The sequence below is a fragment of the Embleya sp. AB8 genome, from assembly GCF_049739465.1.
Lineage (GTDB): Bacteria > Actinomycetota > Actinomycetes > Streptomycetales > Streptomycetaceae > Embleya.
This window is the reverse complement of the sequence record NZ_JBMHHY010000018.1, coordinates 173015-230081: the sequence shown is the minus strand read 5'-3', so window position 1 is coordinate 230081 and position 57067 is coordinate 173015. Positions and strand designations below refer to the sequence as shown.

Here is a 57067-nt window from a genome sequence, read left to right as displayed (position 1 = left end):
GCCCGCAGTGCGGCCAGCACCCGTGGTGCCGCGTGCATCAGGCCGCCGGTGACCGCGATCCGTTCCGCGTCCAGGGTGGTCGCCAAATTGGCGATGTGCACGGCCAGTTCGTCCAGCGCGTCGTCGACCAGGGCGGCCACGCGCGGGTCCGGGTCGGCGAACAGCGCGGCGGCGTCCACGTCGTGTCCGAGCAGTTCGCTGCCGCGGGTGCCCAGGCCGCTGCCCGAGGCGTACTCCTCCAACGGCGCCCGGCCCGCACCGAATCCGGTGTCGGCGCGCCCGCGCAGCAGGTAGCCGATCTCGCCCGCCGCGCCGTGTGCGCCGGTCAATACGCGCCCGCCCAGCACGATCGCCGCCGCGATCCCGGTGCCGACGGTGAGCAGGATCGCCGGGTCGGCGCCGCACAGCGCGCCCCAGCGGGATTCGGCCAGCGCGGCGGCCTTGCCGTCGTTGCCGACCGCGATCCGGGCCGGGTCCAGGCCGAACCCCTCGGCGAGCGTCGCGGCGAGCGCGAGGTCCTCCCAGCCCGGCACATTGGGTGCGAGCAACACCCGGTCCGGCAGCACGATTCCGGGGCTGACCGCACCAACGGTCGTGCACTGCCCGCCGGTTGCCGCCGCAGTGCGCTCGATCAGCCCGCGGGCGGCGGCTACCGCGCGCCGGACCGCCTGGGCCGCGCCCTCGCGCGCGTCGGTGGTCAGCCGGTCGTTCGCCAGCACCGTGCCGTCGGGCCGCGCGGTGGCCACCGCGATCTTGGTGCCGCCGAAGTCGATCCCGCAGACGAAGGCCGCACCCGCACCCGCACCGGAGCGGGCGAACGCCCGCTCCGGTGCGGGGACGATGCCGGGTGTACCCGATGTTCCGAGCAAACCGGGTGTGCCGGGTGTGCCGGGAGAACCCGGCGAACCGGGAGCGTCCGGGGCCCGGTCGCGGTGGAGCGCCGTCATGCGGGCTCCGCGACAGTGCCGCCGGCGAATGTCCCGCCGGTCTCCGCGCCCGACCCGGTCAGGTATTCCTCGGTGATCTCCCTGGGGCCGAACGGCCAGGTCCGCTCCACCCGCGCCCACACCAGGAACGCGGCGCAGCCGAGCGCGACCCAGGCCAGGGCCCATTCGATCGGGTGGCGGCCGGGCGAGTTCTGGTCGGCGTAGCAGAAGATCGCGATCCAGCCGATCAGGGAGACCACCGCGGGCACCGGGTAGAGCCACATGCGGTACGGGCGTTCCAGGCCGGGTTGCCGGCGGCGCAGCACGATCAGCGCGGCGATCTGGGAGACCGCCTGGACGATCACCATCACCGCGGTGAGCAGCACGATGATCGTGTTGAAGTCGGTGTGGTTGCCGATCAGGAAGCCGGCCGCGGTGACCGCTCCCATGGTGAGCAGACCCACGGTCGGGAAGCGGTGGCGCGGGTGCAGGTGGGCGAACTGTTTGAAGAACACCCGGTCGCGGGCCGCGTCGTAGGGCACCCGCGAGCCGCCGAGCAGGCCGGTGAACACCGACGCGAAGGCGGTGATCAGGATCAGTACGGTCACCGTCTGCGCCGCGCCCTTGCCCCACGCCTGCTCCAGGACCAGTGAACCGATCGACGAGGAACCGGAGATGGTGTCGGTGTCGGTGACGCCGAGCACGCCGATCTGCATGATCAGGTAGATCGCCATGATGCCCAGGATCGAGTAGACGATCGAGCGCGGCAGGACCCGGCCGGGGTGCTTGACCTCGGCGCCCAGGTAGGCGCTGGTGTTGTAGCCGAGGTAGTCGTAGATGCCGACGTTGAGCCCGCCGACGAAGGCCAGCCAGAATCCGGTGGTGCCCAGGTCGAACGCGTCGTGCGGGTAGCTGAAGGCCAGACTGGGGTGAAAGTGCGTGTAGGAGGCCAGGATCACCGCGCCCACGCTCAACAACATGACCACCCACATCACGGTGGTCAGCAGGCCGATCGACTCGATCCGGCGCCACAGGAGCAGGACCACCAGGACCACCACGCCGACGCCGACGAGGTCGCCCTCGGTCTGCGACATCGAGGGCCACAGGTATTGCAGGTACTGCACCATGCCGAGCACGCCGGTGGACATGATCAGCGGGATGAACAGGATCGCGGTCCACACGAACAGGAACGGCATCAACCGCCCGGTGCGGTACTGGAACGCCTCGCGCAGGTAGATGTAGGTGCCGCCGGCGCCGGGCATCGCGGCGCCGAGTTCGGCCCAGATCAGGCCGTCGGCGAGGGCGAGCAGGGCGCCGGCGAGGAAGCCGAGGATGGCCTGTGCCCCGCCGAAGGTGGTGACCATCAGCGGGATCGTGACGAACGGTCCGATGCCGCACATCTGACTCATGTTGATCGCGGTCGCCTGGAACAGGCCGATCCGGCGGACGAAACCGCCGTCCGGCGTGGTCGCTCTTGGGCCGGCGCTCACCGTGAACCTCCAGGACTGGGCCGCCCTCCGGGAGTACGCCGGGGGCGGAACGGGGCTGCGGAGCAAGGGACTTCGAAGTGCGACCCGGCGCGCGCGGTGCCGCCGGCTCGTAAAGTAAAATTCCTTAACTATTAGCCGTCAAGGGCAAGTCGCGGCCGGGCGCACATCTTTGCCCGGTCATGGCCGTTAAAGTGGCGCGACGAACCCAACGCCGCTGACGGAGAGCCGACGGAGTACCGATGACCGCAGGTGGGATCCCGCCGGAACCCGACGCGCCGACCGTGGCGCACTGGAACCGGGGCGTGCTGCGCAGCAACAACGAGCGCGTACTGCTCGACCGGGTCCGCGCCGCCGCGCCCATCTCGCGTGCCCAACTCGCCCGCGACACCGGCCTGTCCAAGCCGACCGTGTCCACCGCGCTGGACGCGTTGGAGCGGGCCGGGCTGGTGCGTGCGGTGGGCCTGGAGACCGGTACGCGCGGGCGGGCCGCGCTGTTGTACGAGCCCGATCCGACCGCGGGCTACGTGGTGGGCATCGATGTCGGGCGGTCCTGGATCCGGGTCGCGGTGGCCGACCTGGACGGCCGGTTGTTGGCCCGGCAGGACCGGCACAACCGGGCCCGTACCTCGGCCACCATGCTGGCCACCGCCACCGACCTGGCCCGGGCCGTGGTCGCCGACGCGGGCTTGGCGCCGCGTGCCGTGGTGCACACCGTGATCGGCTGCCCGGGAGTGTACGACCGCGCGGCGGACCGGATCCGCTACGCGGTCAACCTGCCCGGCTGGGGCCGACCGGGGTTGCGCGGCCGGATGGAGGCCGCGCTCGGCACCACCGTGGAGATCGTCAACGACGCCAACCTGGCCGCGCTCGGCGAGTATCACGGCGGAGCCGGCGCGGGTTGTCCGCTGTTCGTCTACGTCACCGTGGGCACCGGGCTCGGCATGGGCATCGTCGCCGACGGGCGGCTGTTCCCCGGCGCGAGCGGCGCGGCGGGCGAGATCGGCTTCCTGCCGCTGTCCCCGCGCCCCTCGGACCGGGTCGGGCACGGCGCCGGCGCACCGGTGCCGCGTCGCGGGATGCTCGAGGACGCGGTGTCCGCCGACGCGGTCGTGCGCGGCGCCCGGGCGCTGGGGATGACCGGGCCGCTCACCGCGAAGACCGTCTTCGACGCCGCGCGCCGCGCGGAGGAACCGGCCGCCAGTGCGGTCCGGCACGAGGCACAACGATTGGCCCATGTGGTGGCCGCGGTCAGTGCGGTGCTCGACCCCGAACTGGTGGTGCTCGGCGGCGGCATCGGTGCCAACGCCGACCTGCTGCTCGCGCCGATGATCGCCGAACTGCACGACCTGACCCCGCTGCGCCCGCGCGTGACCGCGAGCGGCCTGGGCGAGGAGGCGGTCCTGCTCGGCGCGGTGGCCACCGCGGTGGCCACCGCCCGTGATCGGGTGTTCACGCACCACACGATGGGGCAGACCTGAGCACGATCGCCCCTCAGGCGGCGGAGGAGGCCGATCCGGCCAGTCGGGCCACCTCGCCCAGGCGGCCGATCAGGTCACGCAGGACCGCTTCGTCGCGCGCGTCGACACCGGCGGCCAACCGGGTCTGCAACGCGTCCGGCAGCGCGGCCCAGGTGCCGTCGGCGGTCCATCGGCGGTGGCGGGCGGCGACCGTGCGCCACGGACCGAACCGGGCGGGCAGGTCGCGCCAGCGGATACCGGTCCGGGTGCGCAACAGCACGCCGTCGACGACCTGTCGGTGATCGCGCCACCGGCCGCCCGCGCGGGCCGGCGCGGGCAGCAGCGGGGCGAGCAACTGCCATTCGTGGTCCGTGAGTTCGCCCTGTTCACGGACCACCGACAAGACGATCAGCCGATCCGCGTCGGCGCTCGGATACGCCCGGTCACCGAGCAGATGCGTACGGCCCCAGACGCCGAGCGGGCGCAGCGCCTCGTTCAGCGAGTCGCCCAGCGGGGTGAGCGAGTATTCGACGCGCGGCGGCAGTTCGGCGTATTCCTCGCGGTGCACGACGCCGTCCAGTTCCAACTCCCGCAGATGGGAGGCGAGCACCTTCTCGGTGATGCCCGGTACCAGTCTGCGCAGTTCGCCGAACCGACAGGCGTGCTCGTTCAACGCCCACAGGATAAGCACCTTCCACTTGCCGCCGACCACGTCCATCGCCGCGTCGGTGCCGCAGACGTACGCTCCCGGCCTGCGCGCGCTCGCCATGTCCGTCCTCCCGCCCACTCGGCCACTCGGCCACTTGCCTCGCCCCGGTACGCCGGAGCACCCACTTCGAAGTGCGTACTTGTTCGTCCCGAGGCCCGCGACCAGCCTAATCGGCATGGAATCCGACACCTCCGCAGCCGAAACCAACCGCTCGCACCCCGCTCCCGCGCACCCCACCCCCGCCAAGGCCCCGCTGGCCCTGCTCGGCACCGGCGCCATGGGCGGCGCGCTGGCCCGCAGCTGGCTGGCCGCCGGGCATCCGCTGACCGTCTGGAACCGCACCCCGAGCCGAACCGAGCCGCTCGCCGCGCTCGGCGCCGAGGTGGCCGCGACCCCCGCCGAGGCGATGGCCTCGGCCGAACTGGTCGTGGTGTGCCTGCTCGACCACACGTCGGTGGGCGCGACGCTGGCCGATCTGGATCCGGCCGGGCGGGACCTGGTCGACCTGACCACCGGCACCCCCGCCGACTCCCGGGCCGGCGCCGCCTGGGCCGCCGAGCGCGGAGCGCGCTTCCTGGCCGGTGGGGTGATGGCGATCCCGCCGATGATCGGGGTGCCGAACACCGGCGCCTACGTGTTCTACAGCGGCTCCGGCGAGCTGTTCGAGGCGCATCGGGACACTCTGGCCGTACCGGCCGCCACGCGGTATGTGGGCACCGATCCCGGCTTCGCCGCGCTCCACGACGTGGCCCTGCTCAGCGCGATGACCGGGATGTTCGCCGGCCTGTCGCACGCGTTCGCGCTGATCCGCGGGGAGGACATCGCGCCGAGCGAGTTCGCCCCGCTGCTCGCCGAGTGGTTGACCGCGATGGCGCCGACCGCACGGCGGATGGCCGCACAACTGGACAGCGGCGACTACACGACGGGCGTGGCCTCCACGCTCGCCATGCAGGTCGCGGGCGCGCCGACGCTGTTGCGCACCGCCCGGGAGCAGGGAGTGGACGCCGAACTGCTGCTGCCCTACCTGGCCCTGATGGAGCGTCGGGTGGCGGACGGGCACGGCGACGAGAGCGGGACGGGGTTGGTGGATCTGCTCAGGCGCTGAGCACCACGGGTTCCGGGCCGGATCGGGGCCGAGGCCCGGGTCGGTGCCGGCCGGAAATCGTCGGTCGGCGCCGGTCCCGCTCCCGGCCGGGAGCGGTGCCGCCGGGTGCGCCGCCGGCGACGGCATCCGACCCGTCGGATCGACCCGCTCCGGAACACCCGGTTGGTCTCTCGGCGCAGGTCGCGCGCCTTCCGCTGCGATTCAAGGTCTGGACCAATATTAGGTTTGGTATAGACCATTGACACTGTGTCGATGGCACTCCTAGCGTGGCCGACGCACGCCACGGGGGCGGACTTCGATCGGGCGACGGCACGTTGCCCGGCACGCCGCCGTGCCGCAATGCGACGCCCGCGTCGGATCGCGGGAACGGGATGACGGCAGAGCCGTTCGGTCGGCGCGTCGTGTCCCTCGGGCGATGCCGGCGAGGGGGTCGACATGGACGACGAACGAACGTTTTCCCGAACCCGGTCCGGGGCGCGGACCGCACCGGCCGAGCACGTCGCGCACGTCGAACCTGGCGGACCTGGCGGACCTGACGGACCTGACGGACCGTACCCCGGTGCGCCGACCCCGGGTCCGGCCGCCGAACGGCCCGCCGGGCAACCCACCACGCTGTCCTTCGGGCAGGAACGGCTGTGGTTCCTGGACCGGTTCGACCCCGGCGACGCCGCGTACCACATCCCATGGGTGTTGCGTCTGACCGGCCCGCTGCGGCCCGAGTCGTTGCGCGTCGCGTTCGACGGTGTGGTGGCCCGGCACGACGCGCTGCGGACCCGGTTCCCCGACGACGAGGGACGCCCCGTCGCCGTGGTCGAACCGCCCGGCCCGGTCCCGATCGAGCTCGTGGACCTGACCGGGCCGGGTGCCGAACCCCTCGCGCGCGTCCTCGGCGAGCGGGTGAACACCGGCTTCGACCTCGCCGTTGCCCCTCCACTGCGGGTGACGCTGATCCGGCTCGGCGCCCGGGAGCACGTACTGTGCGTGGTGTTGCACCACATCCTGGCCGACGGCTGGTCGCTGAACCTGCTGCGCCGCGAGCTCGAACTGCGGTACAGCGCACACCGCGACGGCATCACGCCGACCTTCCCGCCGCTGCCCGCCTACGGTGCGTACGCCGCCCGGCAGCGCGAGCACGACCCGGATACCGAACGCGCGCTCGACTACTGGCGCAGACAGGTGGGCGACCTGCCCGCACTGGAACTGCCGCTGGACCACCCGCGCTCGGCCGACACCGGCTCCGCCGCCGCCTTCCACACCCGGCGACTGACCGGCATCGGCCCGGCGCTCGACGCGGTCGCGCACACCCGCCGCTGCACGCCGTTCATGATCCTGCTCGCCGGCTACCAGGCCCTGCTGCATCGGCACGGCGGCCAACGGGACTTCGCGATCGGCGCCCCGATCGCCGGACGCGGCGAGGTCGAGGACGAGAACCTGATCGGCTACTTCTCCAACACCCTGGTGCTCCGCGCCGACCTGCGCGGCGAACCGACCTTCGGCGAACTGCTGCGCCGCACCCGCAGGACCGCGCTCGGCGCCTACACACACGACCGCATCCCGTTCGAGCGGTTGCTCGCCGAACTGCGCGTGGACCGCGATCCGAGCGCCCCCGCACCGCTGTTCCAGACCCTGCTCACCGTGCACACCCAGGACCGGGACGCCGGCCCCGCCCGCAGGTTCGCCGACCTGGACGTGGCCGATTTGGACGGCGGGCATCGGGCGGCCAAGTTCGACCTGTCGTTGGACATCCGGCGCGCCGGGGACGACCTGGAAGCGGTCTTCGGCTACCGCACCGCGCTGTTCGACGAGCCGACCGTCGTCGCCCTGGCCGCCCGCCTGGATACCCTGCTGCGCGCCGCCCTCGCGAACCCGGACACGCCCGTACACCTCCTGCCGGTGCTCACCGCCGACGACCGGGCCCGACTGGACGCGTTGCGCGGGGATCGGGCCGAGCGGGCGCCGCGCGCGCCGGACGAGGACCCGGCCGAATCGGCACCCGTGACCACCGACCCGGCGCCGGTGCCCCGCGCGCGGCACGACGATCCTGCCGAGTCCGTACCCGCCGCGATCGCCCTGGTGCCCGGTGACCGGATCGCCCTGCGCAGCCCCGACGGCAGTCTCACCTATCACGAACTGGGCCTGCGCGCCGCCGCCTTGGCCGCCCGGCTGCGGGCCGCCGGCGTCGTGGCCGGCGGGCTGGTCGGCGTGTTGTGCCCTCGTGGACCGAACGCGGTCGTGGCCATGCTCGCGGCCTGGCGCGCGGGCGCCGCATACCTGCCGCTGGATCCCCGATACCCGGCCGCCCGGCTGGAGTTCATGCTCGCGGACAGCGGGACCCGGGTCGTGGTCACCGACGCCGCGCACGCCGCCGGCCTGCCGACGGGGGTCACTCCCGTCCTCGCGGATGCGAACGCACCGGCCCCGACCGGCCCACCCGGCAACCCCGTCGAACCCACCGCGCCGGACCCCGCGTATCTGATCTACACGTCCGGCTCCACCGGCGTGCCCAAGGGTGTCCTGGTCCCGCACGGCGCGCTCGCCGCCCGGGTGCGCTGGATGCGCGCCGGCTACGGTATCGAGCCGAGCGATCGGGTGCTCCAGAGCGCGTCGCCGAGCTTCGACACGCATGCCGAGGAGCTCTACCCGGCCCTGACCGCCGGCGCCACGCTGGTCCTGCCCGCCTCGGACACCGCCCTGCCGGACGTACTCGCCGACGGCGGCGCGGCCGACGTCACCGTGCTCGACCTGCCCACGCCCTACTGGCACGAACTCGTCGAGGCGGGCGCCGGCGCCGACACCATCGCCTGGCCGCCCGCACTGCGCCTGCTGATCCTGGGCGCCGATCAGGTCCGCCCCGGCGCGGTCGCCGCGTGGCGCGCCCGATTCGGCGACCGGGTGCGCCTGGTCAACTCGTACGGACCCACCGAGACCACGATCATCGCGACCACCGCGGACCTGGGCCCGGCCGACGCCCGCACGCGGCCCCCGATCGGGACACCCATCGCCGACACCCACCTCGTGGTCGCCGATCCGAACGGCGATCCGGTCCCGCCCGGCGTGCCCGGCGAGTTGCTGATCGGCGGCGCGGGCGTCGCGCACGGCTACCTGGGCCGCCCGGGAGCCACCGCCGCCGCGTTCGTCCCGGACCCCGACGGGCCGCCCGGTGCCCGCCGCTACCGCACCGGCGACCTGGTCCGGCTGCGCCCGGACGGGCAGTTGGGGTTCCTCGGTCGGCTGGACGCGCAGGTCAAGGTGCGCGGCTACCGGGTCGAGCCGGGTGAGGTGGAGGCCGCGCTGCTCGGTCGCCCGGGGGTACAACAGGCCGCGGTGGTCGCCCGTGACCAGGCGCTGGTGGGCTACGTGGTGACCACCGCCGATCTGTCCGTCCCCGAGCTGCGCGCCGAGCTGGCCGGCCGGCTGCCCGCGCACCTGGTCCCCGACACACTGGTCCGGCTCGACCGGTTGCCGCTGACCGCCAACGGCAAGCTCGACCACCGGGCCCTGCCCGTCCCCGATCGGCGTGCCGAGCAACCGGCCGGCTATCTGGCGCCGCGCACCACGGCCGAGGAACTGATCGCCGAGATCTGGACCGACGTGCTCGGCCTGGACAAGGTCGGCGTCCTCGACGACTTCTTCGAGCTCGGCGGCCACTCGTTGCTCGCCACCCGGGTGACCGCCCGGATCGCGGGCACCGCCGACCTCGTCGTCCCGCTCCGCACCCTGTTCACCCACCGCACCCTGGCCGCCTTCGCCGCCGCCGTCGAGGACCTCCTGGTCGCCGACCTCGAGGCACTGGACGACGAGACCGCCGAACAGTTGCTCTCCGCCGAGAGGAATCGTCCGCAGCCATGAGTACGGAATCCCCCACGCGCGGCGCGACGTTGTCCGCGACCAAGCGGGAACTCCCGGAGCGCCGACCGCGCCGCCACGCCGGCACCGGCCCGGTCATCCCCGTGGAGGTGTCGAGATGAGCACCACCACACGCCCGCGCCCACCCGCCACCGCCCGCCGGGTCCCGGAGAGCCTGTCCGCGCTGCTCACCCATCGGGCCCAGGTGGAGCCGGAACGCCCGGCGATCCGGTGCGGCCGGGAGAAGTTGACGTTCGGCTCGTGGGACGAACGTGCGGACGCGGTCGCCGCCGGGCTGCTCGCGCGCGGCGTGCCGCCCGGCGCCCGGGTCGCGCTGCTGTACGGCAACGGCGACTGGATCGACTACGCGACGGCCTATCTCGGCGTGCAGCGGGCCGGTGCGGTCGCGGTGCCGATGTCGGACCGGCTCGCGCCCGCCGAGATCCGGCATCTGCTCACCCACAGCGGCGCGTCGGCCGTACTGCACCGCGCGGAGCTGGTCCCGCCCGACGCGGGCACCGGCGCCTGGACCGCGCCGGTCGAGGACATCGAGACCTACCCCGCGGGCGGGCTCACCAGGCCCGCGCCCGGCGACCTGGCGCAGATCCTGTACACCTCGGGCACCACCGGCACCCCCAAGGGCGTGACCGCGACGCACGCCAACCTGGTGCACGGCTGCACGCTGGATGCCAGACGCCGCCCGCTGGGGCATTCGGCGCACTTCCTGCACGCCTTCCCGGTCGGTACCAATGCCGGGCAGACCATGTTGATCAACGCGCTCGACGCGAAGGCGACCGCGATCGCCGCGCCGCGCTTCACCCCGGGCCACTTCGCCCGGTTGATCGAACGGCACGCGGTGGGCAGCGTGTTCGTGGTCCCGGCGATGGCGATCGAACTGCTCGGCGCGGACCGGGTGCAGCGCTGCGACCTCTCCGCCGTACGGCTGCTCGGCTCCACCGCCGCCGCACTGCCGCAGACCGTCGCGCTCGGCCTGTCCCGGCTCTTCCCACAGGCGCAGATCGTCAACTACTACACCTCGACCGAGGCCGCGCCCGCGCAGACCACGATGTTGTTCGACCCCGAACACCCGGCCTCGCCCGGGCGACCCGCGTCGCTGCGCAACCTGCGGGTGACCGACGACCGGGGTCGGGTACTGCCGGTCGGCGAGACCGGCGAGGTGTGGTTGCGCTCCCCCACCACGCCGCGCTCCTACTACGGCGAGGCGACCGACTCCGGGGTGTTCTCCGGGCGTTGGGTACGGATGGGCGATCTCGGCTATCTGGACCGGGACGGCTTCCTGTACCTGGTCGACCGCGAGCGGGACGTGATCAAGTCCGGTGCGTACAAGGTCTCCACGCTCCAGGTGGAGGAGGCGCTGCACGAGCATCCCGGGGTGATCGACGCCGCCGCGTTCGGGGTGCCGCACCCGGTCCTCGGGATGAGCGTGGCGGCGGTGGTGGTGCCTCGGGGCAATCCGACCGCGACCGAGCTGCGGGTGTTCCTGATGGAACGGCTGGCCGCACACGAACTGCCCGGACACGTGCTGTTCCGGGACTCCCTGCCGCGCAACGAGGGCGGCAAGATCCTCAAGCGTGAGCTGCGCCGGCTCCTGGACGACGAGGTCCGACCATGACTGTGACGAACGATCAGATCCCCCCGAGCACCGAGGAACCGGCTCCCGGGCCCGGCTTCGCGCCGTTGTCCGCCGCCCAGTCGGGCGTGTGGGTGACCGAGCGCACGCTGCCCGCCGGGTCGGCCTACCACCTGTCGGTGCTGCTGCGCTTCGACGGGCCGTTGCACGTGGCCGCGCTCACCGCGGCGTGCGCGGCAACCGTCGCGCGTCACCCGGTCCTTGCCGGCGCGGTCGGCGAACGGGACGGCGCACCGGGCCTGGTCCGGGTCGCGCCCGCGCCGCTGCGGCACGCGGCGGCCGACGACGCCACGATCGACGCGTCGATCCGGGCCGAACTGGCCCGCCCCTTCGACCTGTCCGCCGGGCCACTGGCCCGCTTCACGCTGTTCACCCTCGGCCCGGACCGGCACAGGTTGTTGGTGACGGCGCATCATCTGGTCTTCGACGGGACGTCCAAGGAGATCGTGGTCGCCACGCTGGCCCGGGCCTACCGGGCGGCGCGCGACGGTACCGCGCCGCCGGCTCCGGACGGCGGCGGGCCGGGCGAGGCGGGTTGGGCGTCGGCGGATCACCCGGAGGCGGAGACCACGCGGGTGTGGGCCCGGCATCGCGAGGAGCCGGGTCGGGCGGTGCTGCCGGGGCTGTTGCCCACCGCGCGGCCGGGTGTCGAGCCGGCGCCGGGCACCGTACTGCCGTTCACCCTCGGCCCCGAAGTGGTCGACGCGCTCGACGAGGCCGCCCGGCGGCTCGGCGTCACCCACTTCGAACTGCTGCTTGCCGGTTGGCATGTGCTGCTGTTCCGCTACGGCAACGCGCGCGTGCGTACCGCTGTGGAGCTGTCCACCCGCACCCCCGCGCAGGAACGCCGGGTCGGGTTGCACGTCAACGAGCTGCCGGTGTCCTCCCGGCCGGACGCCGACCGGGAGTTCGGCGCCTTCGCCCGCGAACTGCGGGCCGAGCTGCGGGCGATCTACGCGTTTCGCGACGTGCCGTACAGCCACACCGTGCGCGGACTGGGGCCCAGGACCGCGCTGGCCGAGCTGACGGTGAGCTACCGGCGGCGTACCCGCGCGGTCGAGCCGGTGTTCCCCGGTGTCGAAGTGCGCGTCGAGTGGGTGGTGTTGCCGCCGACCGCGCGCAACACGGCGCATCTGCAACTGGTCGAGGGGCGAGACCGGATCGACGGCGCGCTGCACGTGCCGACGGACGGCTTCGCGCCGGGCGTGGCGGCGCGCATCCCGGGCCACTTCACGACGTTGCTCACCACCGCGCTGGCCGACCCGGAGCTGCCGATCGGCGACCTGCCGCTGCTGCCCGAGGCCGAACTGGTCCGGGTCCTGCACACGGACAACGCCACCGACACGCCCTACCCGACCCGGGACACCGTGCTCGACCTGTTCGCCGCGCGGGCCTGCGCGGCGCCCGACGCGGTCGCCGTCGTCTGCGCGGGCCGGTTCCTGACCTACCGCCGGTTGGCCTCCGCGGCCTACGTCTTCGCGGCGCGGCTGCGCTCGGCCGGGATCGGTGCGGGCGACCTGGTGGCGATCGAGTCCGCGCGCACGGGCGAACAGGTCGCCGCCGTACTGGGCATCCTGGCGGCCGGCGCGGCGTACCTGCCCCTGGACCCGGGCTACCCGGCGGAACGCCTGGCCTTCATCCGGGCCGACGCCCGGATCGCGGCAATCGTGACGGAGGAGGCGGGGGAACCGGGCGGCGGGGAAGCCGACTCGGGCGCGGGCGGGCGGATCGGGGCCGCCGGGGCCGCCGTGGCCGAGCGGGCGGCGGGATCGGCCGATGCGCGTGCCGACTCGGCCCCCGACGGGCCGGGCGCGGTGGCCGGGGTCGGCTCGGGCGCGGAACGAAGGAAGCTCCCGCCGGACTCGGTGGCCGGGCCGTTGCGTTTCGGGGCCCCTGATCTGTCCGGGCCCGATCTGTTCGGCACGGAGCCCGCTCGGGCCCGGCCGCCGGTGCGACCCTCGGGCGGGGATCCGGCGTATGTGCTGTACACCTCCGGGTCGACCGGGCGGCCCAAGGGGGTCGAGGTGCCGCATCACGCGCTGGCCAATCTGCTGGCGAGTCTGCGCGAGCGGCTCGGGGCCGGGTCGGCGGATCGGTGGCTCGGGCTGACCTCGTTGTCGTTCGACATCTCCACCGTCGAGCTGCTGCTGCCGCTGGTCACCGGGGCTCGGGTGGTCCTGGTACCCGACGATCGGCATCGGGACGGACCGGCCCAACTCGACCTCCTCGAGCGGCATGCGATCACCCACGTGCAGGCCACCCCCAGTGGTTGGCGGGTGTTGCTCGCCGCCGGATTGCATCGACCCGGGCTGACCGCGATCACCGGCGGCGAGGCGTTGCCCGCCCCGCTGGCCGCCGAACTCCGGGGCGCGGTGGGCCGGTTGGTCAACGTCTACGGCCCCACCGAGACCACCGTGTGGTCCACCTACGCCGAGCTCGACACCGACGCGCCGCCCGGGATCGGTCGCCCGCTGGCCAACACCCGGGCGTACGTGCTCGATGCCCGGATGCATCCGGTCCCCGAGGGCCTCCCGGGCGAGCTGTTCCTGGGCGGCGACGGCGTCGCGCACGGCTACCTGGGCCGGCCCGGGCTGACCGCCCAGCGCTTTGTGGCCGACCCGTTCGGTCCGCCCGGCGCCCGCCTGTACCGCACCGGCGACCTGGTCCGGCACTTGCCCGGCGGCGGCCTGGACTACGTCGGGCGTACCGACGCGCAGGTCAAGCTGCGCGGCCACCGGATCGAAATGGGGGAAATCGAGGGCCGGTTGGCCGCCCACCCGGCCATCGCCCAGGCGGCGGTCCGACTTCTGGCCGCGGACACCGAACACGCCCGCCTGGTCGGCTACCTGGTCGCCGAGCCCGGCCAACCCCCGCTGAACCCGGCCGAGTTGCGCGCCTTCCTCGCCCACACCCTGCCGAGCGCGATGATCCCGAGCACCTTCCTGACCCTGGACACCTTCCCGCTCACCCCCAACGGCAAGCTGGACCGCTCCCGCCTGCCCGAACCGGCCCCCGCCCGCGCCGAGCCGATCGACCCCACCGACCCCTCCGGCGCACCGGGCGGGCCGGCCGACGAACCGACCGAGACCGTCCGGGCGATCTGGGCCGAGGTGTTGCGCCTGGACGACATCGGCCTGGACGAGGACCTGTTCGACCTGGGCGGCCACTCGCTGACGATCACTCAAATCGCCGCGCGCATCCGCAAGCGCCTGGGCGTCGAGGTCCCGCTCGACGTCTTCTTCGACACCCCCACCGTCACCGGCGTCACGGACGCCATCCGCGAACTCCAGGAGCAGTGATGAGCCCCGAGACCGAGACCCACCCCGAAACCCCGGAGCCCCAGTACCGCGTGGTGGTCAACGACGAGGAGCAACACTCGTTGTGGCCGCTGCGCACCGACCCGCCCGCCGGGTGGGTGCCGACCGGCTTCGTCGGCACCCGTACGGAGTGCTCGGCGCACATCGACCGGGTCTGGCCGGACATCCGCCCGCTGAGCCTGCGCCGGCGCCTGGCCGGGGACGCCGCATGAGCACGGGCGCGCTGCGCGAACGGGTGGCCGCGCTGATCGCCCAGGTCAGCGACGGCGAGGTGAGCGCGCGCGAGGTGTTGGAAACCGACGGCTCGCTGACCGCGGCCGGGGTCAGCTCGCTGACCTTTCTGCGGCTGATCGACGCGCTGGAGGGCGAGTTCGACGTGTTCTTCGACCTGGACGCCGATCTCGACTTCGTCGAAGACCTGGACACCCTGGTGGACCGGCTGACCCGGCACGGTGTGGCGGTGGGTGATGGTTGAGCGGGGCGCGGCGAGAATCGGGGTCGCGGCCGAGGTGCCGGTCGCGGCCCCCTACGAGGTGTCCGCGCCGTTCGCGGTCTCGGCGGAGGCGCCGATCGAGGCGCCGCTGACGTGGGGTCAGCGGGCCATCTGGCAGGCGATTCGGCGGACCGCGCCCAGTGATCACTACTTCAACATCACCCGTGTCCTGCCGATCGCCGATCGTGGGCAGCCGGTGGACGTCGGCCGGGTCGGCGCCGCGCTGGCCCGGCTGATGGAGCGTCACGACGCGTTGCGGACCCGCCTGGTGGCGGGCGACGGCGAACCCCGGCAGGCCCGGCACGCGGTGGGCACCCTGCCGGTGGAGGTGTTCGAGGCGGCCCGGATCGAGGACGCGGACACGGTCGCGGCGGCGGTGGCCGAGCGGCTGGGCGCGACCCGCTTCGATTACTTCGACGCGTGGCCGATCCGGGCCGGGTTGATCGTGCACGGCGGCCGGGTCCGCTATGTGGCGCTCGCGCTGTGCCACGTGGCCACCGACGGGCACGGTGTCGAGGTCCTGGTCCGCGATCTGCGCCTGCTGGTCCGGCGCGGCTCGGCGGGCCGGATCAGCTCGGCCGGGCCACTCGACCTGGCCCACGAGCAGTCCTCGGCGACCGGGCTGCGTCGGGGCGAATCGGCGCTTGGGCACTGGGAGACGCACTACCGGCGGATCGCCCCGACGGTGTTCGCGGATGTCGTCGCCGAACCGGCCGCGCCGCGTTTTTGTACCGTGCGCCTGGTGTCCACGGCGCTGACCCGCGCCGCCGACGCGGTCGCCCTGCGGCACCGGCTCAGCGCGTCGGCCGTACTCCTGGCCGGGGCCGCGGTATTGGCCGCGCGCGCCGGCGGCCGGGACACCGCGGTGATGTTGCCGATCGTGGCCAACCGGTTCCGCGCGGACAGCCGCGATCTGGTCAGCACGCTGTCCCAGGAGGGCCTGTTCGTCCTTGACCTGGATCCGGCGGCGCGCTTCAGCGAGTTGTTGCCCGCCGCGTGGCAGGCGTCGCTGCGCGCGTATCGCAGCGCGGGCTACGACCCCGACCGGTGGAACGAGCTGATGCTCCGGATCACCGCCGAACGCGGCACCCCGATCCGGCCGTTCTGCTGCTTCAACGACATGCGCCTGGTCGACCGGCCGCCCGCGCCCGGCCCGGCGCCGACCACCGCCGAGTTGGACGCCGAGCGGCGCGGCAGTCGGGTGGAGGCGGTCGGCGGGCACGAGTTCATCGCCTGCCGGTACTGCATGCACGTGATCGCCGAGGGCGACGCGCTGGTGGTCAGTGTCACCGGCGACACCGCGTACCTCCCGGTACACGCGCTGGAGGCGCACTTGGTCGCGCTGGAGGATCTGCTGGTCCGCGCGGCGAGCGGACGGGAGTTGCCGATCGGCGCGCTGACCGGCTTCGCGGAACGTGTGGCGGAGCCGGTCGCATGAGCATCCTGGCGTACGCCGGCGCGACGTCCGTCGAGGCGGGCGGCCGGCTGCGCTTCCACCTGGCCGACACCGACGGCGGCGGCCCGGTCCGCGGCACCGTCACGGTCACCGACGCCACCACCGAACGGGTGCTGACCCGCGCCCGAGTGGCCGGGGCGACCTGGGAGTTGGCCGTCCCGCCCGAGTGGCCCAGCTCGCTCTACCGGGCCACCTTCGACGACGGCACCCCGCTCGCCGGGGTCGAACCCCAGGACCACGAGGCCTGGTTCGTGGTCCGGGCCGCGAATCCCGGGACGACCGCGCCGATCCTGGTGTCCGTACCGTTCGCCACCTGGCAGGCGTACAACCGGTCCGGGCTGGCCGGCCACGGTCTGTACTACGCCGAACAGCCGGACCGGGCCGCCCGGGTCACCTTCGACCGACCCGGCGGCGGGCCGCCGCCGGAGCGCTGGGAGGAGGGCCTGCTGCGCTGGCTGCGGGCGACCGGGCGCCCGGTCGAGTTCTGCTCGGGGCTCGATCTGCACGGCGGAGAACGGCTGTTGGCCCGCTACCGGCTGCTGGTGGTCAACGGCCACGACGAGTACTGGTCCAAGGAACAACGCGACGCCGTCGAGGCGTTCGTCCGGCGCGGCGGCAATCTGGCCATCTTCGCGGGCAATACCGCGTGGTGGCAGATGCGCCTGGAGGACGACGGCCGCACGATGGTGTGCCATCGGGACGCGCTCACCGACCCGATGGCCACGATCGATCCCGAGCGGGTCACCGTCGAGTGGTCCAGCGCGCCGGTGCACCGCCCGGAGAACACGATGACCGGGCTCAGCTTCCGGCGCGGCGCGGGCGCGTGGGGCGAGGGCATGAAGGTGATCCGCGAGGAGGCGTATCTGGCCCGATTCGCCGACCACTGGGTCTTCGCCGGCACCGGGCTCGCCGACGGCGACAAGTTCGGCCAAGGTGCCCTGGGCTACGAGACGGACGCTGCCGAACTCGACTGGAGCACCGGTGTCCCGCGCACCACCGGCCGGGACGGCACGCCGCCGTCGTTCGTCGTGCTGGCCACCGCCGATCTGCGGCACTGGGCCCGTTGGGGGCAGGGCGGCGACGCGGTGATGGGCACCTTCCGGCTGGGCGCGGGCACCGTGTTCAACGCGGGCACGATCAACTGGGGCAGTGCGCTGGCCGACCCGGTGGTGGACCGGATCACCCGCAACGTCCTGGACCGGTTCACCGCCGACCGACCGCCGCAGTGGGAGGTGATCGGGCCCGCCGCCGACCTGCGCGCGCTCGCGGCCTGCGCGGGCTTCCTGTTCGCGGTGGACACCGACGGCGCGCTCGTCTGCCGCGAGCCCGGCGGCCAGAACCTGCCCTGGCGCACCATCGGCGCCGCGGACTCCGTGCTCGCTCTGGCCGCCGCGCGCGAGGCGGCCGGCCCGCTGCCGCTGGTCCTGTACGCGGCCGGCGCCGACGGCCGCCTGCTGCGCCGCCCCCCGCTGAGCGAACCGGCGCCGTGGACCCGGGTCGCCCGACTACCCGCCGGCACGCTCGCCTTCGCGCTGTGCGACGGCGGCGTGTTCGCGGTCGACGCCGGCGACGTCCTGTACCACGTGCCCGCGACCGCGTTGCCCGACGACCCCGACACCGAGGCCCCCTGGCGCGAACTCGGCCCGGCCGGCGGCACGATCGCCCTCGCCGCGATGAACGGCCGGCTGTACGCCGCCGACCGGACCGGCCGGCTGGTCACCCGCCTGCCGGTGGCGGCCCGTGCCCCGTTCACACCGCTCCCCGGGGAACCACCCCCGGCCGACGGCTGCCGAACCCTGACCGGCTACGCGGGCAGCCTGATCGTCACCGCCCCGGGGGCAAGACTGCGCCGGCGATCGGCGATCGGTTAGGTCGCCGGACAGGGCCTAGCCGCCGAGGTCGACCCAGTGGTTGTCGTGGCGCAGGAAGAATTGGGCCCGCTCCTTGTCGGTGAGGTGTTCGAGTTCGGGAATGCCCTCGAAGTAGTGCTCGCGCGGCGCGCCCGGGGCGAACTGGAGCAACATCGACGCGGGTTCGCCGGACTCGTTGCGAAACGCGTGCAGGCCGCCGACCGGTACGTACAGGAAGTCGCCCGCCTTGCCGTCGCGCCAGGCGTTGCCGTCGAAGAGTCGGATCGTGCCGGACAGGACGAAGAACGATTCGGAGATGGTCCGGTGGAAGTGCGTCGACGGCCCACTGGGCACGGCGTGCATGTCGACCCGATACAGGCCGTACTCACCGTCGGTGGAGTCGGTGGTGGCCAGGTAGTGGTAGCCGGCCCCGGCGGTGATCAGCTCGGGCGGATGCCCGGCCGGCCGGAAGCGGGCACTGACCTCACCGCCGTCGCCGTGATAGCGCGGCTCGGGGTAGACCGGGTGGGTGGCGTCGATCGGGTAGGACATCTCGTGGCTCCCGGTACTGGTCGGCCGGCTGGTCGGCCGGCCGGCTGGTCGGCTGGTCGGCTGGTCGGCTGATACGTGACGCATGGCGGGCCGTGCGGGTGGGCACCCCGGAAACGATCTCCCGGACCGATGAGTTTCCGGTCCGCGCCGGGTCGAAGCATGTGACGGCTCGGCAACGACGCGGAACGCCTAGGAACGCCTCGGAACGCCTCGGAACGCCTCGGAACGGCTCGGCAACGACGAAGGGCAGCACCATGAAGATCATCCTCACCACCTTCCTCACCCTCGACGGTGTCTACCAGGCCCCCGGTGGCCCGGAGGAGGATCCCAGCGGCGGGTTCACCCAGGGTGGCTGGTCGGTGCCGTACGGCGACGAGGACTTCGGCCGGTTCATGACCGGGGTCATCGGGCGCGCCGACGCCTTCCTGCTCGGCCGGCGCACCTACGAGATCTTCGCGTCCTTCTGGCCCAAGATGACCGACCCGGACGACCGGATCGCCGACCGGCTGAACACGCTGCCCAAGTACGTCCCCACCGGCACGCTCACCTCGGCGGATTGGGCGAACACCCGGCTGCTCCACGGCGATCTCGGCACGGAGGTCGCCGCGCTGCGCGAGCAGGACGGCGGTGAACTCCAGATCCACGGCAGCGGGGCACTGGCCGGCTCGCTGCTCCGACTCGGGCTGATCGACACGATGCACCTGCTGACCTTCCCGGTCGCGGTCGGCGCGGGGAAGCGCCTGTTCGGCGCCGGCGTACAGCCGACCGCGTTCGCCCTGACCGACTCCCGGGCGACCGGGACCGGCGTGGTGATCAGCTCGTACGAGCGGCGGGGTGCGCCGACGTACGGCACCTACGACCTGCCCGAGGACGCGTAGCCGCCGTTGCCCCGGACGCGGCGAGGGCGCGGCCCGCTCACTCCGGCGGGCGGGTCGCCGTCGCCATCAGCCGGTCCTCGCACCACGCGATCGCCTCCTCGCGGCTGCGGAACGGGATCCACGGCACGTTGTCGCCGATCGGGTCCAGGAGCGGCTCGCGGGCCGCGATGGCCACCTCGTGACCGGCGGCGGCCAGATCGGCCAGCGCGGCGCCGAGCATCGCGGCGGGACCGACCGAAATCGCGGTGACCCGGTCCAGGTCGAGCACGATCCAGCCGGGGACGGGCGGGGTGGACTCGCGCAGCGCGTGCAGCAGGTGCTCGGTCTCGGTGAACTCGAGCGTGCCCTGGGCGCGGATGACCACGATGCGGTGGCCCTCACGGTCGAGTTCGGCCCGCTGGGCCGGGGTGCGGGCCCGATACGAGGGGTGGTCGAGCGCGGTGGTGACGTCGGTGACGGTCGCGGTGTGCCGACCGGGTTGGTGCATCAGGTGCAGCCCGAAGCGCTCGGAGAGTTCGGTGAGCGCAACCACGCCGCGTACCGGGTTGCCGGCCCGGTCCAGCGGCGGGCTGTGCACGGCGATGCCGAACCGGGCGGGGCTGCACGCGATCAGGCCGCCGGACACGCCGCTCTTGGCCGGCAGGCCGACCCGGAGCAGCCATTCGCCGGCGGTGTCGTACATCCCGCACGTGGCCATCACGGACAGCGCGCGCACGGCCACCGGCTCGGCGATCACCCGGTCCCCGGTGACCGGGTTGACGCCGCCGTTGGCCAACGTGGCGGCCATCACGGCCAGATCGGCGACCCGGACGCGGATCGAACACTGGCGGAAGTACGTCCGGACCGTCTCGTCCACATCACCCGCCAACGAGCCCGCGCCGCGCATCAGGTAGGCCAGGGCCCGGTTGCGGTCCCCGGTGTCCGCCTCCGATCGGTACACCTCCTCGTCGACGTCCAGGGACCGCCCGGCGAACGCCGACAGGCACGCCCGGATCCGCTCGAACCGGTCCTCGGGGCCGGCCGCCGGGACCAGCGAGGTGGTCACGATCGCCCCCGCGTTCACCATCGGGTTGGCCGGTCGCCCGGTCCCCGGTTCGAGGCTGATCGCGTTGAACGCCTCACCGCTGGGCTCGGCCCCGACCCGCCGCGCCACCTCGGCGGGCCCCAGCTCGGACAACGCGAGTGCGTAGACGAACGGCTTGGACACCGACTGGATGCTGAACAGGTCGTCGGTGTCACCGGCGCGGTAGCAGTTCCCCGACATGCTCACCAGTGCCATCCCGAACGTCCGGGGATCGGCGGAAGCCAACTGCGGGATGTAGTCGGCCACTTCCCCATCGGCCACGGCAGCGAGCCGATCACGAATCTCGACGAGAGACCGGGTTACCGGATCCACGACGCCACCCCTTCCCGAAGCCACTCCTCGAAGCCACGACACACCACGCCCCGACGCCGCACCTCTCCCCTCGCCCAGCCACCGGGACCACGAAACCCGCACCCTCCGGCCCTCACACGATTGCGCGCGAGGTGAATCCGCAGGCCGGGGGCGCGAGGTCCGGTGCGTCGGCGCCTACGCGGCCGGGCGAGGGGACACGACCGCCGCCGCGCCCGGTGCGGCGAGTGCGGGGGTGGGGGCGGCGGCCGCGTACAGGACCTCGCGGAGGCCGGGAAGGGATTCCCGGTCCGGCCGCCAGACCAGGCGCAGACTCAGGTCGGGGGCGTCGAGGGCGAGCCGGGTCAAGGTCCCGGCGGCCAGTTGCGGGGCCACCGCGAATTCCGGCAACAGGGCGATGCCCAGGTCCTGTTCGGCCCACGCCCGCATCACCGCGACGCCGCCGACGCGGACCTGTTCCACGTCCGTACCCAGGATGCGGTCACCGGCCAGGCGGAACGAGCAGGCCGCCACGTTGACCAGGAGGCGGTGTCCGCGCAGGTCCTCGCCGGTGATCCGGGGTCGGCCCGCCAGTGGGTGGCGCGGCGCGGCGACCAGCACCAGGGCGACCGGTTCCAGGTCGACGAAGGCGAGCGTGCTCGGCGGTGCCTCGAAGCCCAGCTCGCCCAACCACGAACCGGTGTCCAGGAGCAACGCCGCGTCCAGTCGCCCCGCGACCACCGCCGCGAGCAACTCGTCCCGCGTGGCATCGGAGCTGACCTGGACCCGCAGGTCGGGGCGGCGGGCACCGAGCCGGCCCAGTACCGAGGGCACGTGTGTCGCGGCGATACTCTCCAGCGCGCCCAACCGCAACAGCGGCGCCGCGTCGGCCACCTCGCGCCGAGCCTGTTCGGCCTGGTCGAGCAGGCGACGCGCCCAGTCCCGCATGCGCTCGCCGGCCGGAGTCAGCGTCATGCCCTTCGGGCCGCGGTCGAACAGCACGACGCCCACCGACTTCTCCAGGACCCGGATCTGCTCCGAGACCGAGGACGGCGCGATGCCGAGCAGGTTGGCCGCGGCGGTGACGGTGCCGCTGAGGGTGACCGCCTCGAACGTGCGGAGTTGGCGAAGTTCCATGGCCGGGCAACCTCGGCGCGGCCTTCGGATATTCCGAACGCGGCGTGCGGAACAGCCGGTCGAGCCGAAGCGGCTTTCCGCGCACAGTGGTTCTCCACCCATTCGGCATCCCGCTTCCGCGCTTGGAGAACGTCCCATGCCCGCTGTCGATTCACCCCCTTCTCCTTCTCCTTCTCCCTTGCCTTCCCCTACCTCTTCCACTCCCGCTTCCGCTTCCACTTCCACTTCCACCCGGTCGGTACCGACGTCGCGGGCCCGCACCATCGCGCTGCTCGGTGTTTCGCTCGGCTACTTCATGGTGTTGCTCGATCTGACCGTGCTGTCCGTCGCCGAACCGGATCTGGCCGATTCGCTGGGCGGATCGGTGGCCGGCCTCCAGTGGGCGGTGTCCGGGTACACCGTCGTGTTCGGCGCGTTGTTGCTCACCGCAGGTGCGGTGGCCGACCGATTCGGTGCACATCGGGCGTTCCGGGCCGGCATCCTGCTCTTCGGCCTGGGCTCGCTGCTCAGCGCGGGGGCGCCGGACCTGTGGACCCTGGTGGCCCTGCGCGGCCTGCTCGGCGTGGCCGCCGCGGCCTGCGTACCGGCCTCGATGGCCATCGTCACCACGCTCTACCCGGTGCCCGCCGAGCGGGCCAGGGCGGTCGCGGTCTGGGCCGCGCTCAGCGGCGCCGCGCTCGCGGTGGGGCCGATCGCGGGCGGCCTGCTGGTCGACGCGTTCGGCTGGCGCGCCATCTTCCTGATCAACGTGCCGCTCGCGGCCGTCACGCTCGCGCTGACCGCCGGGCGGGCCGTGCGCTGCGCCAGGGGTACCCGGCCGATCGACTGGACCTCCCAGCTCGCCGCATGTGTGGCGCTTGGCCTGGCCACCGACGCGCTGATCGCGGCCGGCTCCGGCGGTGGCCCGCACGCGGCCGGCTCCGGCGCGGGCGCGCTCCTGGCCGGCCTGCTGTTCGTCGCCTCCGAACGGCGCAGCGCACACCCCGTACTGACCCCGGCGATCCTGCGCTCACGTGCCACGGTGTCCGCGTTGCTGGCCGGTGCCGCGGTCAACTTCGCGATGACCGGGCTGCTGTTCGTACTGCCTCTGCTGTTCCGGCAGAGCCTGCACATGTCGCCGCTGCAAACCGGCGTGGCGTTCCTGCCGATGACCGTGCCGTTCGCGGTCAACCCGCTGCTCACCGGCCGGATCGTGGCCAGGTCGGGGCCGCGTACGCCGATGCTGGCCGGACTCGGGCTGCTGGCCTCGGGCTGCCTGGTGTTCGCGGTGGCGGTGCTGACCGGGTCGGCCTACCCGGTTTTGGCGATCGGCCTGGTGTGCACCGGTTTCGGCGTCTCGTTCGCGCTGCCGGCGCTGGTCACCACCGTCGTCACCACGGCTCCCGAGGGCACGGCGGGTGCGGCGGGCGGCCTGCTGAACGCGGTGCGTCAGATCGGCGCGACGCTGGGTGTCGCCGGGATGGGCGCCTTCGTCACGGTCGGCGGCGCGACCGATTCGCCCGACCTGGCCTGGGCGTTGTTGCTGCCGGCGGTGTTGTGCGCGGTGATGGCGGTCGCGGTGGGGCGACGCGGGTGAGTGTCGCGGGTGAGCGTCGGTGCCCACGATCGGCTGAGCCGGTCGTGGGCGGTGGCGGTCCATCTTGACCGGCGGTCGGCGGAGATCTAACCTCCGAAGCGGGAAGACGGAAAGCGCTTTCCTCGCGAGACGGTCGGCGAGTGATTCGGCGACACAGTCGCAGATCAGGCAGAGAGTCGAGGGGCCACGTGGGCACACCCGAGCCGCCGAGGTGGGCGTACAGCACCCTCGGCGCCCCCGGCCGGCCGTTGACCGAGCACCTCGCCCGGGCCCACCGGCACGGCTGTACCGGTCTGGAACTGCGGGTACACCAGGACGAGTTCGTGCACCTCGACCTGCCGCCCGCCGAGCGCCGCACGATTCGCGCCCGGGTCGAGGAGGCGGGCCTGGCCGTGCCGTGCCTGGCCGGCTACGCGGGGATCTGCGCGCCGACCCCCGACCCGGTCGTGCTGTCCTCGATCGAGCGGCTGCTCGGGCTGGCCCACGATCTGGGCGCGCCGTTCGTCCGGATCTTCCCCGGCGGCACCGGCGAGGACGACGCCGTTCGGGCCGAGCGCCGGTTGGCCCAACTGCTCCCGGAGGCGAGCGCGCGCGGGGTCACGATGCTCGTGGAGACCCACGACTCGCACCCCACGGGCGCGGCGGTGGCGTCGCTGGTCCGGCCGTTCGCCGGCGCGGTCGGGGTGATCTGGGACGCGCTGCACCCGTGGCGGCACGGTGAGCGGCCCGCGGACACGGCCGAGGCGCTCGCGGGGTTGTTGCGCTACGTACAGATCAAGGACGCGGCCTCGGCCGTCGACACCACGCCGGTGCCGCTCGGGACCGGATCGGTGCCGCTGACCGAGATCGGCAGCACGCTGCGCGAGCGCGACTGGCGCGGGTGGGTGTCGCTGGAGTGGGAGCGGGCCTGGTATCCGGAGGTGGCCCCGCTGGACGAGGTGCTGCCGGGCGCGGGCGAGTGGGTGGCCCGGTTCGGCTCTCCGGTGGGTCGATAGCGACACGGCGCCGGTCGGCCCTGCCCGCGTCCTCCCCACCCCTGCTCCGGCCCTGCCCGCGTCCGCCCTGCCTCCGTCCCGACCTCCCCCGCCCCGCTCGGCTCGCCGACGGCAGCGAGATCCCGAGGGTCGTCGGCCACACGAGGCTCGTCGATGCCGGGCCGGCGCCCCGGCCGGGGCGGCCACCGTGCTCATCGCCGACCGGCACCCGACCGAGCGTCTCATCGGCACAGACCCCCGGTGACCATCCATCCGGTGCCGCGCCTACCCGGCCCGCCTCGGCGGGTGTGCCGCCGCCGACTCGGCCAGCGCGCGGAGCACTTCGCGGCCCGCCTCGCCCGGGTCCTTCGGCTGGTACATGGTGATCCGCTGGCCGCCCTCCAGCCGCAGCACCTCGAACGCGAGGGTGATCTCACCGAGTCGCGGATGCCGGTAGGTCTCCTCGTCGCTGCGCCGCCGGCGGACGTCGTAGCGCTGCCACAGGCCCACGAACTCCGGGCTGCCGGCCGCGAGTTCGTCCACCAGCGCGGCCAACTCCGGGTCCCTGGGGTCGGCGGCCAGCAGGGAGCGCAGCTGCGCGGTCGTACTCAGCGCGGCGCGTTCCCAGTCCTCGAACAATCCCCGCGCCATCGGGTGCAGGAACAGGTAGCGGATGCTGTTGCGCCGCTCGGGCGGCCACTCGCCCAGGCCCGGGAACAGTGCGAACACCTCGGGATTGGCGGCCAGGATGTCACTGGTACGGGTGAGCAGGTAGGCGGGCCAGGGCCGGACCCGCGCCAACAGCGCGAGGATCCCCGGCCGTATCTCCCGATCCGCGGGCCCGCCGCCCGCCGGCACCCGCTCCGCGGCGTGGTTGGCCAGCGCGTACAGGTGCGCGTGCTCCTCCTCGTTCAGGCGCAGCGCGGCGGCCAGGCCGTCGAGTACCGCGCCGCCGGGGTTGTTCTCCCGGCCCTGTTCCAGGCGGGTGTAGTACTGGATGCTCAGCCCGGCCAGCGCGGCCAGTTCCTCCCGGCGCAGCCCCTGGGTACGGCGCAGTCCGGTGCCGGCGGGCAGGCCGACGTCGCCGGGTTGCAGGCGGGCGCGGCGGGCCTGCAGGAATTCCCCGAGCGGTGGTGGTGATGGTGGTGGTGGTGACGTCACCCGTCGATTGTCCCAAAGACGGGGGTGTGCGTGCGTGTCCCCCGCATTGATACCCGCGGTGGTGATCCGCATGGTGATGGTTGGCGTGCCGGTGACCCGCCTGGCGGTGGTTCGTACGGTGCTGATGCGCACGGTGGGGCCTTCATGGCGACGCGGGCGGGCGGCATGGTGAGGGGGCCGACGCAGGTTCGCGTGGGAGGCCGACGAAGGGATGCGTGGACCGACATGACCTTTGTGGAACCGTCGTCTGTGGAACCGTCGAGTGTGGCCGACTCGGCCGAGGCCGACGCCCCCGGGCCGGCCGGTGCGCCCGGGTCGCCGCCGGGCGGCACCCGAATACGGGGTCGGTGGGCGGGGCCCACGCCGGAACGGGCGGGATTCGGGGCGCGGTTCACCGCGGCGACCGCGATCGGGTCGGTGTTGAATCCGATCAACTCGTCGATTATTGCGATCGCGTTGGTGTCGATCGGGCAGGCGTTCGGGGTCGATACCGGGTCCACCACCTGGCTGGTGTCGGCGCTGTATCTGGCCACCGCGATCGGCCAGCCGACGGCGGGGCGGCTCGCCGATCTGTTCGGGCCGCGCCGGGTGTACCTGGGCGGCATGGTGCTGGTCGCGATCGGTGGGCTGATCGGCTTCCTGGGCACCTCGTTGGGGATGCTCGTGGTCGCGCGGGTGATCCTCGGACTCGGTACGTCGGCGGCGTATCCGGCGGCGATGACGATGGTGCGCCGCCAGTCCGAACGGCTCGGCCGACCGGCGCCGGGGCGGGTGTTGAGCGCACTGGCCATCGCCGGGCAGACCACGATGGCGGTCGGGCCGCCGCTGGGCGGGTTGTTGATCGCGGTCGGCGGGTGGCGGATGATGTTCCTGATCAACCTCCCCCTGGCGGCGATCGCCGGCCTGTGCGCGCTGTACTGGCTGCCGGCGGACCGACCCGGACCGCGCACCGAGTCGGCGCGGCAGGCGCTGGACCCGGTCGGACTGGTGTTGTTCGCGGCCACCTTGACGAGCGTGCTGCTGTTCCTGATGCGGCTGTCCGCGCCGAGGTGGTGGCTGCTCGGGCTCGGCCTGGTCCTGGGCGGCGCGCTGACGTGGTGGGAGGCTCGGGCCCGGGCGCCGTTCCTGGATGTGCGGATGTTGGTCGCCAATGGCGCGTTGACCAGAACCTATCTGCGGAACGCGACGGCGATGTTGATGACGTACTGCTTCGTCTACGGCTGGACGATCTGGCTGGAGGAGAGCGCCGGCCGCTCCGCGTCGGTGGTCGGGCTGCTGATGACGCCGTCCTTCGTGGTGGCCGCCGGGGTCTCGGCCCTGGTGACCGGACCCGGGCTGCGGACGCCGCTGTTGGTGGGTACCGGAGCGCTGGTCGTGGCCGGCGCGAGTCTGCTGCTGCTCGACGCCGAATCGCCGGTGTGGTTGCTGATCGTGGTGAGTGTGGTGTTCGGCGTGCAGAACGGCCTGATCAATGTCACCAACCAGCAGGCGATGTTCCGGCAGGCGCCGGCGAGCGGGACGGGGGTCGCGGCCGGGTTGTTGCGGACGTTCTCGTATCTGGGCGCGATCGGGTCGGCGAGCCTGATCGGCGCCACGTTCGGGGCCCGGGCGAGTGACGCGGGGTTGCACCACCTCGCGGCGATCCTGACCGCGACCTCGGTGCTGTTGCTCGCGGCCACGGCCTTCGACCCGGCGCTGCGCACGAAGTAGCCCGGGAGACCGGCTGCGTGGGCGCGGCCTATGCGTGGGCGCGGCGGTGGGCCGCCACACGTTCGCGGGTGGCGCAGCGGCGGGAGCAGTAGCGGCGGGGTGGGCCGCTGCCCTCGTTGGTGTACACGTGCCGGCAGCTCGGCGAGGCGCAGATGCCGCCGGGTGGGCGTTGGCGGTCCCAGACCAGCATGGTCAGGGCCAGGCAGGACGAGGCCAGGAACCATTCGCCCCAGGGTGCGTCGTCGTCGCTGTCCAGGTGCGGGTGCCAGGGGCTGCGGCCGGCGTGGGAGGTGAGTCGGAGGGCGCCTCGGCTGCGCCGGAGCAGGCGGTTGAGCACGCCGGCGGCGGCGTCGACGTCCTCGGCGGCGAAGACCGGGCGCAGCAGCAGCGCGGCGGCGCGCAGGTCGGTGACGTCGGTGGGGGTGAGCTGGATCGGCTCGGATTCGCCGTGCTCGCGCAGGAGTTCGGCGATGGCCGTCGGGGGTGTGTGGTGCGGTGGGTCGGTGGTGGTCAGGGCGTTGACCAGGGCGACGGTGCGGCGGGCGACGGCCTGGACGGAGTGGCGGGTGGATCGGTCGTCGCCGGTACCGGCGCTGCCGGCAGGGCTCGTGGGCCGGCTGGCGGGGTGGCTGTCGGTGGGGTGCGGCATGATGGGAATGTAACGCATCTGGTGCAGGATTGAGTTACCTGTGTAGCGTGCCGGGCATGCGCGAGCGAGTCGGAATGTGGTCGTACACGGCCGGGGCGGCGGCAGCCCGTACGGGGGACGAGATGTCGGGGCCGGCCCTGCTCCTGGCCGGACTCGCGGTCACCGGATCGGCGGCCACCGCGTCGACGCTGCTCGCCGCGGTGACCGCGGCGGCGGCGGTCGGCGGGCCGGTGTTCGGCGTACTGCTCGACCGGTCGGCGCGGCCGGGCCGACTGCTGGCCGGCGCCCTGGTCGGCTACGCGGCGGGGCTCGGCGTGATCCTGGCGGCCCTGGGCCTGGCGCCGCTCCCGGTCACGCTGCTGGTCGCGGTCGGCGCGGGGTTGCTCGGGCCGGCCCTGAGCGGCGGCTGGACGTCGCAACTGCCGCGCGTGGTGGGCCCGGAGGACCTGCCGCGGGCCACCGCGTGCGACGCGATGACGTTCAACCTGGCGAGCCTGGCCGGTCCGGCCCTGGCCGGTGTACTGGCGGGCCTGGCCGGCGCGTCGGCGGCGGTGCTCGCGGCGATCGTGCTGATCTGCCTGGCACTGCCGGCGGCCTGGGGCCTGCCGGCGGCGGAGCGAACGGCGCCGCCCGGGTCGGTGGCCGCGGACTTGGCGGCGGGCTTCCGGGCCATCGTGCGCAGTCGGCCACTGGCCCGGGCCACGGCCGCGTCGATGTTGTCGTGCGTCGGCCAGGGCATCCTGTTGGCCACGAGCCCACTACTCGGCGAACGGGCCTTCGGACAGGCGGCCCACGGCACGATCCTGCTGTCGGTTCTGGCCGCCTCCGCCCTGACCACCAACGCGATCCTGTCCCGGCACGCCGACTCCATCCGCCCGGACACCATCATGTGGCTCAGCCCCCTCCTCCTGGCCACCGCATTCCTCCTCGCGGCAACGGCCCGCCCGATCCCGGTAATCGCCGCAATGCTCCTGGCGGGCATGGCCGAAGGCCCCCAACTCACCGCCCTGTTCACCATCCGCCACCGCGAGTCCCCGGCAGCCCTCCGCAGCCGAATCTTCACCACCGGCGCCAGCCTGAAGATCACCTCCTTCGCCGCAGGCGCAGCCCTCACCGCAGAACTGACCACCGACACCCCGACCCTGGCCCTGACCACGGCAGCAGGCTTCGAGACTTTGGCAACGCTGGCCTTCGCGGCGATGACTCTGGCGTCCCGACGGCGGCGTACGGAGACAACGAGCATCAACGAGAGGGGAGTTGCGACCGGACCCGGAGCTGGAGGCAGATCGTGGCTGCGAGCGACGCTGCACTCGTCAAGGGCCCGCGCCGGCCGGGGGCCCGAGGATGTCAGCCGAGCGTCCGTCGGGGAGGGCCCGAATCCAAGCCGGCGAGCCGGGTAATCCCGATCCGAACCAATGTGGCAAGCTCTCACTTCGACTGCGCGCGAACCCCATGCCGACGTCGTCTCATTCATCCACGTGATCCCCGGAGAGTCATGCGTCGTCGCCTCGCAATCCTTGCCGCCGCCGTGTCCTTCTGCTCCGGCTGTTCCGCCGCCGGCGACACCACCGGCAAGCAGGCCGTAGGTGCCACACCCGGCTCGACCTCGCCGGCATCCTCCTCCCGCTCTCCGACGAGCAGCCCCACGCAGTCGGCGACCGAGGAAGCGGGCAAAGTGCTGCGCACCGCGATATCCGCCACCCGTAACACCAGCGCCCACTTCGTCCAGAAACTCGAACTGGGCACAACCGACAAGCACTTCACTCTGACGATGGCCGGCGACTTCGACTTCGCAGGCGACCGGGGCAACATCGCGGTGGACTTCCCCGAGGGTGGCATCAGCCACACCGACGAGGTCTTCGCCGACGGCCAGGTCTACGTGTCGAACATTCCCCAACTGGACGGCAAGTGGGCCACAATGCCCCGGGACGCCGCCGAAGCCCACTACTTGCTCCGCGCACCGCTGAACGACCCCGAGCACTACCTGGAACAGGTCACCGCTATCCGCGAGGCGGCCAACGTCGGCCGCGAGGATGTCGACGGGGTCACCACCACCCACTACCGCGGGGTCCTCGTCGGCGACGCGATCCTCCTGCGCATGGCCGAGAAGGTACGCACCGGTATGCGGGAGATCGACAGCGACCTACGTGTCCCCACCGACGTATGGGTGGACTCGGCCGGCCGCGTGATCCGCACCCGAATGACCTTGCGTATGGCGGGAGGCGACGTAACCACCACGTCAACCCTCACCCAACTCGGCACCCCGGTCCAGGCCACCGCCCCGGCGCTCGACCAAGTCGTGCGCGTCCAGTCCCTCACCGGTGTCCTCAACGGCTGACCCCCAATCGGGCAGATGAGCCCGCCGGCACCTCGATACCGTGGCAAATGCGACCACGGAACCGAAGGGAGGAACCGCCGAACGAGACGAACAACAACCACCCTTCGCCTGCCAAACACGCGAACCAGGCGAGCACTTGCCCAATTACCGTTGGATCCCATCACGAACCCGTATCGGCCGAGAGAACCCGTGGCTCGGCAAGTTGACTCCCCACATGCGTGGGGTGGACCGCCGGCTGACCAGCGCGGTCTGCGTTCGGGGCAGCAAGATCGGCAACTCGCCGGTCAGCGACGCGACCGGGCGTCGGGAAGCGCGTCATGCGGCTCGAACAGCACGGGACTGCCCGTTCCGACCGCCTCATCGCGCCGGATCGAGCACCAGTTTTCCGATCGTTCGGCGCCCCTGGATGTCGTCGTGGGCGCGGCGGGCCTGGCTCAGTGGGTATTCGCCGCCCACGTGTGGAACGATCGCGCCGGAGCGCGCGGCATCCCACAACTCCCCCATGGAATGGGCAAGCATGCCGGGGACCGGATAGATCCTCGGGAGGACGAACCCGATCACGCTCCGGTTCCGGAGCAATACGTCCCTCGTGTCCAACGTGGCGGTGCGCCCGCTCGCGAAGCCGAAGACCACGAGCCGCCCGAAGACCGCGAGCGCCTCCAACGCGGCCCGGGCCGAGTCGCTTCCGGCCATCTCGAGTACCACGTCGAGGCGTTCTCCGCCGTTGGCTTCGATCAGCGCCTCGGTGAGGTGTTCGACATCGGAGGAGTCCACGGCGGCGTGCGCGCCCAGCTTCATGGCGAACTCACGCTTGGCGGGCGTGGACGCCACCGCGATGATGCGGCCGGCGCCGGCGTGTCGAGCGAGTTGAATCGCCAACGTGCCCAGGCCGCCTGCGGCGGCGAGCACCGCGACGGATTCGCCGCGTTGCAGCCGCGCGCTGGTGTGCAGGATGTGCCAGGCGGTGTTTCCCTGCACGGCCAGCGCCAGTGCCGAGCCGTCGTCGATCCCGTCGGGGACGGTGAACGTAGTCGACTCGGGGGCGAGCGCATATTCCGCGTAGCCGCCTCCGCTCGGCGCCACCGCCAGGACTCGTTCGCCGGTGTCGACGCGCCGGCCGACGACTTCGCTGCCCAGGACGTAGGGCAACGGAGTGTCCGCTATGTAGATGCCCTGCCGACGGTGGACATCCGCGAAGTTCACCCCGGCGCGATCCACCTTGATGAGAACCGGTCGCGCGGGTTCCGGCGTCGGCATGGGTAAATCGACCATCCGGAGGACATCGGATCCACCGAACTCGCTGATCTGGACCGCTCGCACGTATCTCCCCATTCGTCCGCAGAGCCCTCCGCCCCCGGGGAGCGCCGGCCTTGAGTGCAGGGTAGTCAGGGAAGGGCCGGTCGAGTATCGGCTTCCGATCGATCCTCATCCCGGCAACGCAACGGCGCAGGCCGACTCGTTCCCGCGCTCCCGGGGCACCGGTCCGGAGAATCGGGCACAACAGCGTCCCGTCGGCCAAGCAGGAGGTCGCGCCAACAGTCGGTCCACGCCGGCGGACGCGGCACCAGGTCGATTGTCGGTCGGTGGTCAGTCGGTCGTTGACGCGTCGGCTCGCCGGGCGGCGACCGCGTCCGTACACAACTCCGCGGTGTGCGCGTCGTCTTCGATGCCGAGGTGTCCGACGACGGCCCGCACGGAGTCCAGGGCGTCCGTCAGCAAGCGTATCGCGGGGCGAGGTCTGCGACGCCGTTGCTCAGGACGCGGGCCCGAGGGTGCGGCGGGCGTGCGCTCGCGTTGCGAACCGCCTGCGGCCTTCATCCTTGCCGGTACGGGCTTGGCCCGGTGGTGGGTGGCGGCGTGCGGCGGATGACGACTCTTTGGGTGTCCAGGTTGACGACCGTGTGGGGTGGGGCGGCGGAGTTGGCGTCGATGCGTAGGACCTGGTCGGTTTCGCGTTGTTCGCGTTCCACGTGTTTGTTGGGGTTCATCAGGGCCAGGAGTTCCTGGGCGCCGGCCGCGCCCATGCCGCTGCTGGAGGGGCCCCGGGTGGCGAAGCGGCGGGCCAACCAGGCGGGTCGGCCCGCGCGCTGCACCATCTGGCGCAGCGCGGCCAGGGTGAAGGGCACCATCACCAGCACCGCCATGGTGAGCAGGCTCAGCATCATCATCATGTTCGGCCAACGGGCCCGGCGGCGGATCCGTTCCGGGTGCGGCTACGCGCAACTCCCGGTCCCGGCCCGCCCGATGGCCATGGCGCGGGCGGTGGTGTGGTCTCGGCCCGGTTGTCCCCCGTCCTGCGGGCTACCGCTTCGGGTTGGACGGGTCGCCCGGCGAAGCCGCTGCCGGGCCCGTGCTGGTTCGGGTGACCAGTTCCGCGTTCAGGTCCACCGTGCGGGGGGTGATCGTGGGGCCGGTCAGGATCATCTGCATTGCCTGGGCGCCGATGTCGGCCAAGGGCAGGCGGACGGTGGTCAGTGGTGGGTTCAGGTCGGCGGCGAAGGGGAGGTCGTCGAAGCCGATCACCGAGACATCGTCGGGGACGCGTAGGCCCAGGTCGTCGCGGAGGGCGGCCAGCACGCCGGCGGCCATGACGTCGTTGAGGACGACCAGCGCGGTGAGTTCGGGTTCGCGGGTCAACAGCGTGCGGGCGGCGGTTCGGGCCGCGTCCCGGGTGAAGCCGCCGTCGACCACCCGCCCGGGTGGCAACGGCAGGCCCAGCGCGCGGAGTTGGCGGCGGGCGCCGTCCAGGCGGTCGCGTACCGTGGTCAGCGCGCGCGGGCCGGACACAAGGCCGAACCGGCGATGGCCCAGGTCGTACAGGTGCCGGACGGCGAGCGCGGCGCCGGCCCGGTTCGCGGGGCGGACGGTGTCGCACGCGATCCCGTGCGAACCGACCGAGACCACGTGGCCCCCGTCGGCCCGGTAGGCGTCCACCTCGGCGGCCAGGCGGCGGGTGAACTCGCGGTCGGCGAAGCCACTGCCGGCCAGTACGACCGCACGGGCACGTTGGGCGCGCAGCCGGGCCAGATAGTCCAGTTCGAGTTCGGGGTCGCGGAACGTGGCGGCCAACATCACCAGGAGGCCGTGCTCCCGGGCCACACCCATCGCACCGGCGGCGATGGCCGCGAAGTACGGGTCGGCGACATCGTGCACGACCACGCCCACCACGCTCGTCGTCGAGCGGGCCAGCGCCTGGGCGGGCGCGTTGGAGACGTAGCGCAGTTCGCGCGCGGCGTCCTGGACCCGCCTGCGTAGTTCCTCCCCCACGATCCGGGTCCCGCTGCTGCCGTGCAGGGCCCGGGAGGCGGTGGCCGAGGACACCCCGGCACGCTCCGCCACCTGCTGGAGGGTGACGGGTCCCGCCGGGCGGGTCACGGGCGCATCGGGCGTCGGAGTCGGCATGGGCACAGGGTAGCGACCGGATGGTGGATGGAAAGCGCGTACCCGTGAGGTGGCGAGGGGAGGTTGATCACCAGGCCCTCATCCCCACCGGTCTCTTGACCCGATCGGCGCGCCGCTCTAACTTACGGGAAAGCGCTTTCCCGACTTGTACGACCCACCCGCCCCCGAAAGGCCACCATGCGCACCCAAACCCTCGGCGTCGTGATGAACGGCGTCACCGGCCGGATGGGCTACCGCCAGCATCTGGTCCGCTCGATCCTGGCCATCCGCGAGCAGGGCGGCGTCGCGCTCGCCGACGGGTCCCGGATCGTCCTCGAACCCGTCCTGGTCGGCCGCGACGCGGACAAGCTGCGCACGATCGCCGACCGGCACGGCCTCACCGCGTGGACCACGGACCTGGACACGGCGCTGGCCGACCCGGCCAACTCGATCTACTTCGACGCGCAGGTGACCACCGCGCGCGAGCAGGCGATCCACGCGGCCATCGCGGCCGGGAAGCACGTCTACACCGAGAAGCCGACCGCCGAGACCCTCGACGGCGCCCTCGATCTGGCCCGGGCCGCGAACGCCGCCGGCGTCAAGCACGGCGTCGTCCAGGACAAGCTGTTCCTGCCCGGCCTGGTCAAGCTGCGTCGGCTGATCGACGGCGGCTTCTTCGGCCGAATCCTGTCCGTACGCGGCGAGTTCGGCTACTGGGTATTCGAGGGCGACTGGCAGCCCGCACAGCGGCCGAGTTGGAACTACCGGGCCCAGGACGGCGGCGGCATCGTCGTGGACATGTTCTGCCACTGGTCCTACGTACTGGAGAACCTGTTCGGCCGGGTCGAGGCGGTCACCGCGAAGGCGGTCACGCACATCCCGACTCGGTGGGACGAGCAGGGGCGCGAGTACGCGGCGACCGCCGACGACTCGGCGTACGGCATCTTCGAGCTCGCGGGCGGGATCGTCGCCCAGATCAACTCGTCCTGGGCGGTCCGGGTGAACCGGGACGAACTGGTGGAGTTCCAGGTGGACGGTACTGAGGGCAGCGCGGTCGCCGGCCTGCGCCGCTGCCGGGTCCAGCACCGCTCGGCGACGCCGACTCCGGTATGGAATCCGGACCTTCCGGTCACGGAGCCGTTCCGGGACCAGTGGCAGGAGGTGCCGGACAACGCGGGCGAGAATGGCTTCGACAACGGCTTCAAGGTGCAGTGGGAGGACTTCGTCCGGCACGTGGTGGCCGACGAGCCGTTCGCGTTCGACTTCCTCGCGGGCGCGCGCGGCGTACAGCTGGCCGAGTGCGGCCTGCGCTCGTCGGCCGAGGGCCGCCGGGTGGAACTTCCGGTACTCGACGGGAAGTTCGACGGAGATTCGGCCGGCAAGTCCGGCGGAGATTTCGCCGGCCGGTCCGGCGGAGCGCACACCGCCCGGGCCGACGGGAAGTCCGCATGACCGCCCGCCTGTTGCTGCCCACGCCGGGCGGCACCCTCGAGCCGTACGAGCCCACCGGACGCTACCTCGGCGCGGCCCCCGGCGGCCCGGCCTTCCGCACCCGCACCGCGTACGCCGCCGCGCATGTCGTGGCCGACCCCCTCGCCGACAACACCCCCGGCCGCCCGGCCGCCGTCGACTGGACCGCCACCCTCGCGTTCCGTCACCACCTGTGGTCGCACGGTTTCGCCGTCGCCGACGCGATGGACACCGCCCAGCGGAACATGGGCCTGGACTGGCCCGCCACCGCCGAACTGATCCGGCGCAGCGCGGCGGAAGCGGCCACGGTCGGCGATCCATACACGCTCATCGCGTGCGGCGCGGGCACCGATCACGCCGGCGCCGGTGACCTGACCCTCGATCAAATCCTCGCGGCCTACACGGAACAGATCGCCGTGGTCGAGGAATCGGGCGCCAAGGTCGTGCTCATGGCGAGCCGTCAGCTGGCCGCGACCGCACGCGGCCCGCAGGACTATCGGTGGGTGTACGACGCACTGCTGCGCCAGGTGCGCCGCCCGGTCGTGCTGCACTGGCTGGGCGAGGTGTTCGACCCGGCGTTGGCCGGCTACTGGGGCTCGACCGACGTGGACACGGCGACCGAGGTGTTCCTGGAGCTGATCCGCGAACACGCGGACCGCGTCGACGGGGTCAAGGTCTCCCTCCTCGACCGCGACCACGAGGTCCGGCTGCGCGCCCAACTCCCTTCCGGAGTGCGGCTCTACACCGGCGACGACTTCCACTACCCGGAGCTGATCCGGGGCGACGGCGGGCACTTCAGCCACGCCCTCCTCGGCATCTTCGACGCGATCGCCCCGGTCGCGGCGGGTGCGCTGCGCGCGCTGGACGCGGGCGATGCGGCCGGCTACGACGCCCTGTTGGCGCCGACGGTCCCGCTGTCCCGGCACCTGTTCGCCGCGCCCACCTACCACTACAAGACCGGCATCGTGTTCCTGGCCTGGCTCACCGGCCGGCAACCCGCCTTCACCATGATCGCCGGTGCCCAATCGGCCCGCTCCATCCCGCACTTGGCCCAGGCCTACCGCCTCGCCGACGCGGCGGGACTGTTGCCGGACCCGGACCTGGCGCTCGGCCGGATGCGGTCGCTGTTGACGGTCGCGGGGGTGGGGACGTGATGGCGACGTGATGGCGACGTACGCGACGGGCATGGCGGCCGAAGCCGAGACCGGGCGGACAACGCTCGCGACCACGGGAGCACAAGCACGGGCACGGGCACGGGCATGGACATGGATACGGACATGAACCTGAACATGAATATGAACATCCTGGACGTACCGAGCGGCAGGCCCGCCGGCACACCCACTCCCCCGCCCGGTGACCCCCGCCTGGCCCGGCTCTCCCTCAACCAATGGACCACGCGCGCCTGGTCGTTGCCCGAGGCGGTCGACGGTTGTGTCCGGGCCGGCCTGCCCGCGATCGGCCTGTGGCGGGACAAGGTCGCCGAGACCGGTTTGGCCGAGTCGGCGAAGCTGGTCCGCGACGCCGGATTGCGGGTGTCCTCCCTCTGCCGGGGCGGCTTCCTGACGGCCCGTGAGCCCGCCGCCCGGGCCGAGGCGATCGCGGACAACCGGCGCGCCATCGAGGAGGCCGCGACGTTGGCGGCGGCCTGTCTGGTCCTGGTGGTCGGCGGACTGCCCGCCGGGGACCGGGACTTGCCGGGCGCGCGGGAGCGGGTCGCCGAGGCGCTGGCCGAACTCGCGCCGTACGCGGGCGCGCACGGTGTCCGGCTCGCGCTGGAACCGCTGCACCCGATGTACTGCGCCGACCGCGCCGTACTCGCCACCCTGGACCAGGCTCTCGACCTGGCCGAACCGCACCCGGTCGCACAGGTCGGGGTGGTGGTGGACTCGTTCCACGTGTGGTGGGACCCGTACCTGCCGGCCGCGATCGCCCGTGCCGGCGCCGGCGCCCGAATCGCCTCCTTCCAGATCTGCGACTGGGTGCTTCCCCTCCCGGCCGACGTCCTGCTCGCCCGAGGCATGATGGGCGACGGCACCATCGACTTCCGGCCGATGGCGGCGGCGGTCGAGGCGGCCGGGTACACCGGCGACATCGAGGTGGAGATCTTCAATGCCGACGTCTGGGCAGCCGACGGCGACGCGGTGGTGGATACGCTCAAGCGGCGCTACGTGTCCGAGCTGCTCGACTGACGTCTACCGGAGCATCCCCCGACGTCTATCGGAGCATCCCCCCTCGCCGGGCCCGACGTCACCACCGAGCCGCCGGCCCGCCTGCCGGTTGTCCCAACGACCCGAAGAAGCCGGTTGTCCCAACGACCCGAAGAAAAAGGTACCCCCGCCATGCGGATCGTCTTCGCCCCCGACTCGTTCAAGGGGACCGTCCCGGCGGACCTGGCCGCCGCCGCGCTCGCCGAGGGCTGGTTGCACGAACGTCCCGGTGACGAGGTCGTGTTGGTGCCGCTGGCCGATGGTGGTGAGGGCACGCTCGACGCGGTGGCGCGGGCCGTTCCGGGGGCGGTTCGGGTGCCGGTGCTCGGGGCGCCGGGGCCGGACGGGCGGGCCGTGGATGCCGCGTGGTTGCGGATGCCGGACGGCAGCGGGGTCGTCGAGTTGGCCGGTGTCTCCGGATTGCCGCTGCTGGGTGGCGCGCTCGACCCGATGGGTGCGCATACCGTCGGGCTCGGCATGGTGCTCCGGTCGGCGCTGCGCGACGGCGTGTCCGCCCTGGTGGTCGCGGTGGGCGGCTCGGCCTCGACGGACGGCGGGTCCGGTGCGCTGGCCGCGCTCGGCGCCCGCTTCCGAGCCGCCGACGGCCGGGAACTGCCCTACGGTGGAGGCGCGTTGGCGCGGCTCGCGGCCATCGACCGGACCCGGCTGGCGCCCCCGCCGCCCGGCGGCGTACAGATCCTCACCGACGTCACCAACCCGCTGCTCGGCCCGGCCGGTGCCGCCGCCGTGTTCGGCCCACAAAAGGGCGCGTCCGCCGACCAGGTCGCCGACCTGGACGCGGGTCTGGCCCGCCTGGCGGACCTGCTCGGCGGCGATCCGGGCGCGCCCGGCGCCGGTGCGGCCGGCGGGACGGCATACGGCCTGGCCGCCGCGTGGCACGCGGTGATCGTGCCCGGCGCCACCCGCGTCGCCGAACTCGCGGGCCTGCCCGCCGCGTTGGCCGACGCGGACCTCGTGATCACCGGCGAGGGCCGGTTCGACGCGACCTCGATGCGCGGCAAGGTCGTGGGTACGGTGCTCGACCTCGCCCATCGCGCCGCCGACACCCCGGTGGCCCTGGTCGCCGGTTCGATCGCCGCGCCTCCGCCCCCGAGCGTCACCGCGTCGATCGGCCTGGCCGACCTGGCCGGCTCCGCGACGGCGGCCCAGACCGACGCCGTACGTTGGCTCCGCCGAGCCGGTACCGAACTGGCCGGCCGGATCCGCCCGAACCACGCGACCTGAGGCCGCCCACCCGGGCCCGACGCACGGCACGGCAGGTCCGACGCCGCGTCAGTAGTACCCCTTCGACCCGTCGACCAGTTCCCGCACGATGTCCAGATGACCCGCATGCCGGGCGGTCTCCTCGATCATGTGCAGCAGGATCCACCGCAGCGTCGCCGCCCCGGCCCGGAAGTCCTGCTGTCGGCTCACGTCGTCCAACCCATGGGCCGCGATGAGCTCGTCGGAGATCGCGCACTGCGCCGTGTACTCCCGCAACAGCTGCTCCAGCGGCACCCCTTCGACACGCATGTCGCCGTCCTCGACGCCCTCGTCGAACTGCGGGCCGATCGCGGGCCGCCCCATCAAGATGACCTCGAACCAACAGTGTTCGACCCATCGCAAATGCGAGACGAGACCTGCGACGGTCATCAACGGCGAAGTCGGGATCACCACCCGATGGGCGTCCTCGTCGGACAACCCCGCGCATTTCCAATGAATGATCGCCCGATGCATGTCGAGCCATTCCAGCAGTTGGGTCCGCTCGTCGGCGGCATAGGCGGGACGGGTACGCGAGGGGGGCGTGGGAGACGTCATGGACGCGAACGTAGTGACTCGGCTCACCGCTCGCCGGCATTTTCCGCCGCCGGGCACGACGCACCACCAGCACGGCGCCCGTGGCGTGCGGCCCGCTCCGGCGCCGCCCGGCTAGGCTGAGCGCACAATGAACCGTTTTTCTGCGCCGTCCGGCGAGTTCGAGCTCACCCGTTACCCCGAGGACCCCCGCGAGCTGCTGCGTGCGTGGGACGCGGCCGACGAGTACGTGCTGCGGCACCTCGCCGGGATCGACGACGCCAAGCCGACGGACCTGTCCGGCAACGTCGTCGTACTGGGCGACCGGTGGGGCGCGCTGACCACCGCGCTGGCCGAGTCCCGGCCGGTACAGATCAGCGACTCGTACCTGGGCCAGGAGGCCACCCGGGCCAACCTCGACCGCAACGAAGCGGACCCGGACTGGGTACGGCTGCTGTCCACGCGGGACGCGCCGCCGGACCGGATCGACGTACTGATCGTCCGGGTCCCGAAGAACCTGGCCCTGCTCGAGGACCAGCTGCACCGACTCGCCCCGGGCGTACACGCGGACACCGTCGTGGTCGGCACCGGCATGACCACCGAGATCCACACCTCCACGCTCAAGCTCTTCGAGCGGATCATCGGCCCGACCCGGACCTCACTGGCGGTGCGCAAGGCCCGGCTGATCTTCTGTACGCCCGACCCCGCCCTCCCGCGCGTGGCAAGCCCGTGGCCGCGCAGCTACGCGCTGCCCACCGACCTGGGCGCGGCGTCCGGGATCGTCACCACGAACCACGCGGGCATCTTCTGCGCCGACCGGCTCGACATCGGCACCCGCTTCCTGCTGCGCAACCTGCCGCGGCGGACCGGCCGCGACCGGGTCGTGGACCTGGGCTGCGGCAACGGCGTGGTGGGCACGGCGGCGATGCTGGCCAATCCGCGCTCCGAGGTGCTGTTCGTCGACGAGTCGCATCAGGCGGTGGCGTCGGCGCGGGCCACGTTCCAGGCGAACCTGGGTTCGGCCGCGGGCGCCGAGTTCGTGGTCGGCGACGGTGTCGAGGACGTCCCAGCGGAGAGCGTGGATCTGATCCTGAACAACCCGCCGTTCCACACCCACCGGGCCACCACCGAGGCGATCTCGTGGCGGATGTTCGCCGGCTCGCGCGCGGCGCTGCGCTCCGGCGGCGAACTGTGGGTGATCGGCAACCGGCATCTGGGTTACCACGTCAAGCTGCGTCGCCTCTTCGGCAACTGCGACATCGTGGCGAGCGACCCGAAGTTCGTGGTGCTGCGAGCGGTCAAGAGGTAGGCAGGTACGCAAGCAGGTACGTACCTCGGGAACGCCGCCCCACTTCTCACCCGGCGGCGGCGTTCTCCACGTGTACCAGCATCCGCTTCAGCAGCCCGTTCAGTATGTCCCGGTCGGCCGCGTCCAACGTCTCGAGCATCGCGTGCTCCGACACCCCGATCAGCTTCATCGCGGCCATCCAGCGCGCCCGGCCCGACTCGGTGAGTTCGACATCGACCCGGCGACGGTCCTCGGTGCCGCGGATCCGGCGGACCAGGTCGGCCTTCTCCAGGGTGTCCAGTCGACCGGTGATCCCGGCCGGCGAGACCATCAGTTCGGCGGCCAGTTCGGACGGGGTGGCGCGGTACGGCTCGCCGCGCGAGGCCAGCCGGTGCAGCGTCTCGAACTCGAAGCCCTGTAGCCCGACTTCGGCCAGTACCCGACCCTTGGCCTGGGCCACGTGCTTGGTCAGCAGCTGCATCCGGGTGACGATGCCCTCCACCGTCTCGTCGAACGGCACTCGTTGCTGCCAGCGCGCGATGTGCCGATCGACCGCGTCCTCACCGTCCGCGCCGCCGGCACCACCTACACCACTCGCACCCTCACCCTGCATTCGGTCATTATGCTACGCCGACTAGTATTTCGTTGACGAATGATTCGCTGACGAAATACATTCTGGGCCCATGACCCCGTCCACGCGCCGGCTGCTGATCGGCCGCACCCTCGCGGCCTTCGCGACCGCGCTCATCCCCACCACGCTGACCCTCGCACTCGTACACACCGGGTCCGACTCGGACCTGGGCCTGGTCCTGGCCTGCGAACTGCTGCCGATGTTGCTCCTGCTGCCGGTGGCCGGCGTGGTCGCCGACCGCTTCCCGCCGCATCGCGTGGTGCTCATCGCCGACCTGGTACGCGCCGCCGCCCAACTGGCCATCGGCGCGGAACTGCTCGCGGGACCGGTCCGGATCGTGGACCTGGCCGTGTTGGCCGCGCTCACCGGGGCCGCCGTCGGCTTCGGCACCTCGGCGATCCGGACCCTGGTGGTCGCGGTGGTGGCCGAGCCGGACCGGCTGCGCACCAACGCCCGACTCGGCGTCGTCCAGGGAGTTGCCCAGATGGCCGCGCCCGCAGCCGCCGGCGGGCTGATGCTCGCGGTCGGCGCGGGCTGGTCCTCGCTGCTCACCGGCGTGTTGTTCGTCGCGTCGGCGGCCACGTTCGGCGGCCTGCGCCCACAGCTCACCCGCGAACGCCGCGAACCGGCGCCGTTTGTCGGCGAGTTCCGCGCCGGCTGGGTCGAGACCAAACGCCATCCCTGGTTCCTGGCGAGTGTAGTCACGCACGGCGTATGGCACTTGGCGGCCGGCTTCCTGCTCACCCTCGGCCCGCTGATCGCGGTGGACCGGCTCGGCGGCGACCGTGCGTGGGTGATCATCGCCCAGGTCGGCACCGTCGGCCTGCTGGTCGGCGTCTGGAGCTCGGCCCGGCTGCCGATCCGCCGCCCGCTCCTGGTCACCGCGATCGGCGCCGCGCTGTACGCCCTCCCGCTCGCCGCGTTCGGGCTGCGCGCACCGATGGTGGTGGTCACCGCCGCCTACTTCCTGGGCATGTTCGGTCTGGGCGTGCTGACTCCGCAGTGGGAGACCACGATGCAACAGCGCATCCCCCAGGAGGCGTTGGGCCGGGTCGGCTCGTTCGACGCGCTGATCTCCTTCGCCGCCCGCCCACTGGGCTTCGCCGTCGCGGCGCCGGTCGCCGGAGCGATCGGTACGACCACACCGCTGCTGGTCGCGGCAGTGCTGGTGGCCGCCGCCAACGCGGCGTTGCTGCTGCTGCCGGATGTGTGGGCCACATCGGCCGGCGTGCGCGCCGAGCCCGTGAAACCCGAGACCGACACCGCCACAACCACACCAACCACACCAACCACACCCCGATAATGTGTTTGTTCGTGCCCCGGGCCCGCACCTAGCCTGGGGCACGAAACGTCAACGGCGTGTAGCTCAGCAGTAGAGCACCGGGCTTGGACCCGGAGGGCGCGGGGGCGGAACCCGCCATGCCGGCTATGAACGACAACGATGAGCAGGGTGCTGAACAGCGTCAGGGGCCCACGCCCGAATCCGCCGGCCACGGATACCCCGATCGGCAATTGGCCCAGGCCCTGCGGACCGCCGCAAGTCACGAGGACGCGGACGCGCGCCGGCGCGCCGAGCAGCGGGTCGTGCGCTGGCGTGAGGTGTTGCGCGGGGTGACGACCGGGTCGCTGCGGGTGGGTTCGCGGACGCCGGTCGCCGAATTCCCGGTCTGGGTGACTCCCGAGGTGATCCGCGGCGGTTTCGCCACCGGCCGGGCGAGCGCGGCCGGCCCACTCCTGGCACACGAGAAGGCGACCGCCCGCCGGGTGGGCGTACCGGCCGACCGCCGGGCGCTGTTCGAGTATCACCTCACCGACGCGGGCCTTGCCGAGTTGACCGAACTGCTGGCACACGGGCGCTACGAGGTGACCGTGCCCGAGGAGGCCGCGCTGCTTGTGGTCGCGTGGTTGGCCTGGGCCGGTGAACGCGGCCGGGCACTCGAACTCATCGATACGCTCGACCCGTTCGCCGACCGGCTGCGCTTCGCTCCGCAGCCGACGTCGGCCCCGCCGCCGGATCCGACCATGGCCCATCGGCGTACCGTCGGCGAGGCACGCGCGGACCTGGCCAAGCGGCGGCCGAAGCCGGCCATCGAGGCGATGCGCGAGGCGCTCACCGTCTGGAACCCGTTCGCCGACGAACTCCTCGCACTCTGGCTGGAGACCGTCGACGACGAGTCGGGCCGCGTGCTCTCGCGCGTGCCGGACCCGGACTGGCAGCCGCGCGGTCGCAAACTGCTCACCCGCTACCGGGCGTTGGCCGCGAAGCATCGGCTGTGCGGCAAGCACCGCAAGCCGAAGGAGAATTCGGCCATCCTGCGGGCCGCCCTGGCCGACACGGTGGCCGGCCGCTCGCTGAACGCGCGTCGGCTCGGGCTGCTCCAGTACGCGGTCGACTCGATGGTGCGCCGACGCGGCGTGCCGGACTCGCCCGCGCACGCCGAACTGCGTGGCCGGCAGGCCGACATCGCGAAGCTGCCCACGCACCACGAGTTGGCCCGGGTGGTGGTCCGGCGCTTGGCCGAGCTGCCGCAGGACACCGGCGTCGCCGACACGGACACCCTGGTCGCACCGGTGACGGCGGCCGAGCAGGAGCGCACGGGCGTCGCCGAGGGCGCGGAAATACCGCCCGCCATCGGCCAGTTGGTCGAGCGGGCGCTGAGCGCGCCGGTCGGCACGCTGATCGAGCGGGGCATCGTGCCCTCGGCGGAAGTACTGGCCGAGTTGGTACCGCAGCTGGTCGCCTCGACCACGGCGCAGGCCTATCCCGAGGCGTCGTTGCGGGCGCTGATGACGGCGCAACACCGGGCCTTCCGCAATCGCCGCTCGTTGCTGCTGCTGAATCTGGAGCACCAGGTCCGGATCGCGGAACTGCCCTGGGTGGCGGCGGTGTCCGGCTATCACGAGGGCGGCACCCAGGCGCGGGAGAACGCCCGTACGGCGCTGACCCACCTGGGCGAGCTCGCGTTGACCGGCTTTCCGGCGACGATCCTGCCCAATCCGCTGATCAGCGAGTTGTCCGAGCTCACCGCCGGTGCCGAGTTGCGGGTGCCGTGGGTCGAGGAGTTGGCGGCCGACATCTTCATGGGCCGGTTCTCCCCGAAGTTCCTGGGGGCTGCGGTTCTGGCCGGGCGACTGCTCGAAGGGTCGTTGTACGAGCGGTACTTCGACATCGACTACGCGGGCATCGCCGAGTCGGTGGGCGGGGAGACGGACTGGCGCGAGTACGATCCGGCGCCGGTGGCCCGGTTCGGCGCGTTGTGCCGGGCGCGGGGCGGGGTGGATACGGGGTGGTCCGTCGCGGCGAACGGCGTGGTGCTCGAACAGTCCCAGATCCTGACCACGCACAACCTGGCCGCACTGGCCGGACCGGTCGGCGCGGAGCCGAACTGGGCCGACCTGGCCCGGCGTTCGTTCACTGCGGTGTGCCGGTTGACGGCTCGGGTGCAGGGCCATCCGCGACCGCTGAGCACGATCAAGGACGCGGCGTACGCGTGGCGGCAGCTGGTGTTCCACCTGTCGATGTGCGCCGAAGCCGAGCGGGACGGGGTGATCTCCTGGCTGTACGAGGAGGCGTACCGGCAGCCGACGCATGTCGCGCGGCGGTTGGCGCCGGTGCTGTACGGGCTGCACGCGGTGGCCACCGGCGGCCGGTTCAACGCGCGCGGGACGCTGGAGAACAAGGCGGGCCGGCGGTTGGTGGGGTGGACGACGAACGGACACTGGCTGAGCGCGGGGTGAGTGGGCGGCGGGGCGGAGGCTGAGCGGGGGTTGGTTCCGGATGCCGCTTCAGGCCGGCGGCGATGCCTCCCCCGCCGCCGCCGTCAGGTTCGTGCGCGCCTCGTCGATCGTACGCAGGATGCCCTTGGCGCCGGCGGCCACGGCGAGCGCGTTCGCCTCTTCGATCAGGTCGAGTACGTCGGCGCGGCGCTCCTGTTGGGCCGCGAGGTAGGCCAGGCCGACCAGGTTCGCCGCGACACCGGCCCCGAAGCCCAGCTCGCGACGCAACCGCGTCGACGCCTCCAACCGCTCACGCGCAACGTCCAGCCGACCGGCCTGATGCGCGGAAATGCCCAGGTGGCGCAGCGCGTACGACATCGTCAACCGGTCCTCGACCCCGGTGGCCAGTTCCAGGGACCGCTCAAGCGCGGGCAACGCCTTCCCGTCATCACCACGAACCACCTGATGACACACCCCGACCCAGAACAGCGCCGCACCTTCGCCCCGCACGTCGCCGAGCGAGCGGTAAAGGTCCGCAGCACGCTCGAACCACGCCAACTCACGCGGATCCTCGGCGTCCCCCCGCTCCAGATACCGCGCATGCAAAACCCGCCCACGAGCAAGGGCCAAGTCGGCTTCCACGGCGTCCAGTTCCGCATCGGCAGCGGACAGTTCACCGAACTCCCCACCAAATACGGCCCGTTCGTAAAGCACCCCGGCCCGCTCAATGCGCACGTCCACGCCGACCACCACTCCACCCGTCCGCACGAACCACCCGAGACTCGGGCCGCGAGTCTAGCGGCGCCACGGCCGAGCCGGCCCCGGTTCCACACGGATTACGGTCCGCCTGGGGTACTTTGCTTCGCCCTCGCCGACGTAGCGATATCGCACGTCGGCGCGATGAGTGGCCCCGAAACGGAAGTGGGTATCGATGGAGCGGCTTGCGCTCTTCGATGCCGGATCATCGGGTCCGCGACGTGGTGGACGCGTTCGGGATCCTGGCGGATGCTGGTGCGTCGGTTGGTCGGTCGGGTTCGCTTGGAACCGCTGGGCTGCCGGCTCGCCTCCTCGGCCGAGATCAGTATCGCGAGTCCTGCCGGGCCGTTGCAGGGCGACTCCGGGCAGCTGAGTAGTCGCGTTCCAGCTGAGGCCAGTTATCGGATTGTCGTACATATTCATGAGCGATGGTGGACCATCACGACCATCGCAGCCGGACTCGGCCTGACCATTGCGCTGGTCGGCGTGTTGCTGCCGCAACACCGACGCGGCTGACCACCTGCCTGGGGTCACCGATCCCGGGCGGCCCTCGACGTGCCGCCCGGGATCGGGGCGTTGCGGTCGTCGGCGAATCCGACGGCGCCGACCACCGCAGCGCTCGATGTACCGATGTAGCTGTTGTGTCCGGTGGCCGCCGCTACCGCCGCTGCTGCACGGCCGCCAGAACGATCCGTTGGGCCACCGGGTTGAGCGACTCGCCCTTCGCGTCCGTGGAGTCGACCGAGTAGACGAGGGTACGGCTCAGCTCGCGGGTCGCCACGATCGCCGTGCTGTAGCCGTAGCGGGCACCGGACTTGGCCCAGTACACCTTGCCCTCGGACTCGATTGTGCGGGCCGCGGATGTAGGGATCGTGCTCCACCTCATCGCGCCATTCGGCTGATCGTGCGGCGCCGGCGGTCGACGCCGTCGAGACGGAGCGCGGCCGGCCGCCGGCGCACCCCTCCCATCGCCCGGACCGTCGGGCGCGGGCGTGTCCGGGGTTCGGGCACACGGCCGTGGCCCGGACACGCCCGCGCATGATCACCGCGGTACTTCGACGCTGCCCCCGAACTCGTTCACGATGCTGCTCCCGGGGGCGATCACGCCGATACGCGCGCCATGGCACTCGGCGTCGTCGAAGACGTAGACGACCGTATCGGTGTCATTGTTGACCGCCAGCGGCCAGTACTTGCCCGTGTAGCAGCCCTTGGCCGGGTTCTCGTAGGTCCTCCCACTGACCGTCAAGGTGCCGCTCGCGGCCCACGCCGAGGCGGGGGACGACACCACCAAGGCTCCTGCGGCCAGCACCGACACCGCTGCACCCGCGACACGACGCATCTTCGTCTTCGTCTTCGCCTTCGTCTTCGTCTTCATCGAATACCTCCACCGGGGACATCTATCGGGACATCGGGACCGAAGGCGGCGGCGCCGCCTTCGTCGGCGCCGCTACCCCGACCCCCGCCCCTTCCACCTCTCGCTCACCCGGACGCAGCACGCCCACCGCCGGTCGGGCCGCGCGCACGATCGACCGAGGCGGGAATGGTCGCCTTGGCGGCCGGGCCGTGGAGGGTCGGGTCCCGGTGCGATGTAGCCGCCCGCACCGTCGGCTCCGCATGCGCAGATCGGTCGTCCTCCGGATTCGGCTCGCCGGGCCCGCCGGATACGTGCTACCCCTGGGGGATGCCAAGCCGAGATGATCCTTGTGTCGGGGCGTCGGGGGATCACGGCGACGCCGAGGACGCGGTCGCCGCCTCGCCAAGCGGACGGATCGGGGCGACCGATGCGCCCGGTGCGCACTCCGGCAAGATCCGGAACGGGCCGAACGTGGAAGCGTTGACGGCCTCGATCGTGCACGGCACGGACCCGGCGGCCCGGGAAGCCGCATTGATCGCGCTGGCCGAGATCGACGAGGACAAGGCCACCACGGCCCTGCACCGGATGTTCGCCCGTCACGACGGCCACGGTTCCGGCGCGCGGTTGTTGGCCCACTTCACCGGTGCGAAGGAGGCCACGACGGAGCAGCTCATCGCGAGCCTGCCCGGGATCGGCAACCTTCTCGGAGTGCTGACCTCGGCCGCCTTGGGCGAGCGGGGCGCCGCCTCGGTCCCGGCGGTGCACGCGGCGCTCCGCGCGCTCCCCTTTCCGGCCCGGGAGGAGGCCGACCACTGGTGGCAGGACGAATCGACCAAGTACCGGCTGATGCAGGCCCTCGGGCATGCCGGTCCGGCCGCGGCCCCGGCGACGCCCACCCTGCTGGCCGTGTTGGCAGACGAGGAGATCTACCGGGACACCCGGCACCAGGCGGAGGTGACCCTGCAGGCGATCGGCACCCCGGAGACCGCCGACACGATCGCTGCCGAGGTTCGTCGCCGGGCCGATCTCGTCGCCCACGGCGTGAACGACGAAAGCGACCAGAGCAACGAGAACGAGGACAGGAACGGCTTCGGTCTTCTCCTCGACGTGCTGCTGGGCATGCCGTCCGCGGCTCTGGCCGCCTCGCGCGAGGTCGGACCGGCGCTGGCGGCGGTGCGCCGTCGCTTCGGCACCGGCATCAGGACATATGAGGAAGACGGCGAGATTCTCGAGTACACCGTCCATGAGGTGGAACTCGCCGACTGCATCGACGAGAAGGTCGCCAAGCAGATCGCCGAGCAGGTCGAGAGGTGAGCGTCCCGCGAACCGGAGCGCGGCCGAGCCGCCCGGGGCCACGCCCGTCGACCCGCGGCCGGCACGGTCGTCGATCGCGGCCCGGTGTGGCGCACGATCGACGACCGGGAGAGCGGCGGCGGTGCGTCACATGTTGATCATGTGCCCAGCCAGGCCGTGGATGGCCTCCTTGACCGCCTCGCCCAGGGTCGGGTGGGCGTGGATGTTGCGGGCCACCTCGTGGATGGTGAGGTCCCATTGTTGGGCCAGCGTGAGTTCGGGGAGGAGTTCGGTCACCTCTGGGCCGATCAGGTGGGCGCCGAGGAGTTCGCCGTGGGCGGCGTCGCTGATCACCTTGACGAAGCCGACCGGGTCGCCCAGGCCGTGCGCCTTGCCGTTGGCGGTGAACGGGAACTTGGCCACCCGTACGTCGAAGCCCTGCTCGCGGGCCTGCGCCTCGGTCCAGCCGAAGCTGGCGATCTGCGGCTGGCAGTAGGTCGCACGCGGGATCATGGTGAAGTCGAGTTCCATCGTCTCGACGCCCGCGATCGTCTCGGCCGCGATCATCGCCATCGCCTCGGCCGCGTGGGCGAGCATCAGCTTGGCGGTGACGTCGCCGATCGCGTAGATGTGCGGGATGTTGGTCCGGCCCCGGCCGTCCACGTCGATCGCGCCGCGCTCGGTGAGTCGCACGCCGATCGTCTCCAGGCCGTAGCCGGTCACGCGCGGCGCGAAGCCGATCGCCTGGAGGACCTTGTCCGCCTCCAGGACCTGCTGCTGCCCGTCGCGCGTGACGGTGACCCGGACCTTGGCGTTCGGGTCGCTGTCGTCGATCGACTCGACGCGAGTGGACGTCAGGATCTCGATGCCCAAGCGGCGGTAGCGCTTGGCGAGTTCCGTGGACACCTCGACGTCCTCCAGCGGGACGACCCGGTCCAGGAACTCGACGATGGTCACCTTGACGCCGTAGTTGTGCAGGACGTACGCGAACTCCACGCCGATCGCGCCGGCGCCCGCGATGATGATGCTCTCCGGCAGCCGATCGGTGAGGATCTGCTCCTCGTAGGTGACCACCCGCTCGCTCAGCGAGGTGCCCGGGAGCAGCCGGGTCGTCGCGCCCGCCGCGATGATCGCGTGGTCGAAGGTGATCCGCTCGACGCCGCCCGCGGTCAGCGCGACGTCCAGGGTGTTCGCGTCGGCGAACGTGCCGAGCCCGTCGAATTCGGTGATGCCGTTCTTCTTCATCAGGTAGTGCACGCCGTTGACCCGGCCGTCGGCGACCTTGCGGCTGCGCTTGAACGCGGCGTCGTAGTCGAACGTCACCGAACCCTCGACGCGGATCCCGAAGGTCTTGGCCTCCTGGGTGAAGATGTGCGCCAGTTCCGCGTTGCGCAGCAGCGCCTTCGACGGGATGCAGCCGACGTTCAGGCAGACGCCGCCCCAGTACTTCTGCTCGATGACCGCGACCCGCAGCCCGAGCTGCGCGCTGCGCACCGCCGCGGTGTACCCGCCGGGACCGGCACCGAGGACCACGACGTCAAAGTGTGTACTCATGATCCCCACGATATGCGGCCGGCCCCGACCCCCATCCACTCGCCCCGGGCGCCCGCGGGACCGGACCTACCCCTTCCCCACCGTCGGCCGCACCCGGCGTCCGGTGACCCGATCGGCGCGGATCCGGATGCACACGTCGCGACGGCCGGCCGGCCACGGGCCCTCGTCGGCCGCCGGCAGGTCGGCCGGGTCCTCGTCGAGTTCGGCGGTGCCGCGGATCAGTACGCTCCAGCCGATCCGGGCCGCGTCCACGATCTCGTCCACCTCGAACAGGACCGGCCCCGTGACCCGGGCGAGCGCCGAGTCGGCGGCCGTACAGAAGACCACGTCGCGGCCCAACATCACGTAGTTGACCGGCAGTAGGAATGGATCGGGCCCGGCCAACACGGCAATCCGGCCGACCAGTTGCAGGACCAGGTGGGCCTGGCACTCCGGGTCCGTCATCTCGACCAGCTCCCGCCCCGGGCCCGGCTCCTGGCCGGGCGGGCGGGGCGGGGTCCGGTGGGTGAAGGTGGCGGACTCCGAGGAGAGCAGGTCGTCGACGGTGGTCTCCAGCGCGTCGGCGAGCCGGGAGAGGGCAGGTGCGGACGGTGCGGTGGCGCCGGTCTCGACGGAGTTCACCCAGCCGCCCGGCAGCCCGGTACGGCCGGCGATGTCCGCGACCGTGAGGCCGAGTTCACGGCGGCGGGCGGCCACCCGGCCGGGCAGCGCGTCGGTGGACGGTCGAACGGTACCCGCGGTCTCCTCGGTCATCTGCCCAGCCCACTCCCCGCGACCCGGTTTCGGCGGGCATTGCGCCGTTCGACGGCGCGCCCCGGGGAGCTACGCGTCCGGTGCCAGGTGGGCCGGGAAGCCGCCGGTGGCGATCGGGCCCCAGCGCTCGATCTCGATCCGGATCAGCGACTTGTCCTGCTTTCGCATCGCCTCGCGGTATTCGTCCCAGTCCGGGTGCTCTCCCGCGATGCACCGGTAGTACTCGACCAGCGGCTCCAGCACCTCAGGCATGTCCAGGACCTCGGCGCGGCCGTCGACCTGGACGTACGGGCCGTTCCAGTCGTCCGACACGACACAGATCGACACCCGCTCGTCCCGCCGGGCGTTCCGGGCCTTGGCCCGCTCGGGGTAGGTGGAGACGACGATCCGGCCCGCCTCGTCGATGCCGCACGAGACCGGGGACAGTTGCGGACGGCCGTCCGCACGGGTGGTGGCGAGCAGGCCGCGGTGGCGCGGGCGCAGGAATTCGAGCAGTTCGTCGCGCTCGGGGTGGCGGGTGGTCGCGATGGCCATGAGGTCTGCCCTTCTCGGCGAGAGAGGTGGGAGAAGTAGGAGAGGTGGGAGAGATGCAAGAGACAGAAGAGATACGAGAGACACGAGAGATACGAGAGACACGAGAGATACGAGAGGTGGCTCCGACCCAACTGTAGGGTCCGTACCCCCCGGCAACCTGGCCGCGGCGCACCCACCCGCGCTACCGTGCCCGAACTCGTGATCGGGTCCCAGTCGGGGAGGTACGCGTGGGCATGTTCGCGGACGGGCGGCCGGCGGCCGAGGTGTTGACCGAGCTGGCGCGGTTGCACGCCGGGGACGAATCCGGGCGTGGGCGACCCGGGGTGGCCAATACCTTCGACTCGGGCTCGGCCTCGGTCGAGGAGGTGGCGGTTCGCGCGTTCGAGCTGTACCTGCACGTGAACGGCCTCTACCCGACCGCGTTCCCGAGCGTCGCCACGCTGGAGCACCAAGTGGTGGGCATCGTCGGCGAGTTGCTGCATGCGCCGAAGGGCGCGGCGGGCAGTTGGACGAGCGGCGGTACGGAGAGCTGCCTGCTCGCGGCCAAGGCGGCCCGCGACGGGCGGCCCGAACTCGCCCATCCACAAATCGTGTTCGCCCGTTCGGCGCACGCGGCGTGGGCGAAGGCGGCGAAGTACTTCGGCCTGGACCCGGTGATCGTGGACATCGACCCGGTCGCGATGACCGCCGACGTCGCCGCGATCGAGCGGGCGATCACCGACGACACCGTGCTCGTGGTCGCGTCCGCGCCGTCCTACGGCCACGGGGTGGTCGACGCGATCCCGGAGATCGCCGCGATCTGCGCCCGGCGCGGGGTGCGCTGCCATGTGGACGCGTGCATCGGCGGCTGGCTCCTGCCGTTCGCCGAGCAGCTCGGACACGCCGTGCCGGCCTGGGACTTCCGGGTGCCGGGGGTGGACTCGATCTCGGTGGACCTGCACAAGTACGGCTATACGCCCAAGGGTTGCTCGATCGTGTTGTATCGCACGGCGGCGTTGCGGCGGAGTCAGTACTTCGTCGCGGCGGACTGGACCGGTTATCCGGTGGTCAATCCGACCATGCAGAGCTCGAAGTCGGGCGGGCTGATCGCCGCCGCCTGGGCGGTACTGCGGCACATCGGGGCGGACGGCTACCGGGAGTTGGTCGGCCGGACGCTGGCCGCGACGCGCGAGCTGGTGGACGGGATCGCGGCCGTTCCCGGGCTGCGGGTGCTGGGTGTGCCGGCCGGCAGTCTGGTCGCGCTGACCACGGACGGCGTGGACTTCTTCGCGTTCCTGGACGAGTTGGAGCGGCTGGGGTGGGCTGTGCAGCCGCAGTTGTCCCAGGCCGGAGTGCCGCCGACGATCCACCTGACGATGACCGCGACGCATGGACCGCATGTCCCGGACCTGCTGGGCGCGTTGCGCGACGCGGTGCGGGCGGCGGGCGCGCGGGATGCGTTGCCGACGCCGGAGCAGTTGGGCTTCGTCGACGAACTGGCCGCGCTCGCCCGGTCCGAGGGTGGGGTGACGGCCGATGCGCTGGCCGAACTCATGGCCAGGGCCGGCTTGTTGACGGATGGTCGGCTGGCGCCGGTGCATGCGTTGTTGGACGGTTTGCCGTCGACGCTGCGCGAGGCCGTGTTGTTGGCGTTCTTCGAGGGGCTCAACCCGCCGCTGTGAATTCGCACGGCTCGCGGTGGGGGCGTTTGGTTGCGCTGGGGTGGCCTCGAACGCCGGCCGGGCCGATTTTGTGCCGACCGGGCCGGATGGTCGGACCGGTGTTCGAGGCCGAGTAGCCCGGCCCGAAGTGCGTGACCCGCCACCGTTGGGCCCAGGGACGGGATTCGCCATGCTTCGCCACCCGGGACCAGTCGAGTGTGTGCTACCGCCGGGGCCCGGGCGCGGACTAGCGTTTCGGGTGCGGCAGGTTCCGGTTTCGGGTCGGTGGGCGACCTCGTGATCGGCCGGCGGGTCGGCTCCGGGCACACCTTCCGGTGCCGACCCCCGGATCGCCGCTTCCTCGCGCCGATCACTTCGGCCGTCCCCCGCCTCGCCCGCAGCCCAGACCTGTCAAGGAGCAAGGAGCACCGCCATGTCCGTGAACGCCGCGCTTGTGGACGAGATCGTCGAACAAACCTCCCGACTCATCTCCCTCGACGTCTCCCGGATCGACCCGGACGACACGTTCGCCGAACTGGGCGTGGACGCGACCCTCGCGGTCGAGTTCGCGCACGTCCTGGGCAAGCGGTACGGCATCACCGTGGAACCCGCGGTGATCCTGGAACGCGCCACACCCAGCGGCCTGGCCGAGTTCGTCGACCAGGCCCGGACCGGCAAGTAGTACCGCCGCGCGGCGCCCACCGCCTGCCGGCCGAACCGCCCGTGCCATCCTGACCCGATGACCTCGCACAACCCCTCCGCAGCCCCCGCCGAGTCCGCCGACTTCGCCGCGCCCTCCCCCGATTGGGAGCGGCGCATCGGCGAACTGTGGGCCGGCTTCGACGACTTCCAACCCGACGACTTCCTGACCCGGATCCGCGACCTCGCCGCCGAACTCCCGGCCGGCCACCCCGCCGCGCTGTTCGAACTCGCCGCCGCGCACGACTCCACCGGTCGGGAGCGGTCGGCCGCGACCTACTACGAGCAGGCCCGAGCCGCCGGCCTGACCGGGCTGCGCCGGCGGCGCGCGGCGATCCAGTTGGCCAGTACGTACCGCAACCTCGACCGGTCCCCGGAGAGCGTGAGCATCCTGACCGGGGAACTGGCCACCCCCTCCGATGAACTCGACGACGCGGTGACCGCGTTCCTGGCCCTCGCCCTTGTCGACGTCGGCCGCGAGCGGGAGGCCACGGCCCTGGCCCTGGGCGCGTTGTCCCGGCATCTGCCCCGGTACAACCGCTCACTCGCCAACTACGCCAAGGCACTGGTCGCCGACGAGAAGGCGTAGCGTCCGGCGGCATCCCGAGGGGCTCCACGACGCAGGTCACGCGAGCGCGGAGCCTCTCCCGGCCGGACCCGCCCCCTCAAGCCCGCTCCGCCCGCGCCGAGACCCCGTTGCGCCCCGCCAGGAACGTCCGCAGCACCGCCAACGACCGCTCCGGTGCCTCGCGGAATGCGCCGTGGCCCGCGTCGGGCAGTACGTGCAGCCGGGTCTCCGCGTCGACCAACCCGGCCGCGAGCCGCCGGGCCGCGCTCGCCGGGGTCAGCGGGTCGTGCTCGCCGGCCAGGATCAGTGTCGGACACGTGATCCCGTCGAGGCGGGCCCAGTCGGCGAAGTGGTCCGCGTGGTGGTGTCGGAGATGCGCCACGACATCCGGGTTCCAGCGGATCCGGCGGGCCCGGTGCACCGCGTCGGGATCGCCGTCCGGGCGCCGCGTGGTCAGCGGCAGGCATGTCTGCGCCCACGCCCGCCGTACCGCCGGCGAGCGGTCGCCGCCCCAATACCGCCGTGCCGTCTCCCGCGCCGGCACCCCGCCGAGGCGCTCGAACACGTCCAGCCGCTCGCCGATCCGCCCCGGCAACACGCTGTCCAGGACCAGCCGGCCGACCCGCCCGGGATGCCGCAGGGCCGCGGTCAGCGCGACCCGGCCACCCTCGGCCGTCCCCACCAGCACCGGCGCCGGTATGTCCAGCACATCGCAGAACGCGATCACGTCGTCGGCCCACCGCTCCCAGGTCCACGACCCGGGATCGCCGCGATCCGAGCGCCCGCTCCCCCGCTGATCGAGATACACGACCTGGGCGAACCGCGCGGCGGCATACATGGCCGGCTTGAACGACGAGTGGTCGGCGCCGGGCCCGCCGTGCACCAGTACCAGCGTCGGCCGCTCCACCATGATCGGCCCGTACGGCACGACCTTCGGCCCATCCACATCGAAATACAGCCGGATGTCACCTATCGACACACGCATACCGGCATCGTGACAGACCGGTCCCCTCGAGGGTGGACCGGTGTCGTCACGGGCCGGTCGGGTGCTCGTCCAGGGCGGTCAGCCCGAGGGTCGCGTCGAGGCGCACCAGCCACGCGAGGTCGCCGTCGGTGTCGGGAGAGGCCCGGAGGCGGCTGTGGATGCGCTGCCAGGTGCCGTCCTTGGCCCAGACCGTGTAGCGGTGGTACACGATCTGCCACGGGCCGAACCGGGCCGGCAACTCCCGCCAGGGACAACCCTTCTCGTATTTCCAGGCGACCGCGTCGATCATCGCGCGGTGATCTACCCGGCGCCCGCCGCGCTGCCGTCTCCGGTCCGGCAGCAGCGGTGCGACCAGTGTCCACTGACTGTTCGTCAATCCACCCAAACGGCCCACACATCACCAACGACGCGTGCCCCGATCCGACACGGCACCGGCGCGCGTCGGCTCCCCCGGTCCGCCGGAGTGCGACGGGGGCGCACGCGGCCCGACGCCATCGGCCGGGCCGCGGGCCGCAGCCGACCCGCCGTGCCGCCGGTCCGTGCCGATCGCTCGGGCGCACGGTCGAGCGTGCCGCGGGCCGGGTGCGCCCGGGTCGTACACCCGTACGCCCTGCCGGCCCGGCCCCATCGGCGGGCAGCATGTGCGCTCCGCCGAACACCCACCGACAGCGAGGCACATCCATGTACGACCAGCATCCCGCCGGCACCAACCACCGCCGCCGGGCGGCCCGATGAGGATCCCCCGGCGCCGATCCGGCCCGCGCGAAGTCCGCGGCATCCCCGTGTCCGAGTCCGAACAGATGTTGTTCGGCGGCGCGTTGCGCTACGACCTGTCCTTCACCCGACACGAACAACCGCTGCTCCGGATGTCCTTCTGGGCGATGGCCCGCCAACTGCCGCGCATGGTCGCCACGGTCACCCGCGCGGCGTGGTCGGTGGACCGCGCGGCGGTACTCGCGCTGATCGGGGCCGAGATCGGCCAGGGCCTGGCCGCCGGGATGGGGTTGCTCGCCACCAACCGGGCGCTGGTGGCACTGTTCGCCGACGTACCGACCACCGACCGGCTGCGCGACGCGGCGGGCCCGCTGCTGTTCATCATGACCGTCAGCGCGTTGTCCGCGCTGCTCGCGGCGGTGTCGGTGGGCGCGACCAGTCGACTGGAACCGCAGGTCGAGCGGGTGTGTACGGCCCGCTACTACCGACTGGCCGCCCGCGTGGAGTTGCAGGCGTTCGAGGAGGCGGGCTTCCATCGCAAACTGGACGCGGGTCGGTTCGGCACCGACTCGGTACGCCGCATGCTCGGCGCGTCGGTCGCGGTGATCAACTCGCTGGTCGGCCTGGTCGCCACCGGCAGCGTGCTGACCCTGCTCGATCCGATCCTGCTGCCGCTGCTGTTCCTGGTCGCGGCGCCCAAGGGCTGGGGCGCGGTCCGGTCCGCCCGGCGGCGGCACGAATCGGCGCACACCTGGCTCGAACACCGGCGGGCGATCGACATCCTGGGCCGCAGCCTGATCGAGCCGGCGCCGGCCGCCGAGGTACGCGCGCACGGCGCGGGCCGGTTGGTGCTCGACGCGTTCGAGGACATGTCCGGCACGATGGAGGCCGAACACCGCCGCCTCGCGCACGCGAAGGGCCTGACCCAGGCCGCCGCGTCCGCGCTGTCCGGGCTCGGCGCACTGCTGGTCTACGCGGCGCTGTGGTTGCTGCTGACCGAGGGCGGCATGCCGTTGGCGGCCGGCGGCACCGCGGTGATCGCGATCCGTACCTGTACCAGCGGTCTGACCTCGCTGGTCATG

At 72.4% G+C, this 57067-nt stretch carries 47 protein-coding genes, 1 tRNA gene and 2 pseudogenes (2 of these 50 cut by a window edge); 29 read left to right on the top strand and 21 right to left on the bottom strand.

Features of this window, described 5'->3' with window-relative positions:
* Together ABIA38_RS27100 and ABIA38_RS27095 are read right to left on the bottom strand one after the other, a co-directional pair.
* On the bottom strand, window positions 1-947 hold the 5' portion of the coding sequence (locus ABIA38_RS27100; protein WP_424641452.1) for an ROK family protein. 145 nt of this gene lie to the left of the window's left edge; 947 of the gene's 1092 nt are visible here — the first part of the coding sequence; the start codon lies at window positions 945-947; its stop codon lies beyond the left edge, outside the window.
* A complete protein-coding gene (locus tag ABIA38_RS27095; protein ID WP_424641451.1) occupies window positions 944-2416 on the bottom strand; it encodes an APC family permease in 1473 nt (490 codons plus the stop codon). Before ABIA38_RS27095 ends, ABIA38_RS27100 begins: the two co-directional genes overlap by 4 nt.
* Window positions 2417-2655: 239 nt before the next feature.
* Here ABIA38_RS27095 and ABIA38_RS27090 point away from each other — a divergent pair, with 239 nt between their 5' ends.
* Entirely contained in the window at window positions 2656-3894 is a 1239-nt protein-coding gene (locus ABIA38_RS27090) for an ROK family protein (protein ID WP_424641450.1), read from the top strand.
* A 13-nt stretch (window positions 3895-3907) separates the two neighbouring features.
* On the opposite strand, the gene ABIA38_RS27085 is transcribed toward ABIA38_RS27090, so the two are convergent.
* Window positions 3908-4642, bottom strand: a complete 735-nt coding sequence (locus tag ABIA38_RS27085; protein WP_424641449.1) for a winged helix-turn-helix transcriptional regulator — start codon at window positions 4640-4642, stop codon at window positions 3908-3910.
* Window positions 4643-4757: 115 nt separating this feature from the next.
* Here ABIA38_RS27085 and ABIA38_RS27080 point away from each other — a divergent pair, with 115 nt between their 5' ends.
* The 9 genes from ABIA38_RS27080 to ABIA38_RS27040 all read left to right on the top strand — a co-directional run bounded on the left by ABIA38_RS27080 (window position 4758) and on the right by ABIA38_RS27040 (window position 18321).
* Window positions 4758-5687, top strand: a complete 930-nt coding sequence (locus ABIA38_RS27080; RefSeq protein ID WP_424641448.1) for an NAD(P)-dependent oxidoreductase — start codon at window positions 4758-4760, stop codon at window positions 5685-5687.
* Between the two features lie 435 nt (window positions 5688-6122).
* Window positions 6123-9536, top strand: coding sequence for an amino acid adenylation domain-containing protein (locus ABIA38_RS27075; RefSeq protein ID WP_424641447.1), 3414 nt, complete (start codon window positions 6123-6125; stop codon window positions 9534-9536).
* Window positions 9533-9655, top strand: a complete 123-nt coding sequence (locus ABIA38_RS27070; protein ID WP_424641446.1) for a hypothetical protein — start codon at window positions 9533-9535, stop codon at window positions 9653-9655. Before ABIA38_RS27075 ends, ABIA38_RS27070 begins: the two co-directional genes overlap by 4 nt.
* Window positions 9652-11166 (top strand): class I adenylate-forming enzyme family protein, encoded by a 1515-nt coding sequence (locus tag ABIA38_RS27065; protein ID WP_424641445.1) that lies wholly within the window; start codon window positions 9652-9654, stop codon window positions 11164-11166. Before ABIA38_RS27070 ends, ABIA38_RS27065 begins: the two co-directional genes overlap by 4 nt.
* A complete protein-coding gene (locus ABIA38_RS27060) occupies window positions 11163-14483 on the top strand; it encodes a non-ribosomal peptide synthetase (RefSeq protein ID WP_424641444.1) in 3321 nt (1106 codons plus the stop codon). Before ABIA38_RS27065 ends, ABIA38_RS27060 begins: the two co-directional genes overlap by 4 nt.
* Window positions 14483-14713: an MbtH family protein gene (locus ABIA38_RS27055; protein ID WP_424641443.1), complete on the top strand. Its 231-nt coding sequence runs from the start codon at window positions 14483-14485 to the stop codon at window positions 14711-14713. Before ABIA38_RS27060 ends, ABIA38_RS27055 begins: the two co-directional genes overlap by 1 nt.
* Window positions 14710-14976 carry an acyl carrier protein gene (locus tag ABIA38_RS27050; RefSeq protein ID WP_424641442.1) on the top strand — a complete coding sequence of 89 codons (267 nt, stop codon included), beginning with the start codon at window positions 14710-14712 and terminating at the stop codon, window positions 14974-14976. The genes ABIA38_RS27055 and ABIA38_RS27050 overlap by 4 nt, the downstream gene beginning before the upstream one ends.
* Window positions 14969-16432 (top strand): condensation domain-containing protein, encoded by a 1464-nt coding sequence (locus ABIA38_RS27045; protein WP_424641460.1) that lies wholly within the window; start codon window positions 14969-14971, stop codon window positions 16430-16432. The genes ABIA38_RS27050 and ABIA38_RS27045 overlap by 8 nt, the downstream gene beginning before the upstream one ends.
* A complete protein-coding gene (locus ABIA38_RS27040; RefSeq protein WP_424641441.1) occupies window positions 16429-18321 on the top strand; it encodes a N,N-dimethylformamidase beta subunit family domain-containing protein in 1893 nt (630 codons plus the stop codon). Before ABIA38_RS27045 ends, ABIA38_RS27040 begins: the two co-directional genes overlap by 4 nt.
* Before the next feature lie 15 nt (window positions 18322-18336).
* Here ABIA38_RS27040 and ABIA38_RS27035 read toward each other — a convergent pair whose 3' ends face one another.
* A complete protein-coding gene (locus ABIA38_RS27035) occupies window positions 18337-18852 on the bottom strand; it encodes a cupin domain-containing protein (protein ID WP_424641440.1) in 516 nt (171 codons plus the stop codon).
* A gap of 254 nt (window positions 18853-19106) precedes the next feature.
* Between ABIA38_RS27035 and ABIA38_RS27030 the strand changes: the two genes are divergently transcribed.
* Window positions 19107-19730 carry a dihydrofolate reductase family protein gene (locus ABIA38_RS27030; protein ID WP_424641439.1) on the top strand — a complete coding sequence of 208 codons (624 nt, stop codon included), beginning with the start codon at window positions 19107-19109 and terminating at the stop codon, window positions 19728-19730.
* Window positions 19731-19767: 37 nt separating this feature from the next.
* Here the strand turns inward: ABIA38_RS27030 and glsA are convergent, their stop codons facing one another.
* Both glsA and ABIA38_RS27020 read right to left on the bottom strand, forming a co-directional pair.
* Window positions 19768-21075: a glutaminase A gene (gene glsA / locus ABIA38_RS27025; RefSeq protein WP_424641438.1), complete on the bottom strand. Its 1308-nt coding sequence runs from the start codon at window positions 21073-21075 to the stop codon at window positions 19768-19770.
* A 225-nt stretch (window positions 21076-21300) separates the two neighbouring features.
* A complete protein-coding gene (locus tag ABIA38_RS27020; protein WP_424641437.1) occupies window positions 21301-22239 on the bottom strand; it encodes a LysR family transcriptional regulator in 939 nt (312 codons plus the stop codon).
* A 136-nt stretch (window positions 22240-22375) separates the two neighbouring features.
* Here ABIA38_RS27020 and ABIA38_RS27015 point away from each other — a divergent pair, with 136 nt between their 5' ends.
* Window positions 22376-23815 carry an MFS transporter gene (locus ABIA38_RS27015; protein ID WP_424641436.1) on the top strand — a complete coding sequence of 480 codons (1440 nt, stop codon included), beginning with the start codon at window positions 22376-22378 and terminating at the stop codon, window positions 23813-23815.
* Between the two features lie 188 nt (window positions 23816-24003).
* Window positions 24004-24810, top strand: coding sequence for a sugar phosphate isomerase/epimerase family protein (locus tag ABIA38_RS27010; protein ID WP_424641435.1), 807 nt, complete (start codon window positions 24004-24006; stop codon window positions 24808-24810).
* 264 nt (window positions 24811-25074) lie between these two features.
* On the opposite strand, the gene ABIA38_RS27005 is transcribed toward ABIA38_RS27010, so the two are convergent.
* Window positions 25075-25950, bottom strand: a complete 876-nt coding sequence (locus tag ABIA38_RS27005) for a helix-turn-helix domain-containing protein (protein WP_424641434.1) — start codon at window positions 25948-25950, stop codon at window positions 25075-25077.
* Between the two features lie 249 nt (window positions 25951-26199).
* On the opposite strand from ABIA38_RS27005, the gene ABIA38_RS27000 reads away from it, so the two are divergent.
* A complete protein-coding gene (locus ABIA38_RS27000; RefSeq protein WP_424641433.1) occupies window positions 26200-27660 on the top strand; it encodes an MFS transporter in 1461 nt (486 codons plus the stop codon).
* A gap of 28 nt (window positions 27661-27688) precedes the next feature.
* Here the strand turns inward: ABIA38_RS27000 and ABIA38_RS26995 are convergent, their stop codons facing one another.
* On the bottom strand, window positions 27689-28309 hold the full coding sequence (locus tag ABIA38_RS26995) for a CGNR zinc finger domain-containing protein (RefSeq protein ID WP_424641432.1): 621 nt from the start codon (window positions 28307-28309) through the stop codon (window positions 27689-27691).
* 56 nt (window positions 28310-28365) lie between these two features.
* Between ABIA38_RS26995 and ABIA38_RS26990 the strand changes: the two genes are divergently transcribed.
* Window positions 28366-29709 carry an MFS transporter gene (locus ABIA38_RS26990; protein WP_424641431.1) on the top strand — a complete coding sequence of 448 codons (1344 nt, stop codon included), beginning with the start codon at window positions 28366-28368 and terminating at the stop codon, window positions 29707-29709.
* Window positions 29710-29804: 95 nt separating this feature from the next.
* Window positions 29805-30647, top strand: a complete 843-nt coding sequence (locus ABIA38_RS26985; protein WP_424641430.1) for an LppX_LprAFG lipoprotein — start codon at window positions 29805-29807, stop codon at window positions 30645-30647.
* A gap of 357 nt (window positions 30648-31004) precedes the next feature.
* On the opposite strand, the gene ABIA38_RS26980 is transcribed toward ABIA38_RS26985, so the two are convergent.
* The 3 genes from ABIA38_RS26980 to ABIA38_RS26970 form a co-directional block, all read right to left on the bottom strand.
* Complete coding sequence (locus tag ABIA38_RS26980) at window positions 31005-31904, bottom strand: quinone oxidoreductase family protein (protein WP_424641429.1); 900 nt, start codon at window positions 31902-31904, stop codon at window positions 31005-31007.
* 557 nt (window positions 31905-32461) lie between these two features.
* Entirely contained in the window at window positions 32462-32818 is a 357-nt protein-coding gene (locus tag ABIA38_RS26975; RefSeq protein WP_424641428.1) for a DUF6191 domain-containing protein, read from the bottom strand.
* A gap of 130 nt (window positions 32819-32948) precedes the next feature.
* Window positions 32949-34049, bottom strand: coding sequence for a LacI family DNA-binding transcriptional regulator (locus tag ABIA38_RS26970; protein WP_424641427.1), 1101 nt, complete (start codon window positions 34047-34049; stop codon window positions 32949-32951).
* Between the two features lie 177 nt (window positions 34050-34226).
* Between ABIA38_RS26970 and ABIA38_RS26965 the strand changes: the two are divergent.
* The 4 genes and pseudogenes from ABIA38_RS26965 to ABIA38_RS26950 form a co-directional block, all read left to right on the top strand.
* Window positions 34227-35372: pseudogene (locus tag ABIA38_RS26965) on the top strand (Gfo/Idh/MocA family protein); the annotation flags it as partial.
* A 104-nt stretch (window positions 35373-35476) separates the two neighbouring features.
* Window positions 35477-36652: a dihydrodipicolinate synthase family protein gene (locus ABIA38_RS26960; RefSeq protein ID WP_424641426.1), complete on the top strand. Its 1176-nt coding sequence runs from the start codon at window positions 35477-35479 to the stop codon at window positions 36650-36652.
* 141 nt (window positions 36653-36793) lie between these two features.
* Complete coding sequence (locus tag ABIA38_RS26955) at window positions 36794-37687, top strand: sugar phosphate isomerase/epimerase family protein (protein WP_424641459.1); 894 nt, start codon at window positions 36794-36796, stop codon at window positions 37685-37687.
* Between the two features lie 150 nt (window positions 37688-37837).
* Window positions 37838-38950 (top strand): glycerate kinase, encoded by a 1113-nt coding sequence (locus ABIA38_RS26950; RefSeq protein ID WP_424641425.1) that lies wholly within the window; start codon window positions 37838-37840, stop codon window positions 38948-38950.
* 48 nt (window positions 38951-38998) lie between these two features.
* On the opposite strand, the gene ABIA38_RS26945 is transcribed toward ABIA38_RS26950, so the two are convergent.
* Window positions 38999-39523 (bottom strand): DinB family protein, encoded by a 525-nt coding sequence (locus ABIA38_RS26945; RefSeq protein WP_424641424.1) that lies wholly within the window; start codon window positions 39521-39523, stop codon window positions 38999-39001.
* A 127-nt stretch (window positions 39524-39650) separates the two neighbouring features.
* On the opposite strand from ABIA38_RS26945, the gene ABIA38_RS26940 reads away from it, so the two are divergent.
* Window positions 39651-40808, top strand: coding sequence for a methyltransferase (locus ABIA38_RS26940; protein WP_424641423.1), 1158 nt, complete (start codon window positions 39651-39653; stop codon window positions 40806-40808).
* A gap of 46 nt (window positions 40809-40854) precedes the next feature.
* Here ABIA38_RS26940 and ABIA38_RS26935 read toward each other — a convergent pair whose 3' ends face one another.
* Window positions 40855-41400, bottom strand: coding sequence for a MarR family winged helix-turn-helix transcriptional regulator (locus ABIA38_RS26935; RefSeq protein WP_424641422.1), 546 nt, complete (start codon window positions 41398-41400; stop codon window positions 40855-40857).
* 70 nt (window positions 41401-41470) lie between these two features.
* Here ABIA38_RS26935 and ABIA38_RS26930 point away from each other — a divergent pair, with 70 nt between their 5' ends.
* From ABIA38_RS26930 to ABIA38_RS26920, 3 genes are all read left to right on the top strand, one after another.
* Window positions 41471-42721: an MFS transporter gene (locus ABIA38_RS26930; protein WP_424641421.1), complete on the top strand. Its 1251-nt coding sequence runs from the start codon at window positions 41471-41473 to the stop codon at window positions 42719-42721.
* Window positions 42722-42773: 52 nt separating this feature from the next.
* Window positions 42774-42844: transfer RNA gene (locus ABIA38_RS26925), tRNA-OTHER, on the top strand.
* Between the two features lie 2 nt (window positions 42845-42846).
* Window positions 42847-45156 (top strand): hypothetical protein, encoded by a 2310-nt coding sequence (locus tag ABIA38_RS26920; RefSeq protein ID WP_424641420.1) that lies wholly within the window; start codon window positions 42847-42849, stop codon window positions 45154-45156.
* A gap of 48 nt (window positions 45157-45204) precedes the next feature.
* On the opposite strand, the gene ABIA38_RS26915 is transcribed toward ABIA38_RS26920, so the two are convergent.
* From ABIA38_RS26915 to ABIA38_RS26905, 3 genes and pseudogenes are all read right to left on the bottom strand, one after another.
* Window positions 45205-45876, bottom strand: a complete 672-nt coding sequence (locus tag ABIA38_RS26915) for a tetratricopeptide repeat protein (RefSeq protein WP_424641419.1) — start codon at window positions 45874-45876, stop codon at window positions 45205-45207.
* A gap of 673 nt (window positions 45877-46549) precedes the next feature.
* A pseudogene (locus ABIA38_RS26910) lies at window positions 46550-46735 on the bottom strand (peptidase); the annotation flags it as partial.
* 198 nt (window positions 46736-46933) lie between these two features.
* Complete coding sequence (locus tag ABIA38_RS26905) at window positions 46934-47266, bottom strand: hypothetical protein (protein ID WP_424641418.1); 333 nt, start codon at window positions 47264-47266, stop codon at window positions 46934-46936.
* 510 nt (window positions 47267-47776) lie between these two features.
* Between ABIA38_RS26905 and ABIA38_RS26900 the strand changes: the two genes are divergently transcribed.
* On the top strand, window positions 47777-48559 hold the full coding sequence (locus tag ABIA38_RS26900) for a hypothetical protein (RefSeq protein WP_424641417.1): 783 nt from the start codon (window positions 47777-47779) through the stop codon (window positions 48557-48559).
* Between the two features lie 126 nt (window positions 48560-48685).
* Here ABIA38_RS26900 and lpdA read toward each other — a convergent pair whose 3' ends face one another.
* The 3 genes from lpdA to ABIA38_RS26885 form a co-directional block, all read right to left on the bottom strand.
* Window positions 48686-50092, bottom strand: coding sequence for a dihydrolipoyl dehydrogenase (lpdA, locus tag ABIA38_RS26895; RefSeq protein ID WP_424641416.1), 1407 nt, complete (start codon window positions 50090-50092; stop codon window positions 48686-48688).
* A 66-nt stretch (window positions 50093-50158) separates the two neighbouring features.
* Window positions 50159-50845 carry a helix-turn-helix domain-containing protein gene (locus ABIA38_RS26890; protein ID WP_424641415.1) on the bottom strand — a complete coding sequence of 229 codons (687 nt, stop codon included), beginning with the start codon at window positions 50843-50845 and terminating at the stop codon, window positions 50159-50161.
* 69 nt (window positions 50846-50914) lie between these two features.
* A complete protein-coding gene (locus ABIA38_RS26885; protein ID WP_424641414.1) occupies window positions 50915-51379 on the bottom strand; it encodes a PPOX class F420-dependent oxidoreductase in 465 nt (154 codons plus the stop codon).
* 233 nt (window positions 51380-51612) lie between these two features.
* Between ABIA38_RS26885 and ABIA38_RS26880 the strand changes: the two genes are divergently transcribed.
* The 3 genes from ABIA38_RS26880 (at window position 51613) to ABIA38_RS26870 (ending at window position 54307) form a co-directional block, all read left to right on the top strand.
* Window positions 51613-53040, top strand: coding sequence for a pyridoxal phosphate-dependent decarboxylase family protein (locus ABIA38_RS26880; RefSeq protein WP_424641458.1), 1428 nt, complete (start codon window positions 51613-51615; stop codon window positions 53038-53040).
* A 412-nt stretch (window positions 53041-53452) separates the two neighbouring features.
* Complete coding sequence (locus ABIA38_RS26875) at window positions 53453-53701, top strand: acyl carrier protein (protein ID WP_424641413.1); 249 nt, start codon at window positions 53453-53455, stop codon at window positions 53699-53701.
* A gap of 57 nt (window positions 53702-53758) precedes the next feature.
* Window positions 53759-54307 carry a tetratricopeptide repeat protein gene (locus tag ABIA38_RS26870; protein WP_424641412.1) on the top strand — a complete coding sequence of 183 codons (549 nt, stop codon included), beginning with the start codon at window positions 53759-53761 and terminating at the stop codon, window positions 54305-54307.
* A 76-nt stretch (window positions 54308-54383) separates the two neighbouring features.
* On the opposite strand, the gene ABIA38_RS26865 is transcribed toward ABIA38_RS26870, so the two are convergent.
* Together ABIA38_RS26865 and ABIA38_RS26860 are read right to left on the bottom strand one after the other, a co-directional pair.
* Window positions 54384-55271: an alpha/beta fold hydrolase gene (locus ABIA38_RS26865; protein WP_424641411.1), complete on the bottom strand. Its 888-nt coding sequence runs from the start codon at window positions 55269-55271 to the stop codon at window positions 54384-54386.
* A 46-nt stretch (window positions 55272-55317) separates the two neighbouring features.
* A complete protein-coding gene (locus ABIA38_RS26860; protein ID WP_424641410.1) occupies window positions 55318-55665 on the bottom strand; it encodes a transposase in 348 nt (115 codons plus the stop codon).
* Between the two features lie 388 nt (window positions 55666-56053).
* Here ABIA38_RS26860 and ABIA38_RS26855 point away from each other — a divergent pair, with 388 nt between their 5' ends.
* A protein-coding gene (locus tag ABIA38_RS26855; RefSeq protein WP_424641409.1) for an ABC transporter ATP-binding protein crosses the window boundary here: on the top strand, window positions 56054-57067 show its 5' portion. It continues 969 nt past the right edge of the window; 1014 of the gene's 1983 nt are visible here — the first part of the coding sequence; it begins with the start codon at window positions 56054-56056; its stop codon lies beyond the right edge, outside the window.

What these genes read in the sequence shown, in the direction of transcription:
- ABIA38_RS27090 (WP_424641450.1), top strand. Translation starts at nt 2,656, where the DNA reads ATGACCGCAGGTGGGATCCCGCCGGAACCCGACGCGCCGACCGTGGCG.
- ABIA38_RS27085 (WP_424641449.1), bottom strand. Translation starts at nt 4,642, where the DNA reads ATGGCGAGCGCGCGCAGGCCGGGAGCGTACGTCTGCGGCACCGACGCG.
- ABIA38_RS27080 (WP_424641448.1), top strand. Translation starts at nt 4,758, where the DNA reads ATGGAATCCGACACCTCCGCAGCCGAAACCAACCGCTCGCACCCCGCT.
- ABIA38_RS27075 (WP_424641447.1), top strand. Translation starts at nt 6,123, where the DNA reads ATGGACGACGAACGAACGTTTTCCCGAACCCGGTCCGGGGCGCGGACC.
- ABIA38_RS27070 (WP_424641446.1), top strand. Translation starts at nt 9,533, where the DNA reads ATGAGTACGGAATCCCCCACGCGCGGCGCGACGTTGTCCGCGACCAAG.
- ABIA38_RS27065 (WP_424641445.1), top strand. Translation starts at nt 9,652, where the DNA reads ATGAGCACCACCACACGCCCGCGCCCACCCGCCACCGCCCGCCGGGTC.
- ABIA38_RS27060 (WP_424641444.1), top strand. Translation starts at nt 11,163, where the DNA reads ATGACTGTGACGAACGATCAGATCCCCCCGAGCACCGAGGAACCGGCT.
- ABIA38_RS27055 (WP_424641443.1), top strand. Translation starts at nt 14,483, where the DNA reads ATGAGCCCCGAGACCGAGACCCACCCCGAAACCCCGGAGCCCCAGTAC.
- ABIA38_RS27050 (WP_424641442.1), top strand. Translation starts at nt 14,710, where the DNA reads ATGAGCACGGGCGCGCTGCGCGAACGGGTGGCCGCGCTGATCGCCCAG.
- ABIA38_RS27045 (WP_424641460.1), top strand. Translation starts at nt 14,969, where the DNA reads ATGGTTGAGCGGGGCGCGGCGAGAATCGGGGTCGCGGCCGAGGTGCCG.
- ABIA38_RS27040 (WP_424641441.1), top strand. Translation starts at nt 16,429, where the DNA reads ATGAGCATCCTGGCGTACGCCGGCGCGACGTCCGTCGAGGCGGGCGGC.
- ABIA38_RS27035 (WP_424641440.1), bottom strand. Translation starts at nt 18,852, where the DNA reads ATGTCCTACCCGATCGACGCCACCCACCCGGTCTACCCCGAGCCGCGC.
- ABIA38_RS27030 (WP_424641439.1), top strand. Translation starts at nt 19,107, where the DNA reads ATGAAGATCATCCTCACCACCTTCCTCACCCTCGACGGTGTCTACCAG.
- ABIA38_RS27020 (WP_424641437.1), bottom strand. Translation starts at nt 22,239, where the DNA reads ATGGAACTTCGCCAACTCCGCACGTTCGAGGCGGTCACCCTCAGCGGC.
- ABIA38_RS27015 (WP_424641436.1), top strand. Translation starts at nt 22,376, where the DNA reads ATGCCCGCTGTCGATTCACCCCCTTCTCCTTCTCCTTCTCCCTTGCCT.
- ABIA38_RS26995 (WP_424641432.1), bottom strand. Translation starts at nt 28,309, where the DNA reads ATGCCGCACCCCACCGACAGCCACCCCGCCAGCCGGCCCACGAGCCCT.
- ABIA38_RS26990 (WP_424641431.1), top strand. Translation starts at nt 28,366, where the DNA reads ATGCGCGAGCGAGTCGGAATGTGGTCGTACACGGCCGGGGCGGCGGCA.
- ABIA38_RS26985 (WP_424641430.1), top strand. Translation starts at nt 29,805, where the DNA reads ATGCGTCGTCGCCTCGCAATCCTTGCCGCCGCCGTGTCCTTCTGCTCC.
- ABIA38_RS26980 (WP_424641429.1), bottom strand. Translation starts at nt 31,904, where the DNA reads ATGCCGACGCCGGAACCCGCGCGACCGGTTCTCATCAAGGTGGATCGC.
- ABIA38_RS26975 (WP_424641428.1), bottom strand. Translation starts at nt 32,818, where the DNA reads ATGATGATGATGCTGAGCCTGCTCACCATGGCGGTGCTGGTGATGGTG.
- ABIA38_RS26970 (WP_424641427.1), bottom strand. Translation starts at nt 34,049, where the DNA reads ATGCCGACTCCGACGCCCGATGCGCCCGTGACCCGCCCGGCGGGACCC.
- ABIA38_RS26960 (WP_424641426.1), top strand. Translation starts at nt 35,477, where the DNA reads ATGACCGCCCGCCTGTTGCTGCCCACGCCGGGCGGCACCCTCGAGCCG.
- ABIA38_RS26955 (WP_424641459.1), top strand. Translation starts at nt 36,794, where the DNA reads ATGAACATCCTGGACGTACCGAGCGGCAGGCCCGCCGGCACACCCACT.
- ABIA38_RS26950 (WP_424641425.1), top strand. Translation starts at nt 37,838, where the DNA reads ATGCGGATCGTCTTCGCCCCCGACTCGTTCAAGGGGACCGTCCCGGCG.
- ABIA38_RS26945 (WP_424641424.1), bottom strand. Translation starts at nt 39,523, where the DNA reads ATGACGTCTCCCACGCCCCCCTCGCGTACCCGTCCCGCCTATGCCGCC.
- ABIA38_RS26940 (WP_424641423.1), top strand. Translation starts at nt 39,651, where the DNA reads ATGAACCGTTTTTCTGCGCCGTCCGGCGAGTTCGAGCTCACCCGTTAC.
- ABIA38_RS26935 (WP_424641422.1), bottom strand. Translation starts at nt 41,400, where the DNA reads ATGCAGGGTGAGGGTGCGAGTGGTGTAGGTGGTGCCGGCGGCGCGGAC.
- ABIA38_RS26930 (WP_424641421.1), top strand. Translation starts at nt 41,471, where the DNA reads ATGACCCCGTCCACGCGCCGGCTGCTGATCGGCCGCACCCTCGCGGCC.
- ABIA38_RS26920 (WP_424641420.1), top strand. Translation starts at nt 42,847, where the DNA reads ATGAACGACAACGATGAGCAGGGTGCTGAACAGCGTCAGGGGCCCACG.
- ABIA38_RS26905 (WP_424641418.1), bottom strand. Translation starts at nt 47,266, where the DNA reads ATGAAGACGAAGACGAAGGCGAAGACGAAGACGAAGATGCGTCGTGTC.
- lpdA (WP_424641416.1), bottom strand. Translation starts at nt 50,092, where the DNA reads ATGAGTACACACTTTGACGTCGTGGTCCTCGGTGCCGGTCCCGGCGGG.
- ABIA38_RS26890 (WP_424641415.1), bottom strand. Translation starts at nt 50,845, where the DNA reads ATGACCGAGGAGACCGCGGGTACCGTTCGACCGTCCACCGACGCGCTG.
- ABIA38_RS26885 (WP_424641414.1), bottom strand. Translation starts at nt 51,379, where the DNA reads ATGGCCATCGCGACCACCCGCCACCCCGAGCGCGACGAACTGCTCGAA.
- ABIA38_RS26880 (WP_424641458.1), top strand. Translation starts at nt 51,613, where the DNA reads ATGTTCGCGGACGGGCGGCCGGCGGCCGAGGTGTTGACCGAGCTGGCG.
- ABIA38_RS26875 (WP_424641413.1), top strand. Translation starts at nt 53,453, where the DNA reads ATGTCCGTGAACGCCGCGCTTGTGGACGAGATCGTCGAACAAACCTCC.
- ABIA38_RS26870 (WP_424641412.1), top strand. Translation starts at nt 53,759, where the DNA reads ATGACCTCGCACAACCCCTCCGCAGCCCCCGCCGAGTCCGCCGACTTC.
- ABIA38_RS26865 (WP_424641411.1), bottom strand. Translation starts at nt 55,271, where the DNA reads ATGCGTGTGTCGATAGGTGACATCCGGCTGTATTTCGATGTGGATGGG.